Below are 48,929 nucleotides of genomic sequence, written 5' to 3'. Positions count from 1 at the left end.
ATACATTCGAGAATTACTTAACTCCAGTTCATAACCGCTCTTTGCTTACTGATCATCCACTTTTACAAAGGGGGTCAACATCACCGGAATAGGGGGGTCAATATCAGCGGAATTTACATCTTGAATACGCTTAACATAAAGAAGGAAATTACGGGTACTGGCTCCCGCAATAAGACTATGACAATTCCGAAACGCAAGTATTACGGATAGGTTACTGATATAAATTTTATGATAGTAGTATTAGGCACGGCAGCACCCTGCTTTCAGGTATGAATTTCTAGGAGTTTTTGCGTGAAAACGGAACAGGGTGATCGAACTGGAACAGTTATAAAGGCCGTTAAAGCGAAAAAGCTGTTTGTCTTTAGAAGCTGGAGGATCGAACCGTCAGCACACTTCACATGGTCAGGATTGGTTCTAAAAACTCAAAGGATCAATGCCAAATATGTTACGGAAAAACAATAAGCCCGAGCGAAAAGCCTATTCTACCTTTAAATTTGAAGGATCCCCTGAAAACCAAAGCTGATATGTTTCAAGCGGAGCGGTTTTTCTATACGTTATTGAGAGCTTTTTTGATTTTTGAAACTGCTATCTCCAAGGTTGAATTATCTAGGGTGGGAGGTTGATTAAGGTTTGGGGTTAGTCTTTTTTGAGCTTCATACTCACCAATATAATGATCGAATGACTCTTCAATCAATTTTCTAAGAATCTCTTCACTCGGCTCAATTTCTATGTCATATATTCTAAAATCGATACACTTGTAGAAATAGAATTTCTCCTGCAGTTCTTCTATTAATCTATATTGCCAGGTTATTTCGAGATCTTGGGACTTACTTTCTGTTGAGTATAATGGCAACTTAACTGTTGCATGGAACGACGTTACTACATGCTGCTTCTTTCCGACTTCAAGCTTACGGGCAAAACTTGTAGGGAAACTGCTTCCACTTGAACCCAAAAACTTGAAATTCATAATAAGCGATATTTAGTTCTCTCGAATATAAAGCTTTCCGAAAAGATAAGCTTCCCGACTCATCCTTTATATCCGTAATGGGATCTTTATGGACATAGAAGCCTTTCCGCTACTCTGTAGAACAGCTCCATTTAATCAGGAAGTGCTTCGCCAAGTTCCGAAAGAGCCACGGAAGAATCCAAGGGTCAATCAGACAGTCACTAGGATCGGACATTTGTTTTGCTTGTTTTGTTAGCTGTATGGATTTCGTTAACATTGTGGGGTGCTTGCTCCATGTCTAAATCTTCCGAAATCTTACTTTTATACTTTTAAGGCATGGCGTATTTGACCAACGAAACTGCCCCATTTACATCGAGTAGCAACCTTTTTAAGTCGTGTTCATAGTACTACAAACTACCGAAAACCAAAGTATGCCACAACTGCAATTACAAACATTTGTAGATAGAGGATGTGGGTTAAGTTACTTACAAGTAATGTCATCTATGTTCAGGATGGGTTTGAAACAATGATCAGATAAGTACAAGAGTTCGACTTCCAACAGCTCTACAGGTAAAACGCCAGATGCAGTATTAATTCGGCTTTGAAACGTCATGCAGATTGCGACAAGTAATTCTGATTTCAACTTGTGGTGCTTACAAAGCGGTAACCTATCCCGGCTTCAGTTAACAAGTATTTTGGCCTGTTTTGGTCGTCTTCAATCTTCTTTCTGATTTGGGCTACGAATACTCTTAGGTACTGTGATTGACTGATATATCCAGGGCCCCAAATGGCTCTTAAAAGGTATCGATGTGTCATTACCTTTCCTTCGTTGCGAATGAGCAAGGCTAACAAATTGTACTCTGTTACCGTTAGTTTTACTAACTGGTCATGTTTCCAAACTGACCGGGTGCTTAAATCAACTTTTAAATCTTTTAAGTGGAAAACGGTTTCGCCCTCCTCGGTGTTAATGGTACGTAGTGTAGAACGCATACGTGCCAACAATTCGCCAGTGCGAAAAGGTTTTGAGAGATAATCGTTTGCTCCGTTATCCAATGCTTTGATAATGTCTTCTTCATTTTTTTGGACGGAAAGTATGATCACAGGGTTTGTGTACCATTGTCTCAACTTCTCCAAGACAACATGGCCGCTTTCGTCAGGAAGTCCGAGATCAAGGATGATAAGTTCGGCCGGATGATTTGAAGCCATTATTAAACCTTCTCTTGCAGTTGCTGCAGATCTAAAGCTAAAACCGTTGCTTTTAAGGGTGATCTCGAGCACTTTTCTGATTTGCGGCTCATCATCAATTACCAATACCTCAGCCTTATTCATTGGATGATTGTTTTAAACATAGATGTCTTTACCGGAATGGAGATCATAAATCGGACTCCTTTCTCATTTGTACGTACCAACTCAATTGAGCCTCTTAATGCTTCAGTGAAACCTTTGACAATTGAAAGACCAAGACCTGATCCTGATGTCTTAAGTTCTTTTGTTCGAGAAAATTTATCAAAAACATCGCGGAGGTTTACGTCTTTAAAGCCTGCCCCATTATCCTGGATGAGTATGCTTAGAAGGTCTGCATGGCATGTAATGGCAATTTCGATCTTGCAACCTGTAGGCGTGTGGATCGCTGCATTGTTAAGCAAGTTATATATGATTTGATCCAACATTCCCTTATCAATCCTGCATAAAGGCATGTCCTGGTTGACGCTAATATCGATCCTGCGCAATGCATGATTTTCTTCAACCCTTCTTACAACGTCATAAACAAGTTCTACAACGTCGCACCAGTCATTGTTCGGTTGGATGTGACCTGACTCAAGTCTGGAGATGTTCAGCAGATTTTCGACTTGTTGATTTAATCTTAATGATGCTCTGGAGATCTCGTATACCAGTTGCTCTTTGTCTTGATCGGTCAGGTTCCGATTGGCTTGTAAATTGTCTGTTGCGCCAAGGATAGCTGCGATTGGTGTTCGCAACTCATGGGACAGAGAGTCCAAAATGGTGTTGTAAAGCTTTACACTATTGGCCTTTTCCTCCTTTATACTAGCGGCTTTCTGGATTTTACGCATGCGATTAGTCAGCACGCCGTTGATCATTGCAATTACGAAGTACATTACCAGCAAAATCGTGTCCTCAGTTGTTTCCACGTGTATCGCATACTTAGGCGGTATAAAGAAGAAGTCCCAAATGATTGCACTCAATGCCGCTGCCAGTAACACAGGCATTATGTCAAATGTTATGGCAAGTAACGAAACTGTGAGTAAAAGCAGAAGTGCTGTAACCCGATAACTTATGACGCCGGAGAACGCATAGCAAATAGTCGCTACACACAGGATTGTAGCAACGCTGAATGCATATTGCTGCCTCTTTGGTAGGGTGTTAAAGAGAAAGCTATCCATGGATCAAATATTTTGTCAAATGTACTTTTTAGATTTTGGAGCGCAGATGTGGTCAGCAGCATTGGACATAAAGATTTTATAAGGATTTCACCTGGTTATCCAATTTCCGCATGTCGTTGCTCTAGTTTTGGGCCCCAAAAACGTCTGACATGTCTTCGCATAATCGTGTTTCAGCTGCCGGGGTTTTGATTGCTCTCGGTATCATTTATGGCGACATCGGTACCTCGCCTCTTTATGTAATGAATGCTATTATTAGCGGAAAAACCGTCACGAACGAACTCATCGTAGGAGCGCTGTCGCTTATTATTTGGACCCTTACCCTGCAAACCACCATCAAGTATGTCATCCTGACCCTTCAGGCGGATAACCGCGGCGAAGGAGGTATTTTTTCACTATATGCCCTGGTACGCCGCAGAAAAAAATGGCTGGTAATCCCAGCGATGCTTGGAGGAGCAGCTCTTCTTGCAGATGGGATGATTACTCCACCTATTTCGGTTACTTCTGCAGTTGAAGGATTAAAGCAGATTCCTGGCCTGCAGGATATCAGCCAATGGATGGTGGTATATATCGTTATTGCGATCCTGTCGATACTTTTCTTTGTCCAGCAATTTGGATCCGCATTTATTGGCAAATCATTTGGTCCGGTAATGACCGTTTGGTTCACGATGTTGGCCCTGCTTGGCATCTCTCATTTTTCGGATGATTTGTCTATACTAAAGTCATTTAATCCGTACTATGGCATCAAGCTATTGGTAACTTATCCAAGCGGATTTTACATCCTAGGCGGGGTATTCCTATGCACCACAGGAGCTGAGGCGCTATATTCGGATCTGGGCCATTGTGGGAAGTGGAACATTCGTTATTCCTGGATCTTTGTAAAAAGCTGTCTGATCATCAATTATCTTGGACAAGGAGCATGGTTACTTGCAAATCACACGGGAAAGGTTATCACCCCGGAGATGATTGAGAAAGGTTTCAATCCCTTCTATGGCATCATGCCTCAATGGTTCCTCTACTTTGGTGTTGCCATTGCCACCGCAGCAACAATCATTGCTAGCCAGGCGTTGATCTCGGGCTCGTTTACCCTTGTAAGTGAAGCAATGCGACTAAATTTGTGGCCGAAATTGAAGATCAAGTATCCTACCGAAGCCAAAGGGCAACTTTATGTACCCGCAGTTAACCTGCTACTATATGTTGGATGTATTGGGATTGTTCTGTACTTTAGAAAAGCATCTAATATGGAAGCGGCTTATGGCCTGGCAATCACAGTAACGATGATTGCGACTTCAATACTATTTGCAAACTACGTGGTTACCCATCGGGTAAAGCCACTTTTAGTGGTACTTTACCTGGCGGTGTACCTGACTATCGAGCTGAGTTTCTTTTATGCAAACTTAGAGAAATTTCCCCATGGCGGATTTGTAACATTAATTGTGGGCGGTATTTTATTCCTGGTTATGTACGACTGGTTCCGGGCGCGAAAGATCAAGAACAGGTATATGGAGTTTGTTCGCCTTGAGGATTATATTCCAAAACTGCAGGAACTAAGCAACGACCGATCAGTACCCAAGTATGCCACTCACTTGGTTTACCTCACTTGAGCAGACAACCCAAAGGAGATTGAACATAAGATCATCCACTCAGTGCTGGTGAAGAAGCCAAAGCGTGCAGACATTTATTGGTTTGTCCATGTCGATACGGTTGACGATCCCTATACTGCTGAGTACAACGTTAAACACATCATCCCTAATGATATTATCCGGGTTGAATTTCGACTGGGCTTTAAAGTACAACCAAGAATAAACCTGTTCTTTCGTAAAGTGGTACAAGACCTTGTGCAAAACCGGGAGGTTAACATTATGAGCAGATATGAAAGTCTTGAAAAAAGTAATGTTGTTGGAGATTTCACCTTTGTCGTAATGGAGAAGTACCTCAGCCAGGAGAATGAGTTACCCATTCTGGAGAGGCTAATTATGCGTTTGCATTTCTGGATTAAAGAAATCTCATTATCGGAAGAGCGAGGTTTCGGGCTCGACCCTAGTAATGTTGTGGTGGAAAAGTTCCCACTGATTGTATCTCCAGTTGCCAATCTGCAGCTAAAAAGAGTTGATGATTAATGAAAAAATTCTCCTTCATAATAGTGATTGTACTCGGTAGTTTATTCCCTTGCGTAACGGGCAGAGCACAAGATACGTCAACGCAAAAGCCGACATTAGAAAGCAGAGTATATCTAGATGCGTATTATTCATACGACTTTTCAAAACCTGCTACCCACCAAAAAGCTCCTTTTCTATACAATTACAACCGGCACAACGAAGTGAATATAAACCTTGCACTTGCAAGTCTGAGCTATAAGAGACAAAGAGCAAGGGCTACTTTGGGTTTAATGACGGGAACCTATGCACAATATAATCTGGCTGATGAACCTCAGGTGCTGCGCCATGTCTTTGAAGCCAATGCAGGAGTGAAACTATCAGCTCATGAAAACCTCTGGCTTGACGCAGGAATCCTGCCATCGCATATTGGATATGAAAGTGCAATCAGTAAAGATTGCTGGACGCTGACCAGGAGCATACTTGCTGAAAACTCGCCTTATTACGAAGCTGGCGCAAGGCTTTCTTATACAACCATTAATAAGAAATGGTATGCCGCTATCCTACTTCTAAACGGATGGCAACGCATAACACGAAGAGCAGGCAATAATACACCTTCACTTGGTACACAGCTAACATACACACCTTCGGATAACTTGAGCATCAACTGGAGCACTTTCGTTGGCAACAACGAGCCAGATAGTGCAAGGCAGTGGCGATATTTCAATAATCTATATGCGGTATGGAAGCTAAATAAGGCATTAGGATTTACGATTGGTTTTGATTATGGAATGCAACAAAAACAGCGCGGGTCTTCTAATTTCAATACATGGTATTCACCAGTGTTTTTCATGCCGCTGACCTTTATTGCTGGCATTTTCTCCGCTATGAAGGCAACAAATGGGTTGCAGCTGCAAGAGCTGAATACTACAGTGATAAAGCGGGAGTGATTGTGCCCCCTGTGAATGCACAACCTTTCCAGATGCGCGGCTACTCTTTAAACATTGATAGAAAGATAACCGACAATGCTATTTGGAGAATTGAATTTCGAATGCTGCATAACAGCTCACCCTACTTTAAACAAGGCAACCGTTTTGCTTCAACCAACTTCTTTGCTACTACTTCGTTTGTGATTGACTTAGTTAACTAACGCAAAAGTGTGCGCGTACAATACTTTAGGAATGCGTAATCAAGTAGAAGTTAATGAAGAGCTTTAATCTCTGCTCTATTTATTGCGCCTCTTACAACCATCTCTTTTTCCTAAACCAAAGATAAATACAGAAAGCAACTACCAACATAAGCAATAGTACTCCTGGATAGCCCCACCGTTGCCTTAGTTCAGGCATAAACTCAAAGTTCATTTTATGTGCGAGCGATGCTTCGCGTTTTATGAGGTATAATCCATGCATCTGATCGTTATTAGTATTTCTTCCCATGATCTCCTTTTCATAAACATCTACCTGCTCGGAAAGGTAATTTGCACGGCCGTCGAAGGTTTCTAAGGCACCCCAAACGATCTTCGATATTACTTCGGTTGTAGAAAAGCATTTGCCTGCGGAGAGACAACGTTTACGGATAGGGTTCAAAAACAGACAATCTCCCTTGTGGATGGTTATGATGAAAGAGCTCGAATAGACAATAGTTATTTTATCAGTTAGTTCCTGTATGTTGTAATTTATATTAACATGCAAGTTCAGGTCTCAACGTTTAGTTGATTTACGATTTTTAATTGCTTTTTACCAAAGTAAGCTATTGACCATCTAGTAAACTGAATATTCCCTTGTGAGTTCAGCTAGACGTTCGGGATTGCCAAAAAGGCTCTTATATACTAATTTCTGGTGTACCAGGCTTTCTCTATGCGCACTGCTGCGGATACCTTGTTGACTTCAGAAAAAGTTTGTAACGGGAGGTGTTCCAGGATTTCTAATGGTGGAATAAGTAGGCTCCATGCTGCAAACGTTAAGGTACGGGCGCTCTGTTTTACAAAAAAGCTTGTTTTATAATACATGCACCGATCGATTACCCGGTCTGAAGTCGAGACTTAGATTGCCGAGCACCTTTTATTTAAGCATCTTCGGCTTGCTTAAATTGCGTAAAGAGCCAATGAGGATCGATCGAAGCAGCCAAAATAATTGAACTGCGGGTGATTACCTTAAGGGCGCTATGCGGCTAATCAAAAAAAGAAGCTATCATCAAGCTTCTTCAACTAACTCCGCAGTAGGCTAAACGTCCAAGGTACTGGGTGCACCGGTGTAGAACCGAGGTATCCAGGCCCTTTCTGCCTTCCTGAAAAGGCTTTAAACATCGGTAGGTTCGTGTCTTCAACAAATATGCTCTTAATTTGAAGTATCCGTAATGGTATTTATATGAATTGAGTATCGGTGTAGTAGGAATTCAAAACGAAGCTTTGGGTTAGCCCATTATACTAACAATATCCGAATTCAACAATATAATATTTGCTCTTCTAGTTCTTATATTCTGTTTAATCGGCTTATATTAATAGATCACTACAAAACGTTGCTAGTAAACGTACCGTAATTTCAGTCGTGCAGTTTGTTAAAGTGGAAACACCGTTGTGATATCTGTTTGCTGCTCGGCAGATATATCAGTACTCAGGATCGTATCTGTCTAAAACACTTTTCGCTTATGTTAAGCTGCGAGGACCGTTGGCATTTAACATGATGACTTCATGCCGTGATTTCTCATCAGGTAAATGTTACAGAAGCCACTTGCAATTGAAAATTGCCTGCCTTGAAAGCAATCACACCTAGTATTGACGATAAGGTCGGGTTGGTATGGTCAACAACTATTGCTTATCAACAGTATGCTAAACAGCAGGAACCAGAAAATATCCGGGATAACAATACGCTAAGTTCAAGCATAGTGCCCTTCTTTGTTTGGCAGAAGCGCCGGAATATGAGGAACAACGATATTAGGCTAAGTTTTTACAAAAAAAGAAGGTTATCCTATTACCCCATTTTTCATATGACTTGGAAAGCATTTCACATCCAACACATTGATTGTTGAGTTTTTCGCAATGCGTTTAATAACCTTCATATTCATCAATTAGGGCAGATTGTACAGGATAGTATGTCAAAATAGCTTATTAATATGACAATTCTGTGAAGCTGCAATATTTAAGGAAAGACGTAATTGCACCAATTTAGTAAATTTACGAATTACGTTACCGTTCGCTGGTAAGCGAAGCTTCAAACGATTGCCATATGCAAAAAAAATCTACTAATTGGATTTTAGCCAATCTCGTTATTGGCAAAGCTCAATTTTATCTCCTATTAACCTTCCTGTGCTTTTGCTGCGTGTCGGCTGGCTTTGCACAATCTATACCGGTGTCCGGCACAATTAAGGATGCTTCCGGGAACAATGTGGGTGCGGTTAGTGTGAATGTTAAAGGCAGCAACGCCGGTACAACCACCGATAGTAGTGGCCGATATACCATAAGTGTTCCAGGACCAACAACTACCCTCGTGTTTTCTTCCGTTGGCTTCGGATCGCAGGAGCAGATCGTAGGTTCAAGAAGAACGATCAATGTAACCCTTAGCACCACTGCTTCAAGTCTTGATGAAGTAGTTGTTGTAGGTTATGGTACACAAAGAAAGAGGGACGTAACGGGGGCAATTACATCGGTGTCTGCTAAGCAGATAGAAGAGCGCCAGGCTGTTAATCTTCAGGACGCCTTACAGGGCCAGGCGGCAGGTTTGCTCGTCATTAATGATGCAGGTGAACCGGGCGCCGAGGGAAGCATTACTATTCGTGGTGGATCGACCTTCTCCAGCGCAGGAAATTCACCCCTTTACGTGATCGACGGGGTAGTTGGGGCGAGTGCTACTAATCTAAACCCAAACGATATACAGTCGATTGATGTACTGAAAGACGCTGCTTCCTCTGCAATATACGGTTCTCGTGCTGCGAATGGAGTTATCATTATCACGACTAAAAGAGGGCAGGAGGGCAAGCCACGAATTGATGGCAGATACCTTCATACCTTTGGATGGCTCGCCCATAAATTAAGACAGGCAAATGCAACGGAGGTTCGTATGTTCCGCCAGCTACAAGGTAGTTCAGGTGGAAGCACCGACTCGCTGAATCCCGGGTTCAATGTAGATAACGATTACCAGGAAGCGCTTACCCAACTCGCTCAAAAAGATCAATACGACCTAAGTATCAGCGGCGGCGCAAAAAATCTCTCCTACTACAACAGTATACGATTTGTCAACGACAAAGGATTAATCATCAACAGTTGGGGCAAGCAGGCATCTATAAGAACAAACATCGATTTTCAGCCTTCTGCCAGGTTTAAATGGAGTAACCGTTTTCAGTTTGGCTACAGGAAGCGTAACAATATCAATGAAGGCAATACCATTAACCAAACCTTTCAACGACCTACGAATTACCGGCTCTACCTGCCCGATGGTTCGTTAGCCGGGTACATCAGCGGAAGGCGAAATCCTCTTGCCATCGCTTTACTGGACATTAACAATGAAGAAGATTATACCGGTAGCCTGTTTAGCCAGGTGGAGTATACATTATCAAAAAGCCTGAAGTTTACCGGTAATGCAGGACTGGATTATGGCGAGAGCCGCGATGTTACATTCACCCCCAAGTTCAATAACTCCGATGGTATCACCAACTCGGGTAGCGAAGGCTTCTCGAGGGCTGTTGGTTGGCAGGTTCAAACGTTCTTGAACTACAGTAAAACGTTCAACCAGGATCACCGCCTGTCTGCTTTATTAGGTTTTAGTGCAGAAAGAGACCAGTCGAACAGCTCAACTATCGCCGGCCGCAACTATGTAAATGAACAGGTGCTTACACTGAACTCAGCCCGCGAGATCATTACCACGTCAACAAGAACATCCGGTGGTGCCAATACCCTTGCTTCCGTTTTTGAGAGACTGGAATACAGTTACAAAGGAAGGTATAGTGTCAACGGGGTCATTCGTCACGATGGATCCTCCCGCTTTGGCAAGGACAAACAATGGGGCCTGTTTCCTTCCGCAGCATTTGCGTGGCGTTTTTCTGATGAAAAGTTCATGGCATTTGCAAGTAGCATCCTCAGCGATGCAAAGCTCCGGATCAGCTATGGTCAAACAGGTAATGAAAGTATTGGCAATTATGAAGCACGCCAACGTTACGGATTTGGCAGTTATTACTACAACGGCGTTTCGGGTATAGCTTACGGCAATACACTCGGTAACGAAGACTTATCATGGGAAAGCAACATACAAAGCAATATCGGCCTTGACCTCACCTTTCTTAAAGGTCGGATAACCGTGAATGCAGACTACTACGTAAAGACTACAAAAGACCTTTTGTACAACCGGCCGCTTCCGCGTGAAACCGGTTTTAACGACATCAGGGTTAACCTTGGCAGCTTCGAAACAAAGGGGTTTGAATTTGCCGTAAATGCTACACCTATCCGAAAGAAAGATTACGATTGGAACATCATAGCCAACACAACGGTTTACCGCGGTACAGTAAAGCAGCTTTATAATGGCGAGTCTTTTATCGCCGGAAACACTTCCGACGGTGGTAATGCCGGCTGGCTGATTGAACAGGGTTCTCCATTAGGCAATTTTTATGGTTGGAAAGCTTTAGATGTTTACGCTTACAATGAGTCAAATGCTTACGACGAAAACTGGCAAAAGCTCACACCCAATTTCGACGCTGCAGGAGCATTCACCGGGTACACGATCGACGGTAAACCATACACCGGCAAGGTGAATAGTTTGTATGGTAAAGGAGCCAAGCTAAGAGCTGGCGATGTTGAATTTGTAAACTACACCAAAGACAGTGTGATTGACGATAAAGACCGCACGATCCTTGGGAATGCGCAGCCTTCATTTTACGCGGCAATCATCAACACTTTCAGGTATAAACAGCTTTCCCTCTCGTTTACCTTGAATACCATGTGGGGAAACAAAATCTATAATAACGCAGCCAGGGCCCTTGACGACTACGGAACCTCTAACATTATTCCCCGCCCACAAACCATTTATGACATGTGGCGCAAACCCGGCGATATTACTGCGGTGCCACCTTATACCAGCCGGAATGATCGCGGTAGTATGCGGATGAATGACAGGTGGCTTGAAGACGGATCTTTTCTACGACTGGCTTACCTGCGGTTGACTTACGGCCTGAAGCCTAAGCTTGCAAAGAAACTTTTCATGCAGGGTCTAAACGCATACATCTATGGCAGTAACCTGGTTACGTGGACAAATTACAGCTGGTTTGATCCGGAATTTTCATCAAACGACCCATTGCAGATCGGGCAGGATGGCGGCCGCTATCCTCGAAGGCGTGAAGTTGGATTAGGACTCAATGTTAACTTTTAAATTCTTGGGATATATGAGGAAAATATTAGTGCTGTTTGTGCTCTCAACAGCTATCACCATTACCGGCTGCAAAAAGTTTCTGGATGAAAAGCCGCAAACGGAAATCGACGCAAGCTCTTACTGGAAAAACGAAGACGATATCAAAACCGGTCTTGCTGCCATGTACGACGGCTTGCAAGTGACTTTCGATAACAACTACACTATCTGGGGCGATGCAAGAACCGACGAAGTAGAAACAACAATCTATGGCGACGATGCATATGTGGTAAACGGTTTAAGTGCGAACACCACAGGATCAGACTGGAGTCCTTTTTATAAAACCATAAACAGGGCAAACCTTTTAATAAAGTATGTGCCCGTAATAAAAAGTGAATATGTTATTTCACTAGATCAAAAGGTGTTAAATTATTACCTGTCGCAGGCGTATGCCGTAAGGGCATTCAATTACTTCTGGATCGTTAGGTTGTGGGGCGATGCACCATACTGGAATGAACCGTTCGAAACAATCGGCACCGACCCGTATCGCGAAAGAATGGCTGCTAACCAGGTCCTCGATAGTATTACTGCTGATCTTGAAAGGGCAGTAGCACTGTCACTAAATTCAACCGGTACCCCTAATGTTTATGAAGCATCTCTCGGCGCTATGTATTCAATGCTGCAGGATGTAAATATGTGGCGAAAGAATTATTCCAAATCGGTTGAATGGTTTACAAAGCTTGATGCATTGAGAACCGGAAGTGCGCGCAGGTATGATACCGTTTCCCGTGCACAATGGAAATTGCTTTTTACCGCACCAAACGATGCAACAAATAACAAAGAAAGTATCTGGAGTTTGCCCTGGGATTATATCGTAGATGGTGGTGCAAGTGTCTCAGAACTGATCGGTGCAGGTAATACCAACAGCGACTTTATCGTTGACGATTCAGTGTGGAAATACTGGGTTGCTACCCCAGTAGATATTCGGGGTTACCAGTCTATTGATCTTAGGGTGCCGGCCAGGGATAAGTTCAATAAATTTTATTTGTTAAATGCAAATGGTACAACTACCTATCCTAATGGATCACAGGCGAATATTCTTTTCCCGCTTTACAGGCTTGCCGATATGTACCTGCTTCGCGCCGAAGCCGCCAACAAGTTAGGCGACCAAACTACTGCCTTGCGATACCTGAACATCATTCACCAGCGCGCAGGCTTACCGGCTTACCTTGCTGCCGATTTAAATAGCATTGCAAAGATGGAGGATGCCATCCTTGAAGAACGCAAGCTTGAATTGTACATGGAGGCGAAACGTTGGTTCGACCTTGTTAGAACGGATAAGGTTATACCTGTCATGGATCAGTATTACCGCGATCGTCAACTCCGTCGTGGCACCGTTCCCACAGGGTTTGGTGACCCGAGAACCATTCTCTGGCCTATTAATAGAACAGTGTTGAACTCTAATCCAAAGCTCGTTCAAAACGTTCCTTACTAAAATGCTCAATAGATATTCAAAATGATTGGTAGTATAAAGAAGTTCACATCAATCCTGGTAATAGCCGCTGTGGTATTGGCTGGTTCAACGGGATGTAAAAAGTTTATCGGCCTCGAACGTCAAACCGACTGGGAGTTTACACCCGTAACACTTGACCCAAACGTAAAAATGAGCGCATGGGACTACCTGAAATCACGGGCACTTGGCAGCGTTCCCGCAGATACTGTTTTTAAGCGGATGTACCAGGGCATCATCTATTCTGGAATCGACACCAATGAGTACAACAAGCCAAATCGCACCTTCATTTTCCTGCACAATGATGCAGTCCGACGTGTGGTAAGCAACCTTGTTCAGCCGGACAGTTACTTTGGTTATTACAGAGTGGGCTCCCCTTTGAGGCCAGCCAATAGCTGGGAAGAGTATCCGCAGGATTCAGTGAAAATGTGGTTAAGTTATCTTATCGTAGACGGTGTTTATAATTTCGATAACCTGACACCGGTGAATGTCGAAGTGCCCACTTTAATGAAAAAGGGTATCAATCCACGCAACCCGGAAAGCGTAATCAACCTAAGAGTTGAGAACTCTGGTAATTACCCGATAAGAATAAATGACTTCGTGGGCACATTGCGCGCAACAACAGTGCGAAGCGGCGGGTACGTTACCACTAATGGCGCCATGCATGTGGTGGACCGGATAGTTGAATACAACAGGGCGCCGTAGCGAGTTGCAGGTGAAAGTATCTCACATCGCAATATTGATTACTACCGGATAACGATTTCTACTAAAAAGATAAGAAGTCTTTTTTGGGCCGGGCGAACTGGCATTACCTTCATTGTTGCCCACCCAGATGAACCGGTTCGGACGGGCGTCGCACACTTGTACTGTTTGCACGTTTTTCGGCTATTCTTAGATACCGACCACATTTCGGTTTGCAAAATGCATCACATTAAGCATCTACACCTTACATCTGAATTCAAGATCCGGAAATGAAGTCTGTGTTTTATTCAATATTGCTGTTACTTGTATTGCCCGCCAGGGCCCAGGTGATGTTCAATGTGAATGAAAAGGCGTTCTTTTCAAAACAAGACCTGGTGTTCGACAGCTTGTCCACCAAATGGGAAGAAGGCGCTTTCCTGGGTAACGGGTTGTTAGGGGTGATGGTGTATCGCGAAAATGAAAATGCAATCAGGTTCGACCTTGGCAGGACCGATGTTGTCGATCACAGGCCAGGCATCAATCCGTCAATTGGTAGGGCACGATTGCCCATCGGACGATTTGTATGGAGGGCCTCATCAAACATCAGGGAAATAAACCTGCGACTTGATCTCTGGAACGCCGAACTCACCGGAACTGTTTATACCGACAACGGACCTGTTCAGCTACAGGTTTTAGTACCCGCCACAAAAGATATTATCTTGGTGAATACCACTGCTCCCCGTACCGGAAAGTTTTTTGACTGGGAATGGATGCCGGAGAAATCAATTAGCCCCTTCTTGACCCTTGGACGCGACAGTGCTTCAAAATATGAATCCAACCCCGACTTTGTTATTTCCAAGGAAGCCCATATCAACTATAATTACCAGCAATTATTCGTGGGTGGAAGTTATACAACCGCATGGCAGGAGAACAATAGCACCAACAAAAGTTCTTTAATTATTACTGTTGAAAACACCTACCCCGCTGACAATTCGAAGGCACGCGCTAAACAGGTTTTAGATGAAGTTTCTTTAACCAGTGTACCATTATTGATCAACGTACACCGGTCGAAGTGGCACAACTTCTACAGCAAAAGTTTTATCTCCATACCCGACAGCAGGCTTAATGCGTTTTGGTGGATACAACAATATAAGATGGGTTCTGCAACCCGGGTAGGTTCATATCCTATCGACCTCATGGGTCCATGGTATAAACCCTCGCCATGGCCAAAGTATTGGTGGAACCTCAACATACAACTTACATATTATCCTTTCTTCTCTTCAAACCATATCGAACAAGCATTACCACTGTTGAAAATGGTTGACGATCATATTGGTAATCTCTCAAAAAACGCTCCTGCGCCTTATCACCACAATTCAGCTGCTTTAGCGCGTTCAGGTCCGTATGATATGGTTTCCCCGGTGCGGGTGTTAAAAGGTAATGATAGCACCGGGGCAAGTTCTGCTTCCTTCGAGCTTGGTAACCTTACGTGGTTATTGCATGTATACTGGCAGGCCTATGAACATACCATGGACAAGGACTATATGAAAAGCATTTACCCGGTGTTGACGAGGGCAATCAACTATTACCTTAACGTGGTGGAAAAACAGGCCGACGGCAAATACCATCTCCCTTATACTTATTCTCCGGAATACCCAAAAGGCATAACCCGGGATGCCAATTATGACTTGTCTGTGCTGAATTGGGGGTTAAAAACCCTGTTGTACGTGAATGACCAATTGAAATACAACGACACACTAGCAGCTAAATGGAAAGAAATCTTGGGCAACCTCACACCTTACCCACAGGACCAGCTGGGCCTGCGGATCGGCCGTGACGCTGATTTTAGTATTTCGCACCGGCACTATTCGCACCTGTTGATGATCTATCCCATATACGACATCAACTGGGACCAGACTGCAAACCATGATCTTATCACACGATCACTAAAACAATGGGAGAGCCATGATGAGGCCTGGCGGGGTTATTCTTACAGCGGGGCCGGCTCTATTCATGCAATGATGGGTGAAGGAACAATTACCTGGAAACTGCTGAATGAAATGATCGACAAGGGTCGCTTTGCGGTAAAGCCCAACACCATGTACCTCGAAGCAGGTCCCGTAATTGAAACTCCTTTATCAGCAGTAACAACCATCAATGAAATGCTGCTTCAAAGTTGGGGCGGTTCGATCAGGATATTTCCGGCAGTGCCTGCTGAATGGAAGGAAGCTTCGTTCGATAAATTGCTTGCCAAGGGTGGGTTCGAAGTAAGCGCTGTTCGTAAAAATGGGCAGACTCAATTTATTCGCATAAAGAGCCTGGCAGGCGAACCTTGTCTTGTTAAGACAGGTTTGACCGCAGATGTGAAAGCATATGGTAAAAGAGTATTCAAAGTAACAAACCAAGGCGGCGATAGGGTCGCAATCGACCTTAGAAAAGGGGAGGAAGTGGTGTTGTATGCGGGAGCTAAGCCCCTGGTATTTACCATGATGGAAGCTGCAACCGACGGTAAAAGTAATTGGTGGGGATTGCATGCGCCACAAAGGCGCTAGTGCGCAAAGCAACAAAAAAAGGTAAATGGCTTAAGGGCTGCAGGGGAATAATAAAAGTAAGAAGGCGACCACAAAAGACAGTAAGGCAAAGGAACGCAAACAAGAAATAACCAGCCGCCAGGGCCTATCTGGGTTCTTGAAAGGTGGGACGGCTCAAACAATAGAAAGATACCTTTGCGAACCTTGGTGCCTTCAGCCTTGGCGGTTAAGCCGAATAAAGAACCAACAAGTACAAGAGTGCGACGCAACGATGTCAAATTAATAAGCATCTGTTCGGTCCAAAAAAAAGAACCCGGGGATAAAAACATGAAAATGAAGTCGATTTTAACTGTGGGTATCCTCTTGTGTTGCCAGTATTTATTTGGACAACAAAAAACAAGGTTGAACAACGATTGGCAATTTGTAAAACAGGATCTCGGTGGCATTTGGGAGGCCGTACGAGCCGTTAAAAAGGGCAATCCCGAAGAGGTGCCATTGTGGACCAACGTAACTTTACCACATTGTGTCAATGCAGAAGATGCAGTTGACCCTGATGTGAATTATTACCAGGGACCCGCCTGGTATCGTACACAACTCAAAATAAAGAACCCTTATCCGGGTGGCAGAACACTTTTACATTTTGAAGGCGCTGGTCAGAAATCTACGGTTTATGTTAACACAACTTTGGTGGGCAGCCACGTAGGTGGATACGACGAATGGACGGTTGACATTACGGATGCAGTTGATGCCTTTAGAAAAAACGCTGCATCACAAAAAGAACTTAAGATACCTGTTGCTATTCGGACCGACAACAGTCGCGACCTCGAAATGATCCCGTCTGACCTCTCTGATTTCAACCTGTACGGCGGCTTGTACCGATACGTGAACCTGGTATATGTGCCTGCACTATCCTTTGAACATCTGTTCGTTCAAACCGAAACAGATAAGGACGGACGTGCAGGAAGACTTAGCCTCAGGGCAAGGTTTTACAATCCTTTAAAGAGCAGCAATGCAACTGTAGCTGTCAAACTATTGGATCCAAAAGGCAGGGTTGTACAACAACTTGAAAAGAAGCTGGCGGATTTATCAGGTGATATAGCGATCGGGGAGATCAGCGTGAAATCACCACAATTATGGTCAACAGAGCTGCCGGCCTTATATACCGTTCAGACGACAATCCAGGATGGTACAAACAGCTGTACCCGGGTTGAAAAAACCGGTTTCAGAAACTTCGAATTTATACAAAAAGGCCCCTTCATGTTAAATGGTAAGCGGCTGTTATTAAGAGGAACACAACGGCATGAAGACGGCGCCGGGGTAGCAGCAGCGCTAACAGAAGACATGATCCGAACCGAGTTTTTACTGATGAAGGATATGGGCGTAAATTTTATCCGGCTTGGCCACTACCAGAACTCGCGGATAGCGCTTGAACTTTGTGACAGCCTCGGCATATTGGTATGGGAGGAGATCCCTTGGTGCCGCGGTGGTTTAGGTGGGGACGTGTTTAAGGCGCAGGCGCGTCGCATGTTAACCAACATGATTGAACAACATTACAATTCTCCCTCCGTCATCATTTGGGGTATAGGCAACGAAAATGACTGGCCTGGCGACTTCCCCACGTTTGATACAATAGCGATCAGGAATTTCATGAGTGAACTGAATACGATTTCACATCAGCTTGATCCTTCCCGTAAAACCGCCATCCGCCGTTGTGATTTCTGCAAAGACATTGTTGATGTTTATTCGCCCTCTATATGGGCAGGTTGGTATCGCGGTATCTATACCGAATACAAAGACGTTTCGCGTGCGGAGTTTGAAAGGGTAAAACATTTCCTTCATGCAGAATGGGGTGGCGACAGCCATGCCCGCCGCCATTCTGAAACTCCCGATAAAGCCCTGCAGAAAGTAGGCAAGGCAGGGGCAGCGGATGAGCGTTCCGGCGACGCTTCCCTATTTGGGGGTGCCGCGCGGGTATCGAAAGATGGCGACTGGAGCGAAAGTTATATCTGTAACCTCTTCGACTGGCACCTGAAAGAACAGGAAACTATGCCATGGCTGACTGGTGCGGCACAATGGATATTCAAGGATTTCTCTACTCCTGTTCGTCCCGATAACCCGGTGCCCTATATGAATCAAAAGGGCTTGCTTGAAAGAGACTTTACGAAAAAAGAGGCATACTACGTGTTTCAATCTTACTGGACAAACAAACCCATGTTGCACATTTACGGCCACTCCATGCCAGTTCGGTGGGGCGACGAAGGCGAAACAAAAATGGTAAAGGTGTATTCAAATTGCGAGGAAGCGGAGTTGTTTTTAAATGGCAAAAGTCTTGGTAAAAAACGTCGGAACAGCCAGGACTTTCCGGCGGCGGGTCTTCGTTGGGAAACGCCGATGCACAAAGGAAATTATACGATAAAGGTTGTTGGGCGGAAAGGAAAAGAGCAGGTCTCCGATCAAATCAATTTTGAATATAGGTCTGAAAAGTGGGGCAAACCTGCTAAAGCAACGCTTCACAAGATGAACGAGCAAAATGGCATTTGCACAATCGAAATAAAGCTTTTTGATGCAAAAGGGGTGCAATGCCTCGATGCTGTAAACTGGGTTCGATTTGCACTTGCGGGCGACGGTAAATTAATCGACAACCAGGGAACCTCAACCGGATCGCGATATGTTCAAATGTATAACGGAAGAGCAATTATAAGGGTGCAGGCAAATGGTGGTAAAAGTGTGGTCAGTACCAAAGTGGACGGAGTTCCGGCAGCATTTGTTGAGCTGTAAACTGGGATTTGCGAATAACGGATTACGAATTACGGATTAGTGTCGGATAAAGAATCGAAGTGTGGTAAATATCATTCCATCTTGTATTTGGCTTAATTGATGGATCTGCCATTTAGCTGATCGACATACGGCAATCAAGGTCGTTTAGTTAAGCCCTTTGTACTTAAAATTTGCTGAGTAAAGCAGTAAGGTACAAGCCCGCCCGTCCGAATGCGGCGCGGGCGGGCAACGATGCAACATCAGAATTTCTATAGTCGGGTCCAAAAGAACTCCTCAACTAAACAAACACTTCAATCATAACATACCTAATGTACATGAAGATAATTAGCAGGGTGATAGGGTTAATGATAGTTGCAGTTTGTAACACACAGGCACAATCAACAAAGCCTGCCGGCGACCTGCGCTTGTGGTACGCGAAACCCGCTGTTGCCTGGGAAGAAGCACTGCCGCTGGGTAATGCAAAAACCGGCGCCATGGTATTTGGTGGTTTCAGCAACGAGCGTTACCAATTAAACGACAATACGCTTTGGTCGGGTTATCCCAACCCCGGCAACAACCCCGATGGTCCCGCTATTTTGGCAAAAGTACGGGAGCAGATTTTTGCAGCTAACTGGGACAGTGCCACCAAGCTCTGGAAAAAAATGCATGGTCCTTATTCAGCGAGGTATCTCCCAATGGCGGACCTCGCATTACAGTTTAAACACACTGACTCAGCCACAACATATTCCCGTGATCTGAACCTGGCAAATGCGATAGCCTCAGTTAAGTACCGTGTCGGTGGCATCAACTATAAGAGAGAAACCTTGATCAGCTTCCCCGATAAGGTTCTAGTAGTGCGGATTACGGCAGACAAAAAAGCTTCAGTAAGATTTACGGCTGCCCTGACCAGCAAACTGCGTTTTAAAACGGCTGCCGTAAATACCGATCAACTGGTATTAAGCGGAAAGGCACCAAAATATGTTGCAAACCGGGAATACGAACCACAACAGGTTGTTTATGATTCCACAGGCGGCGAGGGGATGACGTTCGAGGTGCACCTAAAGATTGTCAACGAAGGTGGTTCTGTCACCAAATCAGGAAGCCAGCTTTTGGTCAAAGATGCGGACGCGGTTACACTATACATTTCGAATGCCACAAGCTTCAACGGCTTTGCTAAATCTCCAGGGCTGCAGGGCAAGGATCCGTCCCTGGAAGCAAAGGCAAATTTGCACGGGGCTTCAACAAAGTCATATGCTGTTCTAAGACAACGCCACGTTGCGGATTACACAGCCCTTTTTAATCGGGTTCAGTTTAACCTTGGCACGGATGGGGAAGCTGAAAGGTTGCCCACAGACCAGCGACTACTTCGATATGCCCATACCCAAAAAGATAACCAGCTCCAGGTATTGTACTACCAGTTCGGCCGATACCTGATGATCAGCAGCACACGCCCGGGTTCCCGGCCCACAAACCTGCAGGGCATTTGGAACGACGCTGTGCAACCGCCATGGGGTAGTAACTACACCACGAATATTAATACCGAAATGAACTATTGGCTGGCAGAGAACACGAACTTATCGGAATGCCACCAACCGCTATTTGACTTCATGAAGGAACTTGCTGTCAATGGTGCACAAACGGCGAAGGTAAACTACAACATAAAGGAAGGATGGGTTACCCACCACAACTCCGACCTGTGGGCCAAAACGTCGCCACCCGGCGGCATGGGATGGAACGACCCAAAGGCTATGCCCCGATGGAGTGCATGGCCGATGGCGAGCGGCTGGTTTAGTACACACTTGTGGGAACACTACCTGTTTACCGGCGATAAAAAATTCCTGCAAAACGAAGCCTATCCATTAATGAAGGGTGCCGCCCAATTTTATCTGGCCTGGTTAATTAAAGACCCCGTCAGTGGCTACCTGGTCACCAACCCATCCACATCACCCGAGAATACCATAAAAATCAATGGTAAAGAGCACCAGCTCAGCATGGCATCCACAATGGATATGTCGATCATCAGGGAATTGTTTACTTCAGTAATTAAGGCGGCAACAATATTAAAGATCGATAACAGCTTTAGCAGCCGGGTACAGGCGGCAAAAGAGCAATTATATCCATACCACATCGGGCAATACGGACAGCTTCAAGAATGGTTCAAAGACTGGGATGATCCCAAAGACACCCATCGCCACATCTCACAACTGTTTGGATTATACCCCGGCAACCAGGTCACCCTGAATGCTACGCCGGAACTTGCCGCCGCCGCCAAACAGTCACTTATACATCGGGGAGATGTTAGTACAGGTTGGTCAATGGCCTGGAAGATCAATTGGTGGGCCCGATTACACGACGGCGAACATGCTTACAAGATACTTAGTGCAGCCTTTACCTATATCGATCCCACCAAAGAAAAAGCCCAGATGAGTGGTGGTGGTACTTATCCCAACCTGTTCGATGCCCATCCGCCATTTCAGATTGATGGAAACTTTGGTGCGACAGCCGGAATGACCGAAATGTTGTTGCAGAGTCATGACGGGCAGCTATCCCTGTTGCCGGCATTGCCTGTAGCATGGAAAGATGGTTCAATTAAAGGCATAAAAGCAAGGGGCAATTTTACAGTTGACCTCAATTGGAGAAATGGCAATCTCATCAACGGCAAGATTCATTCAGCATTGGGTGGTAATTGCCGGCTCAGGACAAATACACCGGTTAAGATTGCCGAAGTGAAGTTCACTCCCGCAAATGGGAGTAACAGTAATGAGCTGAATATGGTGTACGGTATGCCGCCGTACAAAAAAAACGAAAACGCAAAACTCGTAGCGGTCGACACTGCAAAAGGTTATGTGATAGATTTTAAAACAGAAAAGGGTAAAACCTACACCGTAGTACCATCCGGTAGATAATTAGGCCCGAATTTATCCCTGCCTTCAATGACAGGATTATTACTCAAAATGTACCTGAAGATTATGAAGAAGTTCCGTTTTATTTTGATGGGTGTAGGGCTATTGGTTGCTTCAGCTGGCTACACACAGGCCGTAACCTGGTCGGTTGTGGCCCCGGGGGTATGGAAGGCCGTAATCGGTAAACCCGAAGCATACGACCTGCTTAAAGCCGCCGGTGCGCAGCCCCGCACAGAAGCTCTGGCTAAAATTGGCACCGCCACATTCCCGTTGTCGCAGGCAGATATCAATGGAGTTGTGCAGGATGGAAAAACAGCGCTGCGTTTCCCGCTTCAGAAAGACGAACAACTATATGGTTTCGGCCTAAACTTTCAAACGGTGCACCAGCGCGGCAAAATCCTGCAATTGCACGTGGACCATTACGGGGGTAAAGACAATGGCCGCACCCATTCGCCTACACCTTTTTACGTATCCTCCAATGGCTATGGTGTGTTTATAAATTCAGCGAGATACCTGAATGTTTATGCAGGCAGCGGTGTACGCAAAGACAGCAAAAATCCGCCAGTCGAAAAGGACCGTAACACTGATAAAAGCTGGTCATCGCGGCCGTACTCCGACGCAGTTGAAATATCGGTTCCTGCCGGCGGGGTAGAGGTTTATGTATTTGCAGGACCCACTGCATTGGATGCAGTCCGTAGGTTTAACCTGTTTAATGGTGGTGGTCCTTTGCCGCCACGTTGGGGACTGGGTTTTACACAACGGGTAAAATCGTTGTACACCGCCGACGAAGTAAAAAACGAAGCAAAGGCGTTTGAAGACAAAGGTTTTCCGCTCGACTTTATCGGGCTCGAACCCGGCTGGCAGAGCAAAGCTTATCCCGGTACTTTTGAATGGGACAAAACACGTTATCCCCAACCTGCACAGTTTGTAAAAGAAATGATGGACAGGGGTATTCGCCTGAACCTGTGGATCAATCCATATGTTTCGAAAAACGCAACATTCTATAAGGCGATAACCCCATTCACGGGTTCGCATACAGTTTGGACCGGGGAGGTGCCTGACCTGAACATGCCGGAAGTACGAAAACTCCTTTACGACCAAATGAAAAAAAGCCAGGTCGACATAAACGTAAGCGGTTACAAAATTGATGAAGTCGATGGATATGATCACTACCTGTGGCCCGATGTTGCGACCTTCCCTTCGGGAGTAAGCGGCGAACAAATGCGCCAGACTTATGGGATGCTCAATATGCGGTACAGTGCTGAAATGTTTAAACAGTTAAACAAGAGAACCTATGGCCTGGTGCGTGCAAACAATGGTGGCGGTGTTTCTTTTCCGTACGTGCTGTACAACGATTATTATAACCATGAAGACTTTATCACCGCTTTGATCAACAGCGGAACGGCGGGTGTTTTATGGACACCTGAAGTAAGGGCATCCAAAACAAGCGAAGAATGGTTAAGGCGTTTCCAAACGGTGATTTTTTCACCTATGGCCATGATCAATGCATGGTCAAGCGGAACCAAGCCGTGGTCGTATCCCGATGTGGCCAACCAGGTAAAGGAACTTGCATTGTTACGTATGCAAATGATGCCTTATTGGTACAGCGAGTTTGCAAAATATCACTTCGAAGGTACGCCGCCATTCAGGGGTATGAACCTGGAACCCGGGTTTAAACAGGAAGTAAAAAAGGAAGTTGCAGCAAATGTGAACCTGGAAGAAAATCCATACGCCGAAGCAGCGGCAAAAGAAATCAAAGATCAGTATATGGCTGGCGAATACTTATTGGTGGCGCCGCTTTTCACGGGTCAAACAAGCCGCAAAGTCATTTTGCCAAAAGGTAAATGGTACGACTTCTATACCGGTGAGTTTGCAGGGGATGGCGAAATACTTACGGTCACGCCCGGTCTTGATAAAATTCCTGTTTACGTAAAAGACGGCGGCATAATACCAATGATGAAACCGATGTTGCATGCGCCAAAAACGGGTGAAGTGGTCGATCTGGAAATACGGCACTATGGCAAGGGCGCAGGCAACTATCGGTTGTATGACGACGACGGAGAAACGTTCAATTACGAAAAAGGCGAATATGCCTGGCGTGAAATAAAAGTGGATAACGTGCAAGGTAAATTGAAGGGTACCATTTCAGCGGCTGTTAAAGGCAAGCCCAATACGGTAGGGAAGGTGATGTGGAGGTTTATGAGTAAATAAGAAAATGAAAAATTAAAAATTAAAAAATTAGCTCTGCGTAAAGATTGGATTTCAGGTGTAAGAAGAAGTGGGTTGTGGGGTTCGGGAGTTTTAATTCGAAATTCGCTAATCCGGAATTCGCCAATTATTTCTCTGCGAAAACGCTGCCTCTCTTGTTCTCTGCGGTGAAGAAAAGCGTGATGTGGATCGCGAGTTATAATTCGCAAATTATTCTCTGCGGAAACGCTGACTCTCTTGTTCTCTGCGGTGAAGAAGAGCGAGTTGATTTTGGACCAGACATCAGGATCGCTATTTGGCTTTGCTTGCGTCGCACTCTTGTACTTTTAAGCTTTACGCAACTATTCAGTTTATGATGATTATCCCGAACGAATGTTAAAACAAATAAATTACCTTTTTACCATTTTCACCTTTTTTGCCTTTGCATGTTCAACGGCAAAAAGAAGCACACATGTAAACCCCTTGCAAAAAGAGGTGACTTCGGTATTACGCAAACACGTGCTTGACGAAGCAGCTTGGGCAATGCAACAAGAGCCCGTTACAGTTACGGCGCAATCATCGGGCAGGAGCGCCGGTGGCAAACATGACTTTTTTAGCGAAGGTGATTATTGGTGGCCAAATCCTAAAAGTGCAGACAGTCCTTATATTCAAAAAGACGGTATGACGAACCCCGAGAATTTCGTATCGCACCGGTTAGCGATGATCCGGCTGAGCCGGATCGTGGGAGCGCTGGCATCTGCTTATAAGTTGACCGGTGACAAAAAATATGTGCAGCAAGTGCTGAAACACTGTAATGCCTGGTTCGTGGATAAAGCGACCATGATGAACCCCCACCTGCTATATGCGCAAGCGATTAAGGGACGCTTTACGGGGAGAGGCATTGGGATAATCGATACCATTCAATTGATGGAAGTCGTGCAGGGCTTGCTTGCTCTTGAAAAAGCAGGAGCCATAACCAGCAAAGATGTTGCGCAGGTAAAAAGCTGGTTTGAGCAATACATTACCTGGTTAACCACACATCAATACGGTAAAGATGAAATGAATGCAGAAAATAACCACGGCACTTGTTGGGCCATGCAGGTAGCTGCCTTTGCAAAGTTTACCGGCAACAATGCTGTAATGAAGTTTTGCAGCGACAGGTATAAAACGGTACTTCTGCCAAATCAAATGGATGCCAACGGAAGTTTTCCAAGAGAGCTGAAAAGAACCAAACCGTATGGGTATTCCATCTTCAACCTCGATGCAATGACGATGCTTTGCCAGATTTTAAGTACACCCCAAAACGACCTTTGGCGGTACCAAACTGCTGACGGCAAGTCGATCCGGAAAGGAATTGAATACCTCTATCCATATGTGCAGGACAAAGGCAAATGGCCGTTAGCACCTGATGTAATGTATTGGAACGAGTGGCCGGTGGCCCAGCCCTTCCTGGTATTTGGAGCTCTTGCATATGACAATAAACAATGGATGGATACCTGGAAAAAACTGGAACACGATCCTAAAGTGGAAGAAGTTATCCGGAATTTACCCGTTCGCAATCCCGTGATTTGGTTGCAATAGATTTTGCAAAAGGCAGGGGGACACCAGGTGGTGTTCCTGCTGATATAGGCGTATGGGTTACAACGCACCGTAAATAACAAACCGTACAAGCGAGCGTGGCAACGATGTTAAATCGACATCCATAAGCCCGTCCCAAAAAAATGAATAAAAGATTATACACGCGTTTTCTTGTAACCGGGCTTGCCCTGTTTGCAGTCACCTCCGGGTTTGCACAAGATAAGGGCGACGAAGCTGCAGCAATGTTTAACCAGGAAAAAACGCGTGACCAGTTGGCCATTAACGAAGCCGTGGCTGGCTGGTGGACCTCATCAATGAAAAGCCGCGATCAGCGGCTCGCCTGGTGGCGTGAAGCAAAGTTCGGGATGTTCATTCACTGGGGTGTTTATTCGGATCCCGCCGGGGAGTGGAAGGAAAAAAGGGTGGGTGGTTATGCAGAACACCTTATGCGCAAAGAAAGGATTCTGCGAAGCGAATACCTGCAGGTTGCTCACAACTTTAATCCATCGAAATTTAACGCCGATGAGTGGGTGCAAAATGCAAAAGGGGCCGGCATGCGTTACCTCGTGATTACGGCAAAACACCATGATGGCTTTGCTATGTATCCCTCGTTGGTGTCGGACTTTAACCTGCAAAAACAAACCCCTTTTAAACGTGATCCGATGGCTGAATTGTCGGCCGCATGCAAGAGGTGGGGATTAAAGTTTGGCTTTTACTATTCGCATGCGTTCGACTGGGAACATCCCGATGCACCGGGGAATGACTGGGAGTATAAAAACCCGGGCGGTGATTCGAACTTATATGGTGGCGTAACCTGGTATGATCAGCACCCTGAATTATTGGTCAAAGCGCAGCGGTATGTCGATGAAAAAGCGATACCACAAATCAAAGAACTCCTGGTGAAATATCGCCCTGATATACTTTGGTTTGATACGCCGCAAAAACTTCCGTTATCGGAAAACATCAGGATATTGAAAGCGATCAGGGAAACAGACCAACACGTAGTGGTAAACGGCCGGCTTGTGCGTAGTGGCGCAGCAAATTTTGGTGATTACAAAAATACGGCTGACCGGCCGGCCGAATTTTACCCGGTATCCGGCGACTGGGAAGCGATACCTACAACCAATGAAAGCTATGGCTTTTCGAAATACGACAGCAGTCATAAACCCGTCGCACACTTTGTTCGACTGATCGCAAGTGCCGCGTCAAGAGGTGGTAATTTATTGATGAATATCGGACCGAAAGGCGACGGCACTTTCGATGCCAGGGACCTCAACATTCTGGGTGGTATAGGGAAGTGGATGGAAGTAAATGGCGAAAGTATTTACGGAACGAAAGCTGGTTCCCTGCCATTGCAAAGCTGGGGTGTAACAACGTTTAAAAACAACAGGTTATATCTTCATGTTTATAATTGGCCACAGGATGGTAAGCTGGTGGTTGGTGGTTTAATCAGCCCCGTATCAAAGGTTTATTTTCTCAGCAAACCGGGCAGCAATCTTTCGTTTTCAAAACAAGGCAACAAAGATCTCGTAATCCAACTTCCCTTCCACCCACCAGACAGCTTGATTACGGTGATCGTAGTGGAAACCAAAACCGGGCTGATTTTGGATACGACCCGTTATGTTTCAACAAATACCGGTATCACGCGATTACTTGCTTATGATGCAACGCAAACCGGTAAGGGATTTAGTTTTGGTGACGGAAAAACAGACAGGTATTATGTTGAGGGATGGAAGCAGAATGAACAATCGTTACATTGGAATATACGTACCGGTTCCGCGGCACGATTTAGGGTAGTGATCAGGTACCTTGCAGCCCCAAATAGCGGTGGTTCTTATGAGCTTTCGATCGGATCGTTGAAAGTGGCAAAAGAAGTTGTTACGCAGAAGCGGCCAACCCAGGTAACAACGGAAGAAATTGGGATCGTACAGATGCCCGCCGGTATGAATACCATAGTGATCAGGGCTAAAGAAATTAAGACAGAATTGATGAAGTTGCTTGAAGTGCAGCTTATACCCGTTAACCAATAAAGAAAAGGGCTCATGATGAGATTACCAGTGATTGGTCTACTATTATTTTCCGCCCTTCCGGCGCGAAGCCAGGAGATTAATTTGGCAAAGATTTTTGCAGACGCCGGCCAGCAAACGAATGTAATGCTTCGCGAAATTCCTGTGGCAAAACAAGGCAATGCCGAGCTCGTGTCGCCAAGAACATTAGACAGTGGCATGTTGAAACTTGTTGCTTCCCGCGATTGGACAAGCGGTTTTTTCCCGGGTCAGCTTTGGTTTCTGTACGAGTATACCCGTGACAAGAAATGGAAGACAGCGGCAGAACAATTTACAAGCGACATTGAACGGGAAAAAACAAATGGCGGAACACACGACATGGGTTTTAAAGTGTATTGCAGTTTTGGAACCGGTTACCGGCTAACCAGAAATCCACACTACAAAGACGTAATCATTGAAGCTGCAAAAACCCTTAGTACCCGCTTTAATGCAAAGGCTGGGGTAATTAAATCATGGGACAACCGAACCCGTTGGAAGTACCCGGTGATCATCGACAATATGATGAACCTTGAATTGTTGTTTGCTGCAACAAAGCTCACCGGCGACAAAACGTTTTATAATATCGCAGTAAGTCATGCGAATACTACGATAAAGAACCATTTCAGGAAAGACCTCAGCTCTTACCACGTTGTTGATTACGACACTACCGATGGCTCCATTCTACAAAAAACTACTCACCAGGGTTACAGTGATGAAAGTGCCTGGTCACGCGGACAAAGCTGGGGACTGTATGGTTATACGATGTGCTATCGTGAAACAAAAAACAAAAACTTCCTGTCGCAAGCTGAAAAGATTGCAGGGTACATGTTGAATCATCCAAATCTACCGGTAGACAAAGTGCCTTATTATGATTTTGACGCACCGGGCATTCCAAACGAACCAAGGGATGCTTCAGCGGCAGCGGTTATGGCAAGTGCTTTGTATGAGCTGAGCACCTTCAGCAGTAACGGTGCTAAATACAAAGCCGCGGCAGATAAAATACTTGAGAGCCTCACCAATCAATACCGATCAAAAGTGGGCGAAAATAAAGGCTTCCTATTGTTGCACAGCACCGGTTCCGCACCTTCAAAAAGTGAAGTTGACGTGCCGCTTAGCTATGCTGATTATTACTACCTGGAGGCTTTATTAAGAAGCCGGAGTATGAAGGCAAAAGTGAAAAAGAGTTAAGAATTATGAGTTAAGAGTTATGAGTGTGTGAGGATTGTTAGACATGTTTGTAGATGCGGAAATAGAGGAGGTATAGCTGATATCCTTTGTATTTATTTGTGCCCTGAGCTTGTGAAAAGAAAAGTTTGAAAGCCTATGAAGAAGTACTTGTTTGCCCTTTTTATAATGAGCCTGTCAACAGGGGCTAACGTGTTTGCGAAAAGCATTAAGGTGTCGTCCATAGTTCAACTGCAGGAAGCAATCAAACAGGCAAGGGGTGGTGACATGATCACGCTGGCAAACGGGGTTTATACCACCACGGCCGACATTATGGTCGATCGGAAAGGGACCGCGCAACAACCTATTACCATCGGTGCTGAGAGCATCGGCGGGGTGGAAATTACGGGCACGGGTGGCTTTAATCTCGCTAACCCCGCAACTTACATTGTCATAGAAGGATTTAAGTTTACGCATAGCGCCTCCCGTGCGAAAACCGCCAACGGCACCAGCTTCTGCCGGTGGACGAACAATAGCTTTGAAACACCGGGCGATGGCGAAAACCTAACCATTGCTGGAAGTGATCACGAGGTTGACTACAATTCATTCCTGAACAAAAACGCAATGGGCAGGTTCATTGCAATTCGAGGATCAGGCAACCAAATTGCAGAGCGACTTTGGATCCATCATAACTACTTCAAAGACCACAAAAACCAGGGCGGTGCAAACGGCGCTGAGGCCTTCCAGTTTGGCCTGAGTGGCTTCAGCCTTTCGCCGAGTAACAGCATTGTCGAATACAACCTTTTTGAGGATTGTGCCGGCGAAAACGAATTACTTTCCATTAAAGCATCGGCCGTTACCGTTCGATTTAATACAATAAGAAACTGTCCTGCCCAGTTTACGTTGCGCCACGGAAACAAGTGCCAGGTATATGGTAATTATTTCTTCAACACTCCCGGCCTGCGATTTTTCGGAGATGATCACGCGATCTTCAGTAATTATTTCGAAAATTGTAAACCAGCCATTACCATTGGTAACGGGGGAGCAGAGGTAGCTGACGGAGCTCCCCTGACATCCCATGACAGGCCAGATCGTGTATTAGTTGCATTCAATACCCTGGTTAACAACCCCCAGAATATTGTGATGACGCCGAGGTCCAACGGCCTGGGTGCGACTTATATAACGGTGGCAAATAACATCATCCAGGGAGGAGGGCCGGCTGCCTCCATCACGGGCCCGCTCACAAATCCAAGTTGGGAGGGCAACATTCTCTTTAAGGTAAATGATGCCGGCAATATGCCAGCGACGGCTTTCAAAATGATCGACCCACGGTTAGATAAGGCTAAAGATGGAACATATCAGCTTAAAACAGGTAGCCCGGCTGTTAATATTGCGAGCGGAAATTTCCCCCAGGTTACCGTAGACATGCATGGCCAACAGCGCCGCAGTCCGTTAGATGTTGGTGCGGATGAGATCTCCAAAGAAAAGGCTCCTGCAAATGTTCTCCAGCCCGGTGATGTTGGGAGCAACACCGGTAAAATATTTGGGAAGGAAGAACATTAGTTGTCCTTGTCGACGCTTTGTCAATATGGTTGAATAAATAGATAATCGCCCGTACCTTCTGTTACTGTTTAATTGGTTAGTTGCAGAGGGATTGCAATTTCTTTCTTTCAACAGAATAAGCCTGCCATTGATATGAAAAAAACTATTCTTTTACTGGTCGCATGTTTTTGTGCAATGCAGTCGCTTTTCAGCCAGCAAGGCTCTAAGGATGAACGCATGAAGTGGTGGCGTGAAGCCCGCTTTGGCATGTTTATTCACTGGGGTGTATATGCTCAACTTGCAGGGGTATACAAAGGACACGAACAGCAAAGGGGTGGTGCCGAATGGATCCTCAACAGGATGAAAATACCTGTTGCGGAATACAAAGCCATTGCGCGGGAGTTCAACCCCACAAACTACAATCCCGACGAATGGGTTCGGCTGGCAAAAGAGGCTGGGATGAAGTACCTTATCATCACCGCAAAACACCACGATGGTTTTGCCTTGTTCGACTCAAAGGCAAGTGACTGGGATGTTGTCGATGCAACAGCTTACAAAAAAGACCTATTGAAACCATTAGCGGCTGCTTGTAAAAAATACGGGGTGAAGCTTGGCTTCTATTATTCCCAGGCACAGGACTGGGGTAACCCGGGTGGTTCTGTTGCCCGAAAAGAAATGCGCGAAGGTTGGGCAAACCCCGACAGCTCAACAATAGATGCCTATACTAAAGCGCACAAGGGCCACTGGGACCCGGTGCAGGAAACCAAAACATTCGACCAATACATCAACGATGTCGCCATCCCACAGGTGAAAGAGATCCTTACCGACTATGGTGAAATATCAGTGTTGTGGTGGGACACCCCAACCAACATGACAGACGAAGCAGCTAACAAGTTGAAAGATTTGCTGAAGCTTCAGCCGCAGATTATCACCAACGATCGGTTGAAAAGGCCCAATTTTCCGGGCGATACGAAAACCCCTGAACAAAAAATTCCGACCCAGGCGGAACTCGACGGAATGGACTGGGAAACCTGTATGACCATGAATGGTACCTGGGGTTACCGCACCTCCGACAATAATTGGAAATCTACAGAAACGCTCATCCGGAACCTTTGTGATATCGCATCAAAGGGCGGCAATTATTTGTTAAACGTAGGACCAAAACCGGACGGGACCTTCCCGCAGCCAAGTATAGACCGTTTGAAAGACATTGGAGCATGGATGACAGTAAACGGCGAAGCCATTTATGCCACGAAGCCCAGTCCGCTGGCTCCGCTCACCTGGGGCCGTTGCACCAGCAAAGAGTCAAAGGGTGCCACCACCCTGTATTTTTCAGTTTTCGATTGGCCAAAAGATGGAAAGCTTGTTGTGCCTGCGATTAAAAACGAGGTTGTTACAGCAACATTACTGGCAAACAGCGCGAAACTCAGAACCGTTAAATCAAACGGCACCCTTGTTATTGATGTACCGGCTCAAGCTCCTGATAAGGTCGCATCGGTGATCAAAGTCACCGTAAAGGGTTTGGTTCCTAATGTAAATGTGGGAAAGGGAAAAATGAAAACAGGGCCGCTGGATTAAGGTGTCTGTTGTCCGGGAATATTTATCTGTTATCCCGGGGCACAACCAATCGTTTGTCATCTCGAGGCACGAGGGATCCCCGTCGGGAGTTACGCCGTATAAAAGATGGGTGATGTGTTATGAAAGTTTGTTATCCCGATCAAGGAGGGATCCCGTTGAGCGTTATGGGTGATGAATCGGGATTTTCTCATTCCCACCAAAGCGGGATGCCTTCCGCAGCATGGGATGGTTATAGCATTAATAATAGAAATGAAAAGACTTTTTATAGCACTTGTTTGCGGCTGCACTTTATCAACTTTTGGGATTAACGACCTGAACGCCCAGGATAGTTTAAGCGCTTACATTCTTACGCCAAAACCCGGGCCCGCACCAAAGATCAATGGCCCAAAAAGTTTTGGTGTTCGTCCGGGCCATCCTATTGTATTCACGGTACCTGCTAGTGGTACCAGGCCGCTGGAATTCTCTGCGAAAAACCTGCCTCCAGGGGTAAAGCTTTCTTCCAAAACCGGACAAATCTCGGGGTCAATAACAAAGGCCGGCGAATATACGGTTACGATAGAGGCGAAGAACAGCCGGGGAAAAACAAGCAGGCCTTTTAAAATTGTTGTTGGTGAAACAATTGCGCTTACACCCCCAATGGGCTGGAACAGCTGGAACATTTATTCAGGTAAGGTAACACAGGAGCTGGTACTTGCAAATGCAAAAGCTATGTCCACCAGCGGACTTATCAACCACGGCTGGACGTACATGAACATCGACGACGTTTGGCAAGGCAAACGAGGAGGTGAATTTTTCGCCATTCTTCCCGACTCAACCACCTTTCCTGATATGCAAGGGCTGGTGAATGAAATACACAGGCTTGGATTGAAAGCCGGAATATACAGCACACCATGGATTGAATCGTATGGGCACCGGATTGGGGGATCCGCAATGAACGAAGGCGGCACGTTCGAACCAGTGAAGGAAAATGTTCCGCGAAGGGAAAAGAAGATCCCTTATGCCATCGGCAAATATGTTTTTGTGGAGAATGATGTAAAGCAATGGGCAAAGTGGGGCTTTGATTATTTAAAGTACGACTGGAACCCGGTTGAATACCCGGAAACTAAACTCATGTATGAGGCATTGAGGAACAGCGGCCGCGATATCGTTTTTAGTTTATCGAACAGCACACCTTTTGCTTCAGTTAAAGAATTGTCGACGGTGTCAAATGCATGGCGAACAGGCGGTGATATACGCGATAACTGGAAGAGTTTAAAAAGCCGTTTGCTGACCCAGGATAAATGGGCACCTTATGCAAGACCAGGTCATTGGAACGATCCCGACATGATGATTGTTGGATGGGTAGGCTGGGGTAAAACACCGCGGCCAACTATGCTTACCGCGGATGAACAATATAGCCACATGAGTGCATGGTGCCTGCAATCGGTTCCCCTGTTGTTGGGCAACGATCTTACAAAGCTTGATGATTTCACGCTCAGCCTGCTCACCAATGATGAAGTGATCGATGTCAACCAGGATCCTCTTGGAAAGCAGGCAACGATGGTGGCACGGGTTGACTCTTGCGGGGTGCTTGCAAAAGACCTTGAAGATGGAAGTAAAGCTGCCGGTTTGTTTAATGTAACAGATAGCCTTACACGTAAGCTTTCCGTTAAATGGAGCGAGCTCGGTATCCGGGGAAAGTACATCGTTCGTGACCTCTGGCGGCAAAAAGACCTTGGCACATTTGAAGAAGAATTTAGTGCAGAGGTTAAGCCGCATGGGGTGGTGATGATCCGGTTGAGGAAAGCTAAATAAGATTGCACACGAGGTGGAAGCATGGATGTGGCGCGCATTGTCTTGTTGCCCTATTACGTTTCATCCCTTGCAGGAATGACCATATTCACCTGAAGCTCGTCACAAAAAAACGATATGCTATTTAAGAGATTTTTGTTGTTGATGCCCATGTTGCTTTCGGCCCTTCTGGTGATTGCAACGGATACCGATGTCAGCAAATATGGAGCGGTTGCAGACAGCACAACACTGAATACAGCCGCTATACAAAAGGCCATTGACGACTGCAATAAAACAGGGGGTGGAAAGGTGTATTTTCCAGCGGGTAGGTTTTTAAGCGGCACTATTGAACTGAAAGATAATGTGACCCTGCATTTCCGGAAAGGTGCTGTACTGCTTGGAAGTATCGACCTTAAGGATTACAGGAACCTCGACCCGTTCACCGAGGGCCTCGGAATAGATGTGGGTTGGGCGCTGGTGGTGGCAGTTGATGCAAACAATATTGGACTTGAAGGAGAAGGAAGAATTGATGGGCAGGGCGCTGCATTAAAGGCAAAACATATTATAACCGATACCCGCCCCGAAGGGCAGCGTTGGGGGCTTCGCCCCTTTTTAGTTCGTATTGTAAGATGTACAAGGGTGACGGTAAAAGACGTTACCCTCAACTATGCCGGGGCATGGACCTCGCATTACTTCCAAAGCAAAAACATCAACATCGAAAATGTAAAGATTGTCAGTGTTGGTGTTGCACATAACGATGGCATTGGCATCGATGGGTGCCAGGATGTTCGGATTACAAATTGCGACGTGGTGAGTGGCGACGATGCACTAGTTTTTAAAACCACTTCGAGTACCATGGCTTGTAAAAACATAACGGTCACCGGCCTAAGGCTTAAGAGCAACCAGGCCGGTATAAAGATGGGTACCGAGTCGATGGCCAATTTCGAAGACATCAGGATATCAGGTTGCCACATTTACGACACTAAAAACGGCGGCATAAAATTGCTGACGGTTGATGGCGCCCGTATCCGGAATGTAGAGATATCCGACATTACCATGGACGAAGTTAGAACACCGATGTTGTTCCGTTTGGGTAGCCGCTTAAGTGTATTTCGCAAGGCAAACGATACCAAACAAACTACAGGAACTTTTGAAAATGTTGTCATCAGGAATGTAAAAGCAAAGGCTTCTGCCGATGCACAACTAAAGCCGCCGTCCGGCATCTTGATAACCGGTGTTCCCGGGCACTATATCACCAACCTTACATTGGAGAATATCGACATTTCGATTGCTGGCGGAGGCAATAGGGGTGATGCCAGGCATGCGGTGCCTGAGGCCATCGACCAGTATCCCGAAGTAAAAACTTTTGGCCCGCTGATACCTGCTTACGGTATCTGGGCGCGGCACGTAAAAGGACTCAAATTAAAGAACATTCAGTTCACGTTAGCAGCCAATGATCAACGTCCTGCTTTCGTGTGCGAAGATGGGCAGGAAATCCAATTGGACCACTGGAACATTCCGGCTACCAGCGGTGCCGAGGCGGTCATTCGTTTGGAAAATGTTCAGGGCGCTGTAGTGAAAAATATTACTGCTGCCGGTAATGGGGCTGCCTTGGTAAAAGTAGAGGGAGTAAATAGTGCACGTGTTCAGCTTTCTAAATCAAATGCAAAAGGTTTTAACAAGCAATTGGAAATTGAAACGGCCGTTATAACCGGTTCAGGAGAATAGTATTTTTGGTGACCAGCAGGATATCCTTCTTCAGCATCGTTGTGCGTGCCCCCAACTGGTTGGCGGGTCACTCACTTGTACTTCTATAATCGTTGGGCAGCAGATCCCAACGATTATAACAAAATGCTTCTCTGCTTGAAAACATATGAAAGTTATTATCGCTAGTGCCATAAGTATTGCATGTATAGCCTCTGCCGGTGCGCAGCAGGTTGCTCCGCTTTGGAAGGATTTTTTTGATTCAAAGAAAGCAGGTAAAATACCAATCCTTCCTGATTTCTCCTATGCCGGCTACCGCTGGAGTGAAGTCGAAATTCCACCTGTGAACAAAAGGAAAAGCTTTAACGTCACCGATTTTGGTGCAATACCAAACGATGAATTGTTTGATGATGAAGCCATTCAGAAAGCAGTTGATGCAGCAGAGAGTAATTCTTCCGGTGGTGTTGTGTTTTTTCCCCGCGGAAAATTTCTGTTGGCTCCCGATACGAACAATAAAAAACAGGTGCGGATTTCAAAGAGCAACATTGTGTTAAAGGGCAGTGGAAGTGGTTCCGGGGGAACGGAGATTTACCAGGTTAATATGCGTATCAATGGCAGGCAAATATTGTTCAAGCCAATTAATGATGACCTTCTAAAACTTACCACCATTGTAAAAGATGTTGTAAGAGAAACTTTTAGCGTTGATGTAAACGACGCATCGAAATTAAAGGTCGGCCAGGATATAGCAATCCGTCATCGCAGCGAAGAATTTACCCGGTTGTATTTCGCGCCACTTGAATTGAAGCAGCAATGGACCCGTTTGTTTGGCGATAAAGGGGGTATGCAGGTATTCGAAATTCATACCATCGAGAAGATACAGGGCAATAAGGTCACCTTTAAAAACCCTGTTCATCTCGACATTAAAATGGTGAAATCAGCCGCCTGGGATATCGTTGCTTTCAAGTCAATCGAAGAATGTGGAATCGAGGACATCTTATTTACCAGCAATTGGAAAACATACCCTGAAGAATTTATTCACCATAAAAATGAGATTCATGATTATGCTTATGAGGCTGTGGGGATGGAGTATGTTAAAAACAGCTGGGTGCGCAATTGTGAATTCCACGACTGGAACGAGGGCATCTTCATCCGTTCGGGCTACCAGGTGAGCATCTTAAATACACACTTCCGGGGCAAAAAGGGACATGCATCCGTTCATGCCCGGGCAGGCTATGGGGTACTCGTAAAAAATTGTTCGTTTAATGGCGCACAGCATCATGGTGCCGGTACCGGTTACAGCGCTGTAGGTACCGTTATCACTCAATGTTCCTTAGGCACCGACCAGAACTTTGATATACACTCCGGGCAGCCTTACGCAACCTTATACGACCAGGTTGACGGCGGCGTATTTTATAACCTGGGCGGACCGGAGCCCGGTCATCCGCATCACGGCAAACATCTTGTTCTCTGGAACTTCTACCACAAGTCAGCAAAAGACCAGAACTATAATTTTTGGGATATGGGCCGGAGACGTAATTATACCATTGCCGCACCAATTTTGGTGGGCTTCCAGTCTGATAAGAAAGTCTCTTTCGAAAATGTTGGTGTCAATGAAATGCAAAACAAAAAGGTGCAGCCCGAGTCGTTGTTCGAAGCGCAACTGAAATTAAGGCGGGGGATCAACTATGAATGATGAACTATGAATGAGTGCTGAGTTATGGGATATGAACGATGAGAGATGAGTCGCGAACTTTCTGTCATTCCGACGACGGATGAATCCCTTTGGTAGTCATAAGATAGGAGCGATGAGGTTCTGTCATTTTGAGGCACGAGGAATCTTTTCGGAATTATGAGATAGTGACGAGGATTGCTGAGACGTGAACCTTCTGTCATTCGACGAAGGAGGAATCCCATCGGTCGTTATAAGATAGGAGCGATGAGGTTCTGTCATTTCGAGGCACGAGAAATCCCTTCGGAAATTATGAGAGAGTAACGAGGAGCGATGAGACGTGAACCTTTTGTAGTTCCGACGAAGGAGGAATCCCATCGGTAGTTATAAGATAGGAGCGATGAGGTTCTGTCATTTCGAGGCACGAGAAATCCCTTCGGAAATTATGAGAGAGTAACGAGGAGCGATGAGACTTGAACCTTTTGTAGTTCCGACGAAGGAGGAGTCCCTTTGGGAATCTATACCTGCGATTTATGAGTATTATATTTTTTAGTTTTTGATTTTTGTTTGCTATGAAAATAATTTTTGCATTTTGCTTATGCCTCACTTCCTTTTTGAGTGAGATCAAGGCGCAACCTGGTACCCGCATTAAACATGCGGCCTATGCCCCTAACATCGGGCAAATAACAAACGATTCGGTTGTTGTAATTACCGGCTCTACTTATGCCTACACCGTTGATACCCCGGAGGACAAAGGACTTGTTGCTACAGACGCGAGTGTAAAGCAACTGCTTCAACAGCTTTCATCATCGGATGGATCTTTGCAGGTTTATTCAATTAAAGATATTAGCGGCAACACTAAAAGCGAGGGTAAAATCGAAACCGGCGATAAGCTGGTGGTAAATTCGCAGGATGGAAAGTTCAACAAAATTTACCCCATTGCATTACGCAGGGCAGCCTTAAGCGGGCAGCTTACACTGCAACAAAGCCAACTTACCATTAACATTCCACAAGATCTCACACTTTATTTTACGGCAGGGCAAAGAAGCCCGGATGCAAGTGTAAAAATTTATGTGCCAGCAGGTATTGGGGTTACAATGGACAATACAACCGTTAATGTAATTGGCCGCGGCGAAGTAAAATTGAGCCAGCTCGAAAAGCAATCCATCGGGCGTGTCGGAAGCAATTACTCTTATTCAAAAGTGGGTGTTGTTGCTATCGCAAAAGCTACTGATGGTGGCTCAATTATCTCGTTTACACATCTCGATCTCAGGCCTGCAAACGGCGTTGATCTAACATTGGTGATCAGGAACGTAAAACTGCCAAAGGCTGGCACGTATAACTTTAAAGCCACTTATACCACAACTCAACCCGAGGCGCTTACCAGCGCTGGAGTTGGTGCCGAAGTGGCATCGCTTACAGGTACAACAACCATAGCTGATTTTCAAAGAGTGCAAACTGCCGGTCTCCGGTACAGGGAGTCACCTTCCACTTACACATCTGTCAATTTCAAATGGAATGCTGGTAACAACGCGCATGTCCAGCTTTTCTATTCAACAGACGATGCACAAAACTGGAAACGATCGCCTGTACAAATTGATGGGGGTAAAAGGGTTGCAAAAATTGCCGGGTTGTTGCCGAACAAATTATACACATTCCGGCTCGAAGTAAAACAGGGTGTGAACAGAGGCTATTCAAATACAGTTCGGTTTTATTCCGGTAAAATGGACATCAAAAATTTCGGGGCCAGCGGCCAGGACAACCAGGACAACACCGAAGCAATAAATAAAGCAATTACCTACATTAACCAGTTGGGTGGCGGAACCCTTCTTTTTAGTCCGGGTACCTATGCAGTAAGGACAATTCAATTGAAAAGTAATGTATACCTTATTGTTGATAAAGGTGCCATCATTAAAGCCCTGAAAGGTGGCGACGCTCCGGAAACTACCTGGTTCAGTGACAAAAAATACCGCTCAGGTTTGTCACCTACTGATGAGGGACCGTACTTGGAACCGGAGAACTGGCTTACCAAACAGGACGTAGGTCATCATTACTTCCGTAATACCATGTTCTTTGGTGAAAGACTGGACAATGTTAAGATCATCGGCAATGGTTATATCACTGGCAACGGGAACCTGGTCACCGGCGACCGGGTAATGAACAATGCACCTGACAACCGTAGCGATAAAATGTTTACCCTGAAACTTTGTACTAACCTGGAGATTGGCGGTTATTACCGCAATGAGGATTTATGGTATGATGAAAAGAAAGATGAACCATACTACATAAAAGAAAATGGCATCAAAGATTTCGGAATTGAAAATATGCTGCACATCGACAGGGCCGGCCACTTCGCATTGTTGGCAACCGGTACTGATAACATTAATGTACATGATACTTATTTTGGAAAAAACAATACTTCCAATGTTCGTGACATTTACGACTTTATGCAATGTAACAATGTTACGGCCACAAACATTTATTGTAAAGTAAGCTCCGATGACATCGTGAAACCAGGATCGGATTGTTCACTTGGATTTACCCGCCCTTCTAAAAAGTTCAGAGTAAGAAACATCATTGGCGATACCAATTGCAACCTTTTCCAGATCGGCTCAGAAACGGCGGATGATATAACGGATGCCTGTGTCGATAATATCTATGTATTGGGCGCAAACAAAGCCGGTTTTTCCATTTCAACCAACGACGGTGCGCACGTAAAGGATATTCATCTCAACTGCGGACACACCGGAAAAATCCATTCGCGCTCGAAAATGTATAGAACAACAACACCATTTTTTATTTCGATTTCAAATCGAGCCCGCATTTTAGGGGCTGATGTCTCGAGGTTTAAGTTTGATGAGAACGGCAAAAAACATGATGAACTGCTGGTAACAAACGTCAACATTGGAGTAGTCGAAAATATCATCCTCAATCATGTTGACATTACGGAGGTATATGGCGGCAGTTCGTTTGGTGCAGCAGATAAAAGATGGAAACCCTATGATGGAAAACAACGTAAAGCATCCCCGATAGTAGCTGGCTATGCCTTGCCCGATCCATCTGTTGTGGAGGGCGGGTTAACCTTCAGGCTACCCAATGGCAAACACACCGGCTATGTTAAAAACATTGTCTTTAACGATGTTCATGTGCTTGTTAAAGGAACCAACCCGCTCACAGATACGGCTGCAAGTCCCCCTGAACTGGGTGTAGGTCAATACAATGTTGCAAACCTGGGAATTCAACCTGCCTACGGGCTTTGGGCACGCCATGTGAAAGGCTTAAGCGTAAAGGCTTGTAGTTTCAACTATGAGAAAACTGATGCCCGTTATGTATTTTTCCTTGATGATGTGGTTGGCGGGAAGTTTTCCGACATAAAGATGGTGAAGGCAGCAGAAGTGAACTCAGTAATAAAACTGAAAAATGCAACGGATGTGGTAATAGAAAAGGCAGTGTACTTTAACAACGAATGGGGGAAGGCCCCGGTAAGCCTGCCGGCAAATAAATCAACCGGCAAGAGTGAAATTAAATTCACGATTAAAGAGGCTCAGGCACTAAACAACTAAAAGCTTGGTGCTGGCTACAGGCTAGTTGATCCGTCATTTGATTTGTCAGTTTAACAAGGATGAGTCAATGACATCTATTTACCGATTTTTTTGTGACCAGCAGAGGAGCTCGATGAAGCTCCTGTTGTGTCACTCCCTTGTACGGTAACAATCGGGTCGGCATTTATGCGAACGGACTTAAGTAAACGACATTGAACGATGAATTAGCGGGTTCTAATAACCCGGTAAGGCTGATCATACCATGTTATTGCCGCTGCCAATTCAAATTAACGTGGGTTGAAATTTATGAAAAGATGCCAATGAATATTTTGAAAAAAACAATGCTCACCATCTTATTAATTTCGTGCTACTCGTTTGTTGATGCACAAACCCTCAAAGATGCTTTAAAACCTGCGGTAAAGAAGGGCGGTTTTAAGATGGAGGGATACATCTTATGGTGCCCAACGGTAATAAAAGTTGGAAGCACTTATCATATGTTTGCCTCGCGTTGGCCCGAACAGTATGGCCTGGGAGGCTGGACGAAATACTCTGAGATAGTACGGGCGACATCCAAAAACCTTTATGGACCTTATCAATTTGCGGAGGTTGTCATTCAAAAAAGGGAAGGTCGCTGGGACAACGACCGGGCGCACAACCCAAAGATCGTCAAGGCTGGAAAGACCTTTGTACTTTATTACATCTCCTCGGCAAATGAAACCGGTTATGCTTATGCCAATGCGATAACAGGCCCCTGGACACGCATCGACTCCGTAGCCATGCCCTTCTCTAATCCTGCGCCTCTCGTAAAAAAAGATGGAAGTATTTATGTGTTTGGTCGCAAGTCGGTCAATGATATCCGAATTGCCCAGGGCTTTACGGCGTCAGCATTTAATACACGTTATACACAACTGAAAGAAGGGGCTAACCTGTTGCCAGGAAATTACCAGTTGGAAGATCCAACCATCTGGTGGGCATCAGGCCAATACAATGTAATACTTAGCGACTTCAGGGGTGATGCGACGGGTGTAAACAAAAACGGGGCGCAGTATTATTCTACGGATGGGGTTAATTACAAACTGGTTTCAAAAGACCCTGTGTACACCAAAACCGTTACTTATGATAACGGATCATCTGTCACTTTTCGCCGGCGCGAACGACCGTTTGTATATGTAAATGAAAAGGCTGAGGTGACTGCATTTTTTACCTCCTGCCTTACACAGGAAGGTGAAAAAGAACAATCGTGGATTGAAGTGCAGCCTGTAGATCACTACGTTCCAAAGGGGGAGAGAAAACCATAAAACGGATATATTCCGAAAATATCGTCCATAAACAATAACGACATATGAAGCAGATTTTGCATTACCTGTGGCTTGCAGCCACCATAACCCAACTAAATGTTGCCGGCACCTATGCCCAGCCGAAGAAGGAAAGTTCAGACTTGAAAAGCTTTCCGAGGGGATCAACTCCGCAAGAGGTAGGAAAGCGGGTTGCAGACCATTATATTGCTACCCCGCATACCAACTTTAACCGGCCAACGCCGCCTAAAGTAATTACCTATCCTGAATCCTGCACATGGTATGGCGCAGCCAGCTTTGCAAAAGTAACGGGTGATAAAAAACTTTTGAGTCAGCTAACCCAGCGCTTCGAACCACTTTTTGGTTCACGCGATACACTGATCCCAAAACCCGATCACGTGGATTACACCGTTTTCGGGTCTGTTCCTTTTGAGTTGTATATGCAAACAAAGGATCAGAGGTACCTGGCGCTTGGAAAGCGGTTTGCCGATAACCAGTGGGGTGAGCCCGAAGGTCCGCGGGTTAATGCCGACTCCCGGAGGTTCTACAGCAAAGGACTGACCTGGCAAACCCGCTTGTGGATAGACGACATGTTCATGATAACTGCAGTTCAGGCCCAGGCATACCGCGCAACCGGTGACAAGAAATATATAGAACGGGCGGCTCGTGAAATGGTGTTTTATCTTGACACTTTACAGCAGCCAAATGGCTTGTTTTACCACGCGCCGGATGTTCCCTACTATTGGGGCCGCGGCGACGGTTGGATGGCAGCAGGGATGGCCGAACTGCTTCGCTCTTTACCCAAGGACAATAAGGACAGGCCAAGGATAATGGAGGGTTATAAAAAAATGATGGCTTCCTTACTCAAATACCAGGCTGAAAACGGAATGTGGCGACAGCTGATCGACGACCCTGCTTCGTGGCCTGAAACTTCCTGCACCGGTATGTTTACTTTTGCTATAATCACGGGGGTAAAAGAAGGTTGGCTCGACAAAAATACCTATGGTTCCGCAGCACGCAAAGGCTGGCTTGCGCTGGTCAAAAATATCAACGAGAACAATGACACCATTGAAGTTTGCGAGGGAACAAACAAGAAAAATGATCGCCAGTATTACCTGGACCGTAAAAGAAACGTTGGAGACTTACATGGGCAGGCACCGGTGTTATGGTGCGCCACGGCCTTGTTGAAATAAAAAAGTAATCCTTCTGAGAACCATTAGCTCCTCCTTAAATCGGGGAGCTTTTTAGTTTCTTGAAATTCCTGAAATTACCGGGGGTGAACCTTACCAAAAGAGGAGATGTTTCTTTCATTTTTATGTATTTGCCAATTAATCTAAAGCGACATCGTTGCGCCTGTCAACAAACAAGACAGCTTCACATATCAAGTCCATTTAAACGAATCTTATATAATCCTTGTACTGCTGGCATACTAAGCGGAGATAAAGGGCATTTTAACGCAATGCAATAGCTGCCATGAAAAGATGCGGTAGAAGGGAGTGACACAACAAAAGCTCAATTGAAAAACTGTTGTTTGTCCCCAAATAAATCACACGAAGTGGGTCTGTCAATGTAGACTTAAAACCTTCTTTTGGACCCAACTGAAGGGGTTCTATTCAGCATCGTTGCCCGTCAGAATGGCTCGCCGCGCGGGCGTCGCACACTTGTACAGCATACTTCTACTGCGCAATCTATTAACACGAATGGCTTCACTAAACGAACCATCGCCGACTCAACGGTGCTTGCCCAGTTTATGGGTGCATCACCCCAGGCATCAAGACTTTTTCCTTGCATTCAACTGCGCCAGGTACAGCGACTTTGGCTCAACGGTTTGGTCCTGTGCTTCCCATTCGCCATCGGGCCGGTCTTTCAGCCGTCCCGGGTATTTGCCACCCTTTAACCCGATGCAATAATTTTTGCCGCCAACCCAGGGGTTTTGTACCGCTGCCCTTTTTGCGGTACAGTTCCACAATACCTGGGTGATACCGCTCCACCCATGTCCGCTTCCGTAATTGCCGCGATCCTGAATGTTGATTTCACCATCCGTTACAATGTTGTCGTAAAGGGTACCCATTGCCCACCGGTGATGTGGCCCTATATCGGCATGTGTATTTTTTGCGGTACAGTTTACAAAGGCATTGGGTCCGCAAACTTTAGCACCTGTAACGTAGTCGTGCCTGCCTTCGGTAGCCTGGCATTTCATGAACAAATTTTGTTGCCCGTCGTTGTTGAACGAATAACGCCGGCTGCCGGTAATAACCGATTTTGCATCAAAGCATTTGCTGTTGAGTACGGAAATGTTTTTTGCCCAATTGCCAAGATTTACGCACGAATAACCAAAATACCGTGAGGTGACATTAGTAATCCACCCGTTTTCTATTTTGTCGAAGCTGATGGCATCCCATCCATGATTCTCTGCTGTATCGCTTTGGAATGCTGATTCAAGGTAGAGGTTTTCAATCCCAACGTTTGACAGGCGTTCCGCAAAAGTATATTTGAATAGTTCAGCCCCACCATACTGAGCTTCCAGTGCAATAACAACGGGGTTGTCGATATACACAACATTATCTTTTATCATAGTCACCTGGCGTTCAAACTGGAAATCATATTCTGCTGGTTTCCATTGTTTGGTACCGCCCCTTTCTTCTATTTGGTCCATCTGGAGATCGGTTATCCACTTCTGCGTTCCAGGCCGGTATAGGATTACTTTGTCGCCTGCCTTAAGCCCGGCTGTTGCGCTTACGTGAAAAGAAGTTGCACCAACCGGTACGTATTCGTCTGTTACTTTAACTCTTGAGCCCGGAACCTCTTTTATGGTTCCTGAACCCATTACGTTTATCAGAGTCACCTTTTTGGTTGCCGTAGAGATTAACCTTGTTTCATTTTCGTTGTTTCCTTCTCCCCGCAATACGATACCGCCTGTTGTTATTTCAATACTTTCTTCGATTTTATAAATCCCTTTTTTAAGTAGGACCGTTCCCCTGATGCCATTTTGATCCGGTGACAACTTCGCAACCTCGCGAATAGCGTTTTCAATGCGTTCTTCATCATTGCCCTTGCCTGACGGTTCCACGGTTTTTACAACGGGTACATCGGGGATTGTTTTGTCGCCATGGAAATAGCCCACGCGGCTAAAATCGGGAAGTACATTGCCTTTAGTGTCGGGGTGATATTTGAGTGAGCCATTCGGGCTTACAGACACGTGTTTTGAAGCAATGTCCTTTCTAAAAACATTAAAGGACATTGTGAGAACAACAAGCAAGAGAGCGGGAGCAATTATGCGCATAGAAACATTATTTTACAATCAGGCAGGATAATATTCCAACAAAATTGTGGTAACCCGTCGCGGATGTTAGAATAGCTGAATAGATTGCAAATTGCACGATGGTGCCGGTCAGCAAATATTATTCACTTGCATGACAGCTTTTGCCAGGGCTGGTTCACGAAAACGATTGTCAGAATAATTTTCTGCCGCTGTATGTTAATCGCCTACCTTCTTCGCTTTGCGAACCCCTATGTTGTCGTACGCCAGCTTGTATTAGCTGGAATGCCTGGATCGTGGATCCGGTTTACCTGGCTCTGCAATCGTTTAATTATACCTCATCGCCTGCGGGCAACAACTTTCCGGAGCGATAAAAATCTTAACCAGTTCTCTATCCTGGTTTGCACAAGCCTTATCAAAACAGGTACATTCAAAATTGCTTTTTTATATAGCCAACCCCCTTATGGATTGATGACTTTGCGCAGCAGTATGCGTTCCGCGGATAAAAGTTCGCAATTACATTCATACGGGATAACAAACCGGATAAGGCAAACAGGATGGCTGTTTTTGAGACTCTCTTGCGCACTGGCGACTTTCATTCCTACACTGCCGAGACGTGCTGAGAATAGTGCAAGTCAGCCATAAATGCTGGAGTGACAGAGACCCTTTCACCAGATCAAAAAAGTAATCTTATTCTCTAAAACTTGCAATATGAAATACCTTGACCCCTCAGCTGACCACTTTCTGCCTCCTTTGTTGAACCGCAATTGGAGCCGGGCAATCTGCAGTGTCTTATTTTGTTTTTTTCTTTTATGCCATCATCTTCCCACTTGGGCACAAGGCAAAATAGTCCTGGTAAAAGGAAATATCACTAGCCAAAGTGGTGAGCCACTTTCCGGAGTGTCTATACAGTCTAAAGAAACCGGCAAGGGCACCAATTCAGGTCAAGATGGGAATTTTCAGATAGATGTGCCACCAAATAGCACTCTCCGTGTGTCGTACATAGGTTATATCACGAAAGAGATCCGGATTGGAAGTACGGTTGGTTCAAATCTTTCAATTCAATTGATGACCAACAAAAATGAACTTGACCAGGTGGTAGTTGTCGGGTATGGTACCAGGCGGAAGTCCGATATTACCGGGGCAATCACCTCTATTAGCGAACAATCAATTAAAGATGTTCCTGCTTCCAATCTTGCTTCGGCCTTGCAGGGGCAGGGCGCAGGGATAGACATTCAGCGTAGCGGAGCAAACAGCAAGCCAGGTGCTACGCCGAACATCCTGATTCGCGGGTCGAGATCATTAGGTGCCTCTAATGCTCCCCTGATTGTTGTTGATGGTATTCCTTTTAATGGAAGTATCAACGACCTTAACCAGGACGATGTATCAAGTGTTGAAGTACTTAAGGATGCTTCCTCCACAGCAATTTACGGTTCACGGGGTGCGAATGGGGTAATTCTGGTTTCCACCAAGCGTGGACGAACCGGCAAGCCGGTGTTAACTTATAGCGGCTATATGGGCGAAACACGGCTTATCCGCGAGTTTCCGGTAATGAATGCCCAGGAATTCACCAATCTTAAAAAATGGGCACACATCAACGGTAATCCAGGTAAATATACCGGGCTTGATGATCCGCAGTTTCTAACTGGTGGGGTTTTCGACCCGGCAGAAGTGGAAGGCCTTAGGATCGGGCGTAATACCAACTGGCAAAGTTATATTTATAAAACAGGGATTATGACGAACCACCAGTTAGGCATAACCGGTGGTAGTGAGAGTACACAGTTCGCACTTTCCGGAGGTTATTTCAACCAGACCGGTATTTACCAGGGCCAGGGATTTGAACGCTTCACTGTTAAAGCCAGTATTGATCAGCAGCTGGGAAAGTTTGTAAAGGTGGGCTTAAGTAGTTTAAATACTTTTACCGTACGAAAAGGGGAAAGTGCAAACCCGATGGCACAGGCATTAAGGGCAAGTCCCTTGGTATCGCCGTTCGATAGCGCAGGTAACGTCCTAAATGATTTCATCCCCGGTAGTGCCAGCCAGGTCTGGAATCCACTCGCGGATCTGTTGCCAGGTGCAGTAGTAGAGGATCGTAAAAGGTTTGGAACGTTTACCACCTTGTACCTGGACCTTAGCCTGGCAAAAGGATTAAAGTACCGTTTTAATACAGGGGTTGAGATCCGTAATGATGTTTACGGCAACTACTTTGCCGGGAAGACAACCTTCAGGGTAAACCAGGGCGGTTCCGCATCTTCAAACCGCACCAACTTCAATACTAATTTTACCCTGGAGAATCTGTTGACCTATGATAAGGTATTCTTAACCAAACATAAATTGAATTTTACCGGCTTATTTAGTTTGCAGGAATCAAAGACGCAGTCTAATCAATTCGACAACACCAACATAGCGGCTGATTACCTTGCTTATTACAATCCAACTTATGCCTCCAATTTACGGGGAAGCGGCTCGTATGCTAAGTGGGATATTCTGTCGTACATGGGCCGGTTGAACTACACCTACAACGATAAATACCTGCTCACGTTAACGATGCGCTCCGACGGATCGTCGCGCTTAGCACCAGGTAATAAGTACCATCTATTTCCATCTGCTGCTGCTGCCTGGAACATTAGCAAAGAGGCCTTCTTCGACCGTTTAACCGGCATTAACAACCTGAAGTTGCGGGCGAGTTATGGTACTACCGGCAATACCGCCATTAATCCTTATCAGACACTCGGAGCTTTATCGCCTCTGGTGTACAATTATGGGCAAACCACGGTTACCGGGGCGTATCTCTCCAATGCTTCCAACGAGCAACTCACCTGGGAATATACCTCCACTGCTAATGTCGGTCTCGATTTTGGGTTCTTAAACAACCGGGTATCAGGCTCAGTTGAGCTGTATAAACAGTACACCAATTCCCTATTGTTGCCACAAACCCTCCCAATTACTTCCGGCATCCCAAACGCAGTTGTAAAAAACATCGGCAAAACAGAAAACAAGGGAATTGAATTCCATGTCAGCACAATAAATATCCAGGGCAGAACAAAAAATGATTTTAGCTGGAGCACCGATCTGAATTTTTTTATTAACCGTGGTAAGATAACGCAACTCGCAGCCGGAGTTACTAGGGATGTTTCGAATGGATGGTTCATTGGCCAACCCATAGACGTTTACTACGATTATAAACGTATGGGCATCTGGCAGAACACACCGGCAGACTCTGCAGAAGCAAGAAGACTTGGGTTAACCGTAACGGGTAGCGCTTCAGTGATCGGGACAATCAGAGTAGCCGATGTAAGCGGACCTAAGGGTGAGCCTGATGGAAAGATTGACGCAACCTACGATCGCGTAATTGTTGGTACGAGCCAGCCAAAGTGGGAAGGTGGAATGACCAACCGGCTTGGCTATCGGGGGTTTGATTTTACTGTTGTAGCATTTGCGCGA

The 48,929-nt window shown here is 45.4% G+C and carries 26 protein-coding genes and 2 pseudogenes (1 of these 28 only partly in view); 23 read left to right on the top strand and 5 right to left on the bottom strand.

Going from position 1 to position 48,929, the window contains the following annotated elements:
- Positions 1–547: 547 nt before the first annotated feature.
- From EXU57_RS21920 to EXU57_RS21910, 3 genes are all read right to left on the bottom strand, one after another.
- Positions 548–967: a hypothetical protein gene (locus EXU57_RS21920; protein ID WP_133270405.1), complete on the bottom strand. Its 420-nt coding sequence runs from the start codon at positions 965–967 to the stop codon at positions 548–550.
- 618 nt (positions 968–1,585) lie between these two features.
- Positions 1,586–2,275, bottom strand: coding sequence for a response regulator (locus tag EXU57_RS21915; RefSeq protein WP_133270404.1), 690 nt, complete (start codon positions 2,273–2,275; stop codon positions 1,586–1,588).
- Positions 2,272–3,348: a DUF4118 domain-containing protein gene (locus EXU57_RS21910; protein WP_133270403.1), complete on the bottom strand. Its 1,077-nt coding sequence runs from the start codon at positions 3,346–3,348 to the stop codon at positions 2,272–2,274. The genes EXU57_RS21915 and EXU57_RS21910 overlap by 4 nt, the downstream gene beginning before the upstream one ends.
- 149 nt (positions 3,349–3,497) lie before the next feature.
- On the opposite strand from EXU57_RS21910, the gene EXU57_RS21905 reads away from it, so the two are divergent.
- From EXU57_RS21905 to EXU57_RS25965, 4 genes and pseudogenes are all read left to right on the top strand, one after another.
- Positions 3,498–4,949: a KUP/HAK/KT family potassium transporter gene (locus EXU57_RS21905; protein ID WP_317130040.1), complete on the top strand. Its 1,452-nt coding sequence runs from the start codon at positions 3,498–3,500 to the stop codon at positions 4,947–4,949.
- 15 nt (positions 4,950–4,964) lie between these two features.
- Positions 4,965–5,465 (top strand): annotated as a pseudogene (locus EXU57_RS25840) (KUP/HAK/KT family potassium transporter); the annotation flags it as partial.
- Positions 5,465–6,232, top strand: a pseudogene (locus EXU57_RS21900) (outer membrane beta-barrel protein); the annotation flags it as partial. The pseudogenes EXU57_RS25840 and EXU57_RS21900, both read left to right, overlap by 1 nt.
- A 38-nt stretch (positions 6,233–6,270) precedes the next feature.
- Positions 6,271–6,591: an outer membrane beta-barrel protein gene (locus EXU57_RS25965; protein WP_133270401.1), complete on the top strand. Its 321-nt coding sequence runs from the start codon at positions 6,271–6,273 to the stop codon at positions 6,589–6,591.
- 91 nt (positions 6,592–6,682) lie between these two features.
- Here EXU57_RS25965 and EXU57_RS25465 read toward each other — a convergent pair whose 3' ends face one another.
- Positions 6,683–7,132, bottom strand: a complete 450-nt coding sequence (locus EXU57_RS25465; protein ID WP_207955567.1) for a CorA family divalent cation transporter — start codon at positions 7,130–7,132, stop codon at positions 6,683–6,685.
- Between the two features lie 1,656 nt (positions 7,133–8,788).
- On the opposite strand from EXU57_RS25465, the gene EXU57_RS21885 reads away from it, so the two are divergent.
- The 18 genes from EXU57_RS21885 to EXU57_RS21800 all read left to right on the top strand — a co-directional run bounded on the left by EXU57_RS21885 (position 8,789) and on the right by EXU57_RS21800 (position 43,419).
- Positions 8,789–11,794, top strand: a complete 3,006-nt coding sequence (locus EXU57_RS21885; protein WP_165958239.1) for a SusC/RagA family TonB-linked outer membrane protein — start codon at positions 8,789–8,791, stop codon at positions 11,792–11,794.
- 13 nt (positions 11,795–11,807) lie between these two features.
- Positions 11,808–13,265 (top strand): RagB/SusD family nutrient uptake outer membrane protein, encoded by a 1,458-nt coding sequence (locus EXU57_RS21880; protein ID WP_165958238.1) that lies wholly within the window; start codon positions 11,808–11,810, stop codon positions 13,263–13,265.
- 21 nt (positions 13,266–13,286) lie between these two features.
- Positions 13,287–13,985, top strand: a complete 699-nt coding sequence (locus EXU57_RS21875) for a hypothetical protein (protein WP_133270398.1) — start codon at positions 13,287–13,289, stop codon at positions 13,983–13,985.
- 266 nt (positions 13,986–14,251) lie between these two features.
- The gene (locus EXU57_RS21870; protein WP_133270397.1) at positions 14,252–16,513 is read left to right on the top strand and encodes a glycosyl hydrolase family 95 catalytic domain-containing protein; all 2,262 of its coding nucleotides are present in this window, start codon (positions 14,252–14,254) and stop codon (positions 16,511–16,513) included.
- A 312-nt stretch (positions 16,514–16,825) separates the two neighbouring features.
- Positions 16,826–19,270, top strand: a complete 2,445-nt coding sequence (locus tag EXU57_RS21865; protein ID WP_243745687.1) for a glycoside hydrolase family 2 TIM barrel-domain containing protein — start codon at positions 16,826–16,828, stop codon at positions 19,268–19,270.
- Positions 19,271–19,578: 308 nt separating this feature from the next.
- Positions 19,579–22,155, top strand: a complete 2,577-nt coding sequence (locus tag EXU57_RS21860; protein ID WP_243745686.1) for a glycosyl hydrolase family 95 catalytic domain-containing protein — start codon at positions 19,579–19,581, stop codon at positions 22,153–22,155.
- Between the two features lie 27 nt (positions 22,156–22,182).
- Positions 22,183–24,363: a TIM-barrel domain-containing protein gene (locus tag EXU57_RS21855; protein ID WP_243745685.1), complete on the top strand. Its 2,181-nt coding sequence runs from the start codon at positions 22,183–22,185 to the stop codon at positions 24,361–24,363.
- A gap of 369 nt (positions 24,364–24,732) precedes the next feature.
- Entirely contained in the window at positions 24,733–25,920 is a 1,188-nt protein-coding gene (locus tag EXU57_RS21850) for an alginate lyase family protein (RefSeq protein ID WP_133270395.1), read from the top strand.
- Between the two features lie 140 nt (positions 25,921–26,060).
- Positions 26,061–27,947 carry an alpha-L-fucosidase gene (locus EXU57_RS21845; protein WP_133270394.1) on the top strand — a complete coding sequence of 629 codons (1,887 nt, stop codon included), beginning with the start codon at positions 26,061–26,063 and terminating at the stop codon, positions 27,945–27,947.
- A 12-nt stretch (positions 27,948–27,959) separates the two neighbouring features.
- Positions 27,960–29,150, top strand: a complete 1,191-nt coding sequence (locus EXU57_RS21840) for a glycoside hydrolase family 88 protein (protein ID WP_133270393.1) — start codon at positions 27,960–27,962, stop codon at positions 29,148–29,150.
- A 135-nt stretch (positions 29,151–29,285) separates the two neighbouring features.
- Complete coding sequence (locus tag EXU57_RS21835; protein ID WP_133270392.1) at positions 29,286–30,689, top strand: polysaccharide lyase 6 family protein; 1,404 nt, start codon at positions 29,286–29,288, stop codon at positions 30,687–30,689.
- A gap of 132 nt (positions 30,690–30,821) precedes the next feature.
- Entirely contained in the window at positions 30,822–32,246 is a 1,425-nt protein-coding gene (locus tag EXU57_RS21830; protein WP_133270391.1) for an alpha-L-fucosidase, read from the top strand.
- A 249-nt stretch (positions 32,247–32,495) separates the two neighbouring features.
- Positions 32,496–34,040, top strand: coding sequence for a putative Ig domain-containing protein (locus EXU57_RS21825; RefSeq protein WP_133270390.1), 1,545 nt, complete (start codon positions 32,496–32,498; stop codon positions 34,038–34,040).
- Positions 34,041–34,154: 114 nt separating this feature from the next.
- Positions 34,155–35,744 (top strand): glycoside hydrolase family 28 protein, encoded by a 1,590-nt coding sequence (locus EXU57_RS21820; protein ID WP_133270389.1) that lies wholly within the window; start codon positions 34,155–34,157, stop codon positions 35,742–35,744.
- A gap of 145 nt (positions 35,745–35,889) precedes the next feature.
- Entirely contained in the window at positions 35,890–37,413 is a 1,524-nt protein-coding gene (locus tag EXU57_RS21815) for a DUF4955 domain-containing protein (protein WP_133270388.1), read from the top strand.
- 548 nt (positions 37,414–37,961) lie between these two features.
- Positions 37,962–40,952 carry an endopygalactorunase gene (locus tag EXU57_RS21810; RefSeq protein ID WP_133270387.1) on the top strand — a complete coding sequence of 997 codons (2,991 nt, stop codon included), beginning with the start codon at positions 37,962–37,964 and terminating at the stop codon, positions 40,950–40,952.
- A gap of 299 nt (positions 40,953–41,251) precedes the next feature.
- The gene (locus EXU57_RS21805; protein ID WP_133270386.1) at positions 41,252–42,229 is read left to right on the top strand and encodes a glycoside hydrolase family protein; all 978 of its coding nucleotides are present in this window, start codon (positions 41,252–41,254) and stop codon (positions 42,227–42,229) included.
- A 44-nt stretch (positions 42,230–42,273) separates the two neighbouring features.
- Positions 42,274–43,419: a glycoside hydrolase family 105 protein gene (locus tag EXU57_RS21800; protein ID WP_133270385.1), complete on the top strand. Its 1,146-nt coding sequence runs from the start codon at positions 42,274–42,276 to the stop codon at positions 43,417–43,419.
- Between the two features lie 578 nt (positions 43,420–43,997).
- On the opposite strand, the gene EXU57_RS21795 is transcribed toward EXU57_RS21800, so the two are convergent.
- A complete protein-coding gene (locus EXU57_RS21795) occupies positions 43,998–45,509 on the bottom strand; it encodes a hypothetical protein (protein WP_133270384.1) in 1,512 nt (503 codons plus the stop codon).
- Positions 45,510–46,196: 687 nt separating this feature from the next.
- Between EXU57_RS21795 and EXU57_RS21790 the strand changes: the two genes are divergently transcribed.
- Positions 46,197–48,929: the 5' portion of a SusC/RagA family TonB-linked outer membrane protein gene (locus EXU57_RS21790; protein ID WP_133270383.1), read on the top strand. It continues 408 nt past the right edge of the window; 2,733 of the gene's 3,141 nt are visible here — the first part of the coding sequence; it begins with the start codon at positions 46,197–46,199; its stop codon lies beyond the right edge, outside the window.

This window comes from Segetibacter sp. 3557_3 (assembly GCF_004354985.1).
In the GTDB taxonomy this organism is placed as follows: domain Bacteria; phylum Bacteroidota; class Bacteroidia; order Chitinophagales; family Chitinophagaceae; genus Segetibacter.
The sequence above is the reverse complement of the archived record's forward strand: the minus strand, read 5'-3'. Positions and strand labels throughout refer to the sequence as shown.

Coding starts and splice junctions, on each gene's coding strand:
- EXU57_RS21920 (WP_133270405.1), bottom strand. CDS start 967: ATGAATTTCAAGTTTTTGGGTTCAAGTGGAAGCAGTTTCCCTACAAGT.
- EXU57_RS21915 (WP_133270404.1), bottom strand. CDS start 2,275: ATGAATAAGGCTGAGGTATTGGTAATTGATGATGAGCCGCAAATCAGA.
- EXU57_RS21910 (WP_133270403.1), bottom strand. CDS start 3,348: ATGGATAGCTTTCTCTTTAACACCCTACCAAAGAGGCAGCAATATGCA.
- EXU57_RS21905 (WP_317130040.1), top strand. CDS start 3,498: ATGTCTTCGCATAATCGTGTTTCAGCTGCCGGGGTTTTGATTGCTCTC.
- EXU57_RS25965 (WP_133270401.1), top strand. CDS start 6,271: ATGGTATTCACCAGTGTTTTTCATGCCGCTGACCTTTATTGCTGGCAT.
- EXU57_RS21880 (WP_165958238.1), top strand. CDS start 11,808: ATGAGGAAAATATTAGTGCTGTTTGTGCTCTCAACAGCTATCACCATT.
- EXU57_RS21875 (WP_133270398.1), top strand. CDS start 13,287: ATGATTGGTAGTATAAAGAAGTTCACATCAATCCTGGTAATAGCCGCT.
- EXU57_RS21870 (WP_133270397.1), top strand. CDS start 14,252: ATGAAGTCTGTGTTTTATTCAATATTGCTGTTACTTGTATTGCCCGCC.
- EXU57_RS21865 (WP_243745687.1), top strand. CDS start 16,826: ATGAAGTCGATTTTAACTGTGGGTATCCTCTTGTGTTGCCAGTATTTA.
- EXU57_RS21860 (WP_243745686.1), top strand. CDS start 19,579: ATGTACATGAAGATAATTAGCAGGGTGATAGGGTTAATGATAGTTGCA.
- EXU57_RS21855 (WP_243745685.1), top strand. CDS start 22,183: ATGACAGGATTATTACTCAAAATGTACCTGAAGATTATGAAGAAGTTC.
- EXU57_RS21850 (WP_133270395.1), top strand. CDS start 24,733: ATGTTAAAACAAATAAATTACCTTTTTACCATTTTCACCTTTTTTGCC.
- EXU57_RS21845 (WP_133270394.1), top strand. CDS start 26,061: ATGAATAAAAGATTATACACGCGTTTTCTTGTAACCGGGCTTGCCCTG.
- EXU57_RS21840 (WP_133270393.1), top strand. CDS start 27,960: ATGATGAGATTACCAGTGATTGGTCTACTATTATTTTCCGCCCTTCCG.
- EXU57_RS21835 (WP_133270392.1), top strand. CDS start 29,286: ATGAAGAAGTACTTGTTTGCCCTTTTTATAATGAGCCTGTCAACAGGG.
- EXU57_RS21830 (WP_133270391.1), top strand. CDS start 30,822: ATGAAAAAAACTATTCTTTTACTGGTCGCATGTTTTTGTGCAATGCAG.
- EXU57_RS21825 (WP_133270390.1), top strand. CDS start 32,496: ATGAAAAGACTTTTTATAGCACTTGTTTGCGGCTGCACTTTATCAACT.
- EXU57_RS21820 (WP_133270389.1), top strand. CDS start 34,155: ATGCTATTTAAGAGATTTTTGTTGTTGATGCCCATGTTGCTTTCGGCC.
- EXU57_RS21815 (WP_133270388.1), top strand. CDS start 35,890: ATGAAAGTTATTATCGCTAGTGCCATAAGTATTGCATGTATAGCCTCT.
- EXU57_RS21810 (WP_133270387.1), top strand. CDS start 37,962: ATGAAAATAATTTTTGCATTTTGCTTATGCCTCACTTCCTTTTTGAGT.
- EXU57_RS21805 (WP_133270386.1), top strand. CDS start 41,252: ATGAATATTTTGAAAAAAACAATGCTCACCATCTTATTAATTTCGTGC.
- EXU57_RS21800 (WP_133270385.1), top strand. CDS start 42,274: ATGAAGCAGATTTTGCATTACCTGTGGCTTGCAGCCACCATAACCCAA.
- EXU57_RS21795 (WP_133270384.1), bottom strand. CDS start 45,509: ATGCGCATAATTGCTCCCGCTCTCTTGCTTGTTGTTCTCACAATGTCC.